This window comes from Arthrobacter sp. M2012083 (genome assembly GCF_000281065.1).
Classification (GTDB): Bacteria; Actinomycetota; Actinomycetes; order Actinomycetales; family Micrococcaceae; genus Arthrobacter.
This window is the reverse complement of sequence record NZ_AKKK01000066.1, coordinates 1-57,671: the sequence shown is the minus strand read 5'-3', so window position 1 is coordinate 57,671 and position 57,671 is coordinate 1. Positions and strand designations below refer to the sequence as shown.

Genomic DNA, 57,671 nt, shown 5'->3' with positions numbered 1-57,671 from the left:
CGGATCCCCATCCGCGCCTATCGTTCGGCCGGCCTGGCTCAGGGGAAGGTGAGCCAGGAAGACAGTTCGATGGGCGGCTGGAGATCCCATTCAAGAAGCTGGACTGCGGCTTCCTCCAACCGGGATCAGATGAACCCGGGCAGATTGTCGTCATCCGTTTCCGAGAAGGCTGCTTCCTTCTCGTTGAGGTACTCATTCCAAGCTTCGGCATCCCAGATCTCCGCCCGGGTACCGGCACCGATGACCGCCAGTTCCCGACCAAGCCCTGCATATGTCCGGAGCGCCGGCGGAATCGTCACGCGCCCCTGCTTGTCAGGTACCTCATCAGAGGCTCCAGACAGGAAAACCCGAATGTAGTCACGTGCCTGTTTGGAAGACAGTGGCGCCTCCCGCATTGACTCGTGAATGCGTTCGAATTCCTTCTGGCTGAAGACGTAGATGCAACGTTCCTGGCCCCTGGTGAGAACCAATCCGTCGGCAAGCTCCTCACGGAACTTGGCGGGAAGGATGATCCGGCCCTTTTCATCGAGACGCGGCGAGTGAGTACCCAGAAACACTGGTCCACCGCCCCTCAATCAAGGTGCCCGCACATACCCAACACTGCCACTACCCTCTTATGCACTCCACTTTACTCCACAACGCACCACAGTCAACGCAATCGAAGGCGTTTCTCCACCACTTTGAGAATCGTCCGCCCCCACGTCACGCGGTTTTTAGGGCAGTGGCAGAAAGTGGAGGGCCAAATGCACAGGGCAGAGCCGGCCGCTTCGGCGTCCCGGATTTTGTGCCCCGGATCGGGTAATACCAGGCCAGGACGAGGGCAAAGGGGTGGAAAGTGGAGAAAAGGGTGGGAAGTGGAGCGCCACACTCCCCCGCCGGGGATCAACCCTTAAACGCGAAAAGACCCGCAGTGCGGGTCTTTCGTTATCCCCTGTGGAAAATTAGGGGCGTGTTTGATTCAGGAGTGGCCGCGGGTGACGGCTGGGAGCCCGAACGGGACAGTCAGTTGTCGTCGCGACGCCGTTCGTCCCAACGTTCTTCCAAGCTGCTCATGAACGAACTCTTGGGCTTGGTCTTGCCAGGTTTTCCCTTGTTGGCTTTGCCGAAGGCCGCGCCGCGTAACGTGGCAAAGTAGACGCCAGCACCCATGACGATGAAACCAAGGACACCCACAGGTATCGCCTGCATTGATACGCCAACAAGCAGGAGGAGGATACCGGCAATGGCACCAAGCACACCGATGATGACATGCCGGGTAGACCAGCTGCGGATGGGATCCGAACCCATGGTGTTGGCGAACTTCGGATCGTCCTCATGAAGTTGCTTCTCAAGTTGCTCAAGCAGCTTCTGTTCATGCTCCGAGAGGGGCATCGCGACCTCCTTTAGTCAGCCAGCGTCTGGACATAACGCGTCCTGTGCGTCTGTTTCCATAACGATCGGACCAAGAAAATCGTTCCCCAAAATTCCCTCTAGGTTCAGCGGGCATCCCGGGGCCGACTGTTCAGGAAACAGTTTGTCCAGACGATCTAAATCTCTGTAATAAATAGGATAGTTTGTCCGACGCCGTTCTGAAAGACGCGAGGAGTCCTGCCGGGCGCCCGTGCTGGCCTCAGGAGTCCGCAGGCGGCTTTCCAGGTTCCAGGAGCCGTGCCGGAAGAAGCGTTTTGGACCCAAAACGCTCCGAGACCCGGTCAAGCACCTGTTCGGCTGCCCGCCAGTTATCGTCCCGCCGATCAAGGCTCAACTGCAGGGATGCCTGGCCTGCCGGTTCCAATTGCTCAGCCCGAACTCCTACCAATCGAACGCTCATGGATCGCGTCCCCAGGGATTCAAGGAGCTGCACGGCTACTTGGTAGATCAGTTGCGCGCTGTCCACGGGGGTGTGCACGGTGCGGCTGCGTGTGACCGTGGAGAAGTCCGAGTACCGCAGCTTCAATGCCACGGTCCTTGCCAGCATGCCAGCGCTCCTGAGCCGGATGGCAGTACGGTGAGAGAGACGCAGCAATTCCCTGTGCAGTAGAGCATCGTCCGCCGTATCTACCGAGAATGTCTCCTCTGCGCCGATGCTTTTTTCAAGCCTGGCCGGAGTGACGGGCCGCGGGTCGATACCCATGGACAAGCGATGAACGTGCTCACCGCTGGCCCCCAGGACCTTTTTGAGCGACGCCAGGGGCGTTGCCGCGACATCCGCGACTGTGCGGATGCCCAGACGGGAGAGCACTTCGGCAGTTTTGCCACCAACACCCCACAAGGCGCCAACGGGAAGGCTATGGAGATAAGGGATGGAGTCCTCGGCATCGATCTGGAGGATACCGTCGGGCTTGCACCGCGTGGAGGCAATCTTGGCCACAAACTTGGTGCTGGCGATCCCGACGGATGCCGTGATGCCAAGTTCGGACTGGACCCTCCGGCGGATGAGGTGCCCGATATCCATCGGCGACCCAAGTCGACGAATCGCGCCTCCCACGTCCAGGAAGGCTTCGTCTACACTAAGCGGCTCCACCAGGTCAGTGATGGAGGCGAAAATCTCCATGAGTTGGGCGGAAACCTCGTAGTATTCCGTGTGCCGGGGGTTGATGATCACCGCGGCTGGACACCGCCTCATGGCAATGGACATCGGCATGGCGGACTTCACACCTGTGGCCCGGGCTTCATAAGAAGCAGAAAGCACCACGGAACGTTCTGCGGGGAACCCAACAATGACCGGTTTGCCCCGAAGATCGGGACGGCGGCGCAGTTCCACCGAGACGAAGAAAGCGTCCATATCCACGTGGAGTATGCTGGTTCGCCGCATCTCCCGCAGGGCATCTCCGGCGCTGCGGGCGGGCTTGCTGCCGGCACTTTGAGTGCCACCGAATGCTTCCTGCCTCACAACGGCAATACTATGCCCGACCTCTGACTAAACTGGAGGCACAGTCCGGCTCAGCCCCAGGAAGGATACCCTGTGAAGCTCTTTGGAACTCCTCAATCGCGAGGGTTTGCCCTGCTCGCAGTCAGTGTCGCTTTGGCGGCGTCAGCATGCACCCCGTCACCCGGCGGTTCGGCAGCGCCGTCCGCTTCAAGCGCTTCCTCGCCGTCGTCGGCGACGCCAACTCCGTCATCATCGGCTTCCGGTTCCACGGCTTCGCCTGAAACCACCTCATTCACGGAAACCCCCGCAGCGGCTCCCGACGCCACGGCAACGGTTAACGCACTTGTTCCGGGTTTCCCTGAGCAGCTCATCCCGGTCATGCCCAAGACTTCTGTTCGTTCAAGCAGTGTGGACAAGAGCGCTGCAGTAGCCACAGTGGCTCTCGTGGGAACAATCAAGGCTCCGCCGGAGGGCGTTGTGGACTACTACAAAACGTCCATGGAGGCGCAGGGATTTAAGCTTGTCCCCGGCCCGTCGGCTGTCGGCAATGTCACCTCCTTGGACTTCATCCGTGGTGACGGCGAGACGGTGAACGTTTCGGTCAGGCAAAAAGAAGGCGTCTCAACGTTCACTATCGGTGCCAACGTGGCGGCCGGATCCGTCAAGTGACGGCTACTTCCAACGTCACCTCGGAGCAGACACAGTTCATTAGTGGTGTTGCCGGCAAACTGAGGGACTTCATGTCGGAGCAGCGGGACCTTATGGCCTCGGTTTCTCCCGATGTAGAACCGCTTATTGGATCGATTTCGGATCTGGTCACCGGTGGAAAACGTCTCCGGGCCTTAATGTGTTACTGGGGCTGGAGGGGCGCCGGCGGCGCCGCCGCCGATCCGGACATCGTCACGGCCGGGTGCGCCCTGGAGCTATTCCAAGCGGCGGCCCTGATCCACGACGACATCATCGATCGATCCGACACCCGCCGCGGCGGCCCAAGCGTGCACAAGCGGTTCAGCCAGCTCCATGAAATGAATGGCTGGGCGCTGGACAGCGGGCGTTTTGGCGATGCGGCGGCTATCCTTACCGGCGACCTTTGCCTTTCCTTCAGCGAAGAGTCCTTTACGGAAATCGGCCCCAGGGCAGCAGCGGGAACTCCTGCACGCCGAATCTTCAACATCATGCGGGCAGAAGTGATGGCAGGTCAGTACCTCGACATCCTGGAAGAAGTGGCCGGCCCCGTCCGTGACAGAGCCGGATCCGTAGAGCGGGCAAAGTCCATTATTCGGTACAAGTCCGCAAAATACTCCACGGAACATCCTCTGGCGTTGGGCGGCGCCTTGGCTGGCGCTCCCGCCGGCTTGCTCAACGGTTACTCGGAGTTTTCCTTACCACTGGGTGAGGCTTTCCAAATGCGGGACGACGTCCTGGGCGTCTTTGGCGATCCCGAGACGACCGGCAAGCCCGCTGGGGACGACCTCCGGGAAGGCAAACGCACTGTTCTGGTTGGTTTTGCCATCAACCAGGCGCCGCCGAGAGAGGCAGACTTCCTTGACCGTATGCTCGGCAAACCTGACCTTGGCGAGGACGAGGTAGCTGAATTACGACGCGTCATGGTTGAGTGCGGCGCGTTGGAGGCCACGGAGTCGCTGATCGCCGAGCTAAGCAACAGGGCCTTCGAAGCCCTGGAACGCCTGCCCCTTGACGACGTGCCCCTGGTGGCGTTACGCCAGCTTGCCGAAGCCGCTGTTAGTCGGGCGGCCTGACCCGCGGGCAGCCAGAACAAACAAGACATGCAGCGACGACGGCGGTGAATCACCGCCGTCGTCCGCGTTTTCCGGCTCCCGCTCAGGAGGCACTGTCCCGGGAGGAGCTGTTACCAGGCCAGGGACTGGGCGCGGCGCCTGATCTCTGTCTTTCGCCCCTCGCGCAGGGCGTCAATGGGGCGCCCCCGCAATGATTCGTCCGGGGTGAACAGCCAGATGATCAGTTCTTCGTCGTTGTAACCAGCATCGCTGAGAACCGCAATGGTTCCCTTGAGGCTATCCACAACATGCCCGTCCTGGATGAAGAGGGCAGGGATTGAGCGGATATTCCGTTCTCCCCGCCGGATGGCGACAAGCGCGCGCTCATCCAGAAGTCCGTGGACTTTGGTGATGGAAACTTCCAACAGTTCGGCAACATCCGGCAGCGGCAGCCAGTCGGAAACAAGGCTTTCTACATTACTCACGGATCAAGGTTGCCACGCCGCCCCGCCCGGCGCATAGCCGGAGTTCAATGCCGATGCACGCAGAAAGCTTGGCAGTCGCAATTTCGGCCATTTCAAATGTGGCTATTTGTCCGGTTTGACAGGACTTGTTGTGCTCATCGACTAAGTGTGAGAGATTCACACTGATCACATTTGCATCACTGATAACATCAGCAACATTGGTAACACTGACAACAGCACTAATAATCCCCCGCTGTTTGAGATGAGGACACATTTCATGACGACGCCCCGCTCGCCGAAACGAACCATGAGCATGCCGGTCATCGCGGCAACCACGGCTGCGCTTCCCGCCGTGGTTTTGTCCTCGCTTGCCCTGGCCCAACCGTCCATGGCAACACCAGCGCCGCAGCCTCGGAAGATTCCGGCTACCCTCGCTGCGGCCATGAAAGCGCAAGCAGTCAACGTGGGCTCGGTCATTCCCGCGCAGGCCGTGGCCACCACCCTCCCTGCGGCCCTGCGTCCCATGGCTCCGTCAGTACCGGACACTTACACGATCGTGCGCGGCGATACGATCAGCGCCATCGCGCGCCGTTTCAACGTGGACACGACGGCCGTTCTTCAGCTGAACAAGCTCTCTGCCACCACCCTGATCTACCCGGGACAGACCATCAAGCTCAAGGGCACAGCCCCGGCAGCGCCCGCCCAGCCTGGTCCGACCGCCCCCAGTGCGCCCAGCACCCAGGGCAGCGCAACCGTCTACACCGTGGTCTCCGGAGACACCCTGGGTGGCATCGCAGCCAAACACGGCGTTCCGCTGTCAAGCATCTTCAGCTGGAACGGTCTGAACGGAAGCTCCATTATTTATCCCGGGCAGAAAATCAAGGTCAGTGGTGGATCTGCCCCTTCAGCGCCAGCAGCCCCCGCACCCGCACCTGCGCCCGCCCCACTGGCCGGCACAGGTTCCTACACCATCAAGGCGGGCGACACCCTCAGTTCCATCGCTTCCCGACACGGGGTTTCCCTGGCCGCTTTGATGGCCGCCAACAACAACGTGACTGCCACCACCGTCATCTATCCGGGCCAGAAGCTCACCATCCCCGGCGCCGGCTTGCAGCCGGCCGGTGACACCAAGCCACTGGTGCCCAGCACTTTCCTGGGCTTCACCTACCCGCCGGCAGTTGTCAACTCGGCCAACGAGAACAAGGCCTTGCTCAACGCCTCACCCGTACCCAGCCGGGCTGAAATGAAGAGCATCGTAGCTGACACGGCCCGGCGCATGGGCGTCAGCCCTTCCCTGGCTTTGGCCTTCGCCGAACAGGAATCAGGCTTTGACCAGCGGGCAGTCTCACCCGCCAATGCAATCGGCACCATGCAGGTTATTCCCTCTTCCGGCCAGTGGGCGTCCGACCTCGTGGGTCGAAAACTGAATCTCCTGGACCCGTACGACAACGCCACGGCAGGTGTCGCCATCATCCGAACCCTTATTGCGACCAGCAAGGACCTGGACACGGCGATTGCCGGCTACTACCAGGGTCAGTACTCGGTCAGTAAGTACGGCATGTACGACGACACCAAGCGCTACGTCGAATCGATCAAGGCCCGCCAGCGCACCTTTGGCTAGGCCATCAACTGCACCTTTGAAGGGGCCCGAAACCCACGTGGATTCGGGCCCCTTCCCTGCCTCGTTTAGGATCGTATGGTGCAAGAACCAACGCAGGACCACCTCATCGGGACAACCGTAGACGGCCGATACACGGTCCGATCCCGCCTCGCGAGGGGCGGTATGTCCACTGTCTACCTGGCCACGGACCAGCGCTTGGAGCGCGACGTGGCCCTCAAAGTCCTGCACCCGCACCTCGCCAACGATCCCACCTTCCTGGAGAGACTAAGCCGCGAAGCAAAAGCGGCCGCGAGCCTGTCGCACCCGCACATCGTCGGCGTCCTCGACCAAGGCGAGGACGGCCATATCGCCTACCTGGTCATGGAGTACGTCAAGGGACATACTCTTCGCGACACTCTTGACGAACAGGGTGCCTTGCCGCCGCGCCTTGCCTTGGCGCTGATCGATCCTGTCATCGAGGGCCTGGCCGCCGCCCACCGCTCAGGCTTGATCCACCGTGACGTCAAGCCCGAGAACGTTCTCATTGCTGACGACGGACGCATCAAAGTGGGAGACTTTGGACTGGCCAGGGCGATCTCTGCCAACACCAGTACCGGTGCCCTCATTGGCACTGTGGCGTACTTGGCTCCCGAGCTGGTGCTCGGCCAGCCGGCAGATGCCCGCAGCGACATCTACTCGGCAGGCATCATGCTCTATGAGATGTTGACGGGCAAACAACCTTACGCAGGAGACTCTCCTATCCAGGTTGCCTATCAGCACGTCAATGCTGTGGTGGGACGTCCTTCGGAGGCCGCTCCCGGCCTCGCCCAGGACCTTGATGAACTGGTGCAGTGGTGCACAGCGGTAGATGCGGAGAACAGGCCCGTGGACGGTACTGCTTTGCTGACCGAGCTCCGCCACATCCGCACCACGCTGACGGACGAGGAACTGGACCGCAGGCAGGCGTCCTCCCGATTGCCCGGCTCCCCCACCCCCGCCGCGGCCACCGCTGCCTTTGGCGGTTCCGATGCACCCGGGGTTCCCGGCGGGAATCCCACAGAGGCCATCGCCTCCACTGCCTCTCCCACGGAATTGATCGCCCACCAGAGCAACCCCACCACCATCATGGCTGCGGGTGCTTCAGGCAGGCTGCAGGCCGCAGCTGTTGATCCGGGGAACGAACCGGACCTTCGCCGGCCCGGCAAACGGGAGCTGAAGAGACTCGAACGGCAGGAGAGCAAAGACCGCGCACGAGCAGCTGCCACTCCAAGTCGCCCGCTACGCGAGGGCAACCCCCGCCGCCGCGGCATTATCTGGACTATCGTGATCGTTATCCTCGCAACGCTTGCCGCGTCGGCCGGTTGGTTCTTTGGCATGGGACCCGGATCGCCCGGAACCGTCCCGGACGTCAAGAACAAAACCGTGGCCGAGGCACAACAGCTCCTCCGCACTGCCGGCTTCCAATCAGAACCGAAGGATGTTTTCGACGACGACATTCTTGCAGGGCTGGCCGTTGGCACCGAACCGGAGTCCGGCACCGAGGTTCGGAAGTTCCAGCCCATCACGCTTTTCGTCTCCAAGGGGGCCCAGCTGTTCGCCCTGCCCGATCTGACCGGTGGCACGTTGGACGAGGCCAAGATTGCCTTGAATTCCGCTGAAATGGCCCTCGGCAACGTCACGCAAGCCTTCGACGAGAAGATTCCCGCCGGCGTCGTGATTTCGCAGGACCCAGCCAAAGGTACAGAGGTGAGGCATGGCACCCCAGTGTCGCTGGTGGTCTCCAAGGGACCCCAGCCCATTCCTGTTCCCGATGTGCGCGGATTGACTCAGGACGCAGCCGTCAAGGCCATTCAGGATGCCGGGCTGAAAGCAGTTATCGCTCCGGAGACGGTGAATGATAAGACGGTTCCCAAGGGCGCTGTTGTTTCCCAGATACCTGCGAACGGAACCCTGGTCCGGGGCGAAGCGGTGACGCTCACTGTATCCAAGGGACCCAAGTTGGTGAAGGTGCCCAGCTTCATCGGCAAGCAGGCCGATGAAGCTGAAAAGGAACTGAAAAGGCTCGGTTTCAAGGTTGAGGTCAACAAAATCCTGGGTGGCTTCTTCGGTACCGTCCGGGACCAGAACCCGGTCAATGCCGAGATACCGGAAGACTCAGTGGTCACCCTGACAGTCGTCTAGCAACACCACGGAAAAGGCGCGGTCCGGAGATCCGGACCGCGCCTTTTGAGTCTCTACCTCTTGGAGAGGGCTCCTGCCACCAGGAAGGCCATCTCAAGGGACTGCATGTGGTTCAGGCGAGGATCACACACCGACTCATAACGGTCCAGGAACGCGTCCTGGTCGATCGGGTCGGCACCGCCCAAGCACTCGGCGACGTCATCGCCGGTCATTTCAACGTGCAGTCCGCCCGGGACTGTGCCCAGGGCGTGGTGGACTTCGAAGAATCCACGCACTTCGTCAATAACGTCATCGAAGTTGCGCGTCTTGTAGCCGTTGGGCGACGTGACCGTGTTGCCGTGCATCGGATCGGTCACCCACAGCACCTGCGCACCGGAAGCAGTGACGCGTTCGACGACGGCCGGCAGCTTCTCGCGGATGTTGCCGGCGCCCATGCGGGTGATGAACGTGAGGCGGCCCGGTTCGCGGTTGGGGTCCAGTTTGTCGATGAGGCGCAGGGCATCGTCTCCGCTGGTGGTTGGCCCAAGCTTGACGCCGATGGGGTTTCGCACGCGGGACAGGAAGTCAACGTGGGCGTGGTCCAGTTCCCGGGTCCGCTCGCCAATCCACAGGAAGTGCGCGGACGTGTCGTAAGGCAAGCCGGTACGCGAATCGATGCGGGTCAATGCGCGCTCGTAGTCGAGCAGCAATGCTTCGTGGCTGGCAAAGAACTCGACGCGCTTAAGTGCCTCAAAGTCGGCGCCGCAGGAGTCCATGAAGCTGATGGCACGATCGATGTCGCGCGCCAGCGATTCGTAGCGCGCGTGTGCCGGGTTCTCGGTGAACCCCTTGTTCCACTGGTGAACCAGGCGGAGATCGGCGAAGCCGCCTTGGGTAAAGGCGCGGATGAGGTTCAGCGTGGACGCGGACGTGTGGTACGCCTGGAGCATCCGACCGGCGTCGTGGGCGCGGGATTCCGGGGTGAAATCATAGCCGTTGACGATGTCGCCGCGGTACGCGGGAAGCGTCACGCCGTCGCGGGTCTCGTCATTGGAAGAGCGCGGCTTCGCGAACTGGCCGGCCATCCGCCCCATTTTGATGACAGGCATGGCAGCGCCGTATGTGAGGACCACGGCCATCTGGAGGATTGTTTTGACCCGGGCACTGATCTTGTCCGCGGTAGCGGCCTCAAAAGTTTCAGCGCAGTCACCGCCCTGCAGGAGGAAGGCTTTGCCCTGGGCAGCGGCAGCAAGGCGCTCCCTCAGGACGTCCACTTCGCCCGCGAACACCAAGGGGGGCACCACCGAGAGTTCCTTGACGGAAGCCTTGAAGACCTCAGTGTTGGACCATGTGGGCTGCTGGGAAATGGGCAGGTCCCGCCAAGCGTCGAGCCCGGGATAGTTCGCTGCCCCGCTCTGGGAGGTGCTTGCGAGAGGGTCTGCTGCGGAGGGTGCGGTGTTCGCGGTTAGCTCAGTCACCCTTCAAGAGTAGTAGCCCACGGCAAGGTTGCGGGACTGCAGCCGTAACCGATGCCGCCGCCTACGTCACAGTTTCTCCGCTGATCCGTTTCCGTCACCTCGGGGTTCATCCCTGTCCTCCGCAATGTCGGATGTTACGTCTTCGGCAACCTCGATCTTATGGACAGGCTCCGGGCCTTTGCCAGCCAACTGGGCCTTGACCACTGCTGCGTACTCGTCCACGTATTCCTGGCCGGAAAGCCGCATCAGTTCATACATGATTTCATCTGTCACAGCCCTCTGGATCAGCCGGTCGTCTTCCATGCCGTAGTAGCGGCTAAAGTCCAGAGGCTGTCCGAAGATCAGGCCGATCCGGCGGATGTTGGGGAGTCGTTTGCCGATGGGCTGGACTTTCTCCGTCCCGATCATTGCCACGGGCACCACGGGAACGCGTGTTTGGAGTGCCAGCTTGGCCACGCCCACCTTGCCGCGGTAGAGCCGGGCATCCGGGCTGCGCGTGCCCTCCGGATAGATCCCCAGCAAGCCTCCGGAGTTCAGGACGTCCTTACCTGCCTGCAGTGACATTTCCGACGCCGCGCCGCCGGAACGGTCCATCGGCAGTTGATTGCTCAACCTGAAGAACAGCGCGGTCAGCCGGCCTTTGAGTCCTTTTCCTGTGAAGTACTCGGACTTGGCCAGGAAGATCACCGGACGATGAACCATCAAGGGCAGGAAGATGGAGTCCGAGAAGGACAAGTGGTTGGAGGCCAGGATGGCAGCTCCGCTTTCAGGAACGTTGTCCAGTCCCTTCACCCAAGGACGGAACAGGAGCTTGAGGATGGGACCGAGAAAGATCCTCTTCATGACCCAATAGAACACGTTTGTCCTCTCACGGCCGATTGGTTGGCATGCACCCGGGCAACCCGGCCGGCACTCAACTGCAACCCTACTCCAGTGAGAAATGTCAGGAACAGTGACACGATGGACGCATGACGGAACGCAACAAAACCGCCGCGCCGCTCGCTTTCCACCATGCCGGACATGGAGCCAACGCATCCATCGGCGTGGCGATTTGCCACGGCTTCACCGGAAGTCCCCTCAGCGTCCTCCCTTGGGCCGAATACCTCGCCAAGCAGGGCTTCGCAGTCTCAGTGCCCCTCCTTCCCGGGCATGGCACCAGTTGGCGTGACCTCGCCACCACAAGGTGGCAGGACTGGTACCGGACCTTCGAGCAAAGTTATTTGGATCTTGCGGCGAAGACGGAGACGTGTTTCGTGGCTGGACTCTCCATGGGCGGAGCCTTGGCTCTGCGGGTGGCCTCCCGCCATGAAGTTCCCGGACTGGTCCTGGTGAACCCGGGGCTGAGCTTCTACGACCGCCGGGTGCGGTACGTCGGCGCGTTGAAGTACGTCATGCCCACTACCACCCCCATAGTGGAGGACAGGCCCGCGCCCATAACGATCGAGGAAGGCGACTACTCCAAGACGCCACTTAAGTCCGTCCACGAACTCAAAAAGCTTTTCCGCGCAGCTACCCGGGGCCTGCCGCACGTGGAGGCTCCCGCGCTGGTGTTCAAGTCCTCGGTTGACGACGTCATCCCGCCGAGCTCAGTGGCCACCATCAGCAAGTACATCGACTCCTCGCGCCTCACAGTGGTCACGCTTCCACACAGCGGACACGTAGCCACGCTGGATGTTGACGCACCCACCATTTTTGAAGAATCGGCCGGCTTTTTCCGCCAGCGTGCCGGGGACAGAGTAGCCTCAGAGTCATCATGAAAATGCTCCCCGACTTTTCGCCGTTCCACAGCAGCTGGAAGGGTGCCGGTCCGCGCGTCGGTGTGGTCATGTCCCACGGGTTCACGGGAAGTCCGCACAGCGTCAGGCCGTGGGCCGAACACCTCGCTGCATCCGGCTACGCCGTCAGGCTGCCGTTGCTGCCCGGACATGGCACCACGTGGCAAGACATGGCCACCCGCTCGTGGCGGGAGTGGCACCGCGCCGTGGATGATGCGTACCTTGAGCTGGCTTCCGAGTGCGATTACGTTTTCTCTGCCGGTTTGTCCATGGGCGGAACGCTGGCCTTGCGGATAGCAGCCACGCGTCCCATTGCAGGGACAGTGGTGGTGAACCCTGGACTCGTTTTGGACGATCCGCGGGCTGTCATCGTCGCTGCCCTCAAGTATGTGGTGAAAACAACTCCGGCCATCGCCAACGACATCCTCAAACCGGACCAGGACGAAGGTGCCTACGCCCGGACGCCCGTTGCGGCGGCCCACCAGCTCAAGAAGATGTACAAGGACACCGCGGCCATCCTGCCGCGCATCAGCTCACCCGTTCGGGTCTACAAGTCAACCGTTGACAACGTCATCTCGAACGCGAGCCTGGAGTTCCTCAGATCCCGGGTTCAGGCACCGGTGGATGTCAGCTACCTCCACAACAGCCACCATGTTGCCACCCTTGATAATGACGCTCCGGAGATTTTCTCCGGGACAGTCGACTTTATTCAGAAGACCGTAGCGGCCCTGGCCGGGCACGGGCTCTCCCCCGAAAAGGACACAGCCCATGAACAGGCCTGATCCCAATTCCGCTGATCAAAGCGCAAACAAGGACGACGACGCCGTGTGGCAGGATCTGGTGGCCCGGCTGGAGGCCACACAGTCAGGCCCCGAAGGGGAATCGCCGAAGCACGCGACGCCGCACGACATCAACGAGGCTCCGGGCTCCGAGGCCGGGCTTCAGCCGGAGTCCGGAAGGACTTTCAAGGACTTCGATCCACTCGGGTTGTCCGCCCCTGCCCCGGAACCGTTACCTGACCCGGCGGCAGTGCATGCCGATGCCGAAGCGGGAGTCCGACCGTCCGGACCTCGTGACTTCGAAGTCGAAGACGAGGACGAGGACCACACCTTCGTTCCTGAGGATCCGCCAAGCCTGGCCGGAACTGAGCCGCTGGTCATGCTGGCGTGGGTGGGTGCCGTGGGCGGACCCATTGCTTTGCTTTTCACGGCCATGTTTTGGCGGTCCGCGCCATTGACGGCAATTCTTGGCATTGTCGGCATTTTCGTGGCGTCTGTGCTCTACCTCATCATGCGGCTTCCGCAGGAAAAGAATGAGGACGACGACGGCGCCCGCCTCTAGGGGCACGGAGCCGGTCCCGGCGTGGCAAGCTTAGCTGCGCGCCCGTCCGCTGACGCGTGACAGGTCTGCTGCGCCGATCATGCCGGCACGCGGGCCGAGGGCCGCGAGCTCGATCCTCGCCATGGGACGGAAACCCCGCCCTGTCAGATTCTTCGCGAATGACTCACGGGCAGGTCCGGCGAGCAACTCCCCCGCGTCACACAGTCCCCCGCCTATGACGAACATCCCGGGGTCAAGTGCTGCTGCGAGGTTGGCCAAACCCAGTCCCAACCATTCGCCTTGGTCGGCGAGGAGTTCGCGGGACGTGGCATCGCCCGCAAGTGCCAGCGAGGTCACGGCTGCGCCTGACAGGTTCTCAGCAGTCCCGCCTGCCTTCTCCAACAGGGCACGGCCTGCGGGGGAATTGGTCCGTACCAGCTGCCGGGCTTCACGGCCCAGCGCGTTACCGGAGGCGTACTGCTCCCAGCAGCCGCGGTTACCGCATTCGCAGCGGTGTCCCCCGGGGAAAATAATCTGGTGACCGAATTCCCCGGCCACGCCGTATCGTCCCCGTTCCACGCGGCCATCCATGACCATGGCACCTCCAATGCCTGTGCCCAGTGTGATGCAGACCAGGCGGCTTTCACCTTGGCCTGAGCCAAAGCGCCACTCAGCCCACGCGGCAGCATCGGCGTCGTTCGTGAGTAGTACTGGACGCCTCAGCAACTTCTGGAGGCTTTCCCTCAGCGGCTCGTTACGCCAGGCCAGATGGGGGCTGAACAGCACAGTGCCGCCGTCGAGGTCCATCCATCCTGCGGCACCGATGCCCACTGAAGCGATCCGGTGTCCTGCACTGAGCTCGTCCACCAGCTCCACAATGGTCTGCTCGACAGCTCGGGGGTCCGCGCCTGGCGTGGACCTGCGCGCCTCGGCGAGGACCCGCCCCTCTGCGTCCACAACACCAGCGGCTACCTTGGTGCCGCCGATGTCGATTCCGATCGCCAGTCCGCGACGGCCCAAATGGCTTCGTCGGGCAGCCCAAGGCACATCCCTCCATGCCGAGGCAGGTGGCTTGGGTCTGACCAGGGAACTGGACCGTAATGCGGGCATCCCCTCATCCTATTCCGCAGGGCGGGGCAGCACCGGCATCGCCTGGGCATGGATGGCATCGAGTTGCTTGAATACACGGCTCATCCGTAAAGTTACTCGCCAGTAGGTGAAATAGAACACACCTCCGCGAGCGGGCATACTAGAGTGGAAGCAGCCCCTCGTGGCCCGTGGATATCAAAGGAGCTACCGTGCGTGAAATCAGTGTTCCTCCCCTCGTGAACATCGCCCCGGAAACCAACATCACGGACCTCGTGATCCGAGAGGCAGAAAAGGCATCCAACCCTGCATTGTTTTCCAAGTTGGACGGCAATGGGCAGTGGCAGGACATCCGTGCAAAAGACTTCCTGCAAGACGTGAGGGCCTTGGCAAAGGGCCTCATTGCCAGTGGAGTCGGCGTGGGCGATCGTGTGGGCATCATGTCCCGCACTCGCTACGAATGGTCACTCGTGGACTTCGCCATCTGGTTTGCCGGAGCCGTCTCTGTCCCGATCTACGAAACGTCGTCGCCTTCACAAGTGGCATGGAACCTGGGCGACTCAGGCGCTGTGGCAGCCTTTGGCGAAGCAGCGCACCATGAGGACGTCATCCGCCAGGCTGTCGCCGCAGAGGACATCACATCGGTGGCAAACGTCTGGCAGCTTGAGGGCGCCGGACTCGATGCGCTACGCACTGCAGGTGCAGGCGTCCCCGATGACGAACTGGAGTCCCGCCGTTCCTCAGCCGGACTCAAGGATCTCGCCACGATTATCTACACCTCCGGCACCACCGGCAGGCCCAAGGGCTGCGAACTGACCCACGGCAACTTCGTGGAGCTCTCCGAGAATGCCCGCGCTTCATTGCCCGAAATCATCAACGAGTCTGCCAAGACCATCATGTTCCTCCCGTTGGCCCACGTCTTCGCACGTTTCATTTCCGTGCTTGCCGTGGCCGGCGGGGTGAAGGTGGCGCACACCCCGGACATCAAGAACCTGTTGGCTGACCTCCAGAGCTTCCAGCCGACGTTCATCCTGGCTGTGCCCCGAGTCTTCGAGAAGGTCTACAACTCGGCGCTGACCAAGGCAGAGGACGGCGGCAAGGGAGCCATCTTCCACCGCGCAGTGGATACTGCAATCGCCTACTCCAAAGCACGTGAGTCCGGTTCGCTGGGACTTGGCTTGAAGCTCAAGCACGCCTTGTTCGACAAACTCGTCTACGGGAAGCTCCGTGCCGCGATGGGCGGCCATGTTGCCCACGCCGTCTCGGGAGGCGGCCCGTTGGGTGAACGGCTCGGGCACTTCTTCCAGGGCATCGGCCTACAGATCCTCGAGGGCTACGGCCTGACCGAGACCACGGCGCCAATCTCCGTAAACACACCGTCCATGATCAAGATCGGCACGGTAGGTGCCCCCTTGCCGGGCAACTCGGTCAAGATCGCGGATGACGGTGAAATCCTCGCCAAGGGTGTCTGCGTCATGCGCGGTTACTACAAGCGTGAAGACCTCACTGACGAAACGTTTGTTGACGGCTGGTTCCGCACCGGAGACATCGGCGAACTGGACAACAACGGCTTCCTCAAGATCACTGGCCGCAAGAAGGAAATCATCGTTACTGCCGGCGGAAAGAACGTAGTTCCTGCCCTGCTGGAGGACCAGATCCGCGCGGATGCCTTGGTTTCCCAGGTTCTTGTGGTGGGCGACAACCGTCCGTTCATCGGCGCCCTGGTCACCCTGGACGAAGAAGCGCTCCCGGGCTGGCTGGATCGCCACGGCCTCCCCGCAAGCACCACAGTCGCCGAGGCCACCGACCACCCGGTAGTTAAGGCAGCAGTCCAGGAACTCATCAGCAAGGCCAACCAGTCGGTGTCCCAGGCCGAGGCCATCAAGTCCTTCAGGATCGTTCCAGCGGACTTCACCGAAGCCTCAGGTCACCTGACCCCATCCCTCAAGGTCAAGCGGGCCCAGGTCATGAAGGACTTCGACACCGTTATCGAGGAAATGTACACCGCACCCCGCGCATCCTAGCCAAGGGCGTTTCAGCCAGGAGTAGCAGAAAAAAGTACCCCGTCCGGATTCTTCCGGACGGGGTACTTTCTTAGGTGGATGGCTAACCGATCACCAGCAGCAAGTCGCCGCCCTGGACCTGCTCAACCGAGGAAATGGCGAGGCGGGAGACCGTGCCGGCCACCGGCGTCGTGATGGACGCTTCCATTTTCATCGCCTCAATGGTGGCAACAGTGTCGCCGGCGTTGACAACATCGCCCACCTTGGCCGTTACCGTAACCGCGCCTGCAAACGGGGCGGCAACCTGGCCTGGTTGCGCAGGATCCGCCTTCTCAGCGGCCTTGACGTTGCTTACCACCGAACGGTCACGAACAACAACGGGCCTGGACTGGCCATTGAGCGTGCACATCACGGTGCGCATGCCCTTCTCGTCGGCCTCGGAGACAGCCTCAAGCTGGGCAATGAGGCGAACACCCTTCTCCAGCTCGATGACGTGCTCTGCGCCCTGCTGGAGACCGTACAGGTAGTCACGGGTGTCCAGCACGGAGATGTTGCCGTAGGTGTCAACGCTCTTCAGGTAGTCCTTGGTGGGTCCTGCGAAGAGCAAACGGTTCAGCGTGTGCTGCCGCGTCTTGGAATCACCCTTGAGCGCGGCGCTGTCCTCGGCACTGATATCAACGTCCCGCACCTTGACGCTGCGGCCTTGAAGGGCCTTGGTGCGGAACGGCTCAGGCCAGCCTCCGGGGGGATCACCGAGCTCCCCGGAGAGGAAGCCGATCACGGAGTCCGGGATGTCGTAGTTCTGCGGGTTCTCGTTGAAGTCCGCGGGATCGGCGTTGAGTCCTACCAGGTGCAACGCGAGATCGCCCACCACCTTGGAGGAAGGAGTGACCTTCACCAAGCGGCCCAGGATCCGATCAGCTGCCGTGTACATGTCCTCAATGGCCTCGAACTGCTCCCCAAGGCCCAAGGCGATGGCCTGCTGGCGAAGGTTTGACAGCTGGCCGCCGGGGATTTCGTGCTGGTAGACGCGGCCAGTGGGACCCGGAAGACCGGATTCGAAGGGGGCATAGACGCGACGGACGGCTTCCCAGTAGGGCTCAAGGGCACCGACGTTAGTCAGGCTGAGCCCGGTATCGCGGGGTGTGTTGGCCAATGCAGCGACCAGCGCCGACGCGGCGGGCTGGCTCGTGGTGCCCGCCAGGGATGCAGATGCCACGTCAACGGCATCCACGCCAGCGTCGACAGCAGCCAGCAGAGTGGCAAGCTGACCACCCGCGGTGTCGTGGGTGTGCAGGTGCACCGGCAGGTCGAAGCGCTCACGCAGGGCAGAAACCAGCTTCGCGGCAGCAGCCGGACGCAGGAGGCCCGCCATGTCCTTAATGGCAAGGATGTGGGCACCGGCGTCCACGATCTTCTGGGCCAGGTCCAGGTAGTAGTCGAGGGTGTAGAGGTCCTCGTTCGGGTCCAGGAGGTTGCCTGTGTAGCAGAGAGCCACCTCAGCGACGGCAGTCCCTGTTGCACGCACCGCCCGGATTGCGGGGGCCATCTGGTTGACGTCGTTGAGGGCGTCAAAGATACGGAAGATGTCGATGCCCGTAGCGGCAGCCTCGTTAACGAAGGCCTCCGTCACCTCTTCCGGGTACGGGGTGTAGCCGACGGTATTGCGTCCGCGGAGCAGCATCTGAATACAGGTGTTCGGCAACGCCTTGCGCAAGGCGGCCAGGCGGTCCCACGGGTCCTCACCGAGGAAGCGGAGCGCGACGTCGTACGTTGCGCCACCCCAGGCCTCCACGGACAGCAGCTCGGGCATGAGTGCCGTCACTGCCGGACCGGCGGCCACGAGGTCACGGGTGCGCACCCGTGTTGCCAGCAGCGACTGGTGGGCATCGCGGAACGTGGTGTCCGTGACAGCCACCGCCTGCTGCTCACGGAGAGCCTTGGCAAAGCCCTCCGGCCCAAGTTCGATCAACTTCTGGCGCGAACCCGACGTGGGAACCGGGCCATCGATCGCCGGCAGCTTGCTCGCTGGGTCCGAATGGACAGCGAGCTCGCCGTTGGGTTTGTTGACGGTGACCTCAGCCAACCAAGTGAGCAACTTGGTGCCACGGTCTGCAGAAATGTGCGACTTCAGCAGTTCAGGGCGCTTGTCGATGAAGTCCGTGGCCACGTTTCCGGCATTGAAGTCCGGATCCGCGAGAACAGCCTGCAGGAAGGGAATGTTGGTGGACACGCCACGGATACGGAACTCAGCCAAACCACGACGCGCGCGGGCTACGGCCGCAGGGTAGTCACGGCCACGACACGTCAGCTTCACCAGCATGGAGTCAAAGTGCGGGCTGATCTCGGCACCCGAGTAGACCGTACCGCCGTCGAGCCTGACACCGGCGCCACCGGCAGAACGGTAGCCAGTGATCTTTCCAACGTCAGGACGGAATCCGTTGGACGGGTCCTCTGTGGTGATACGGCACTGCAGCGCCGCACCCTTGATGGACACCGAATCCTGGCTCAGCCCCAGGTCCGCAAGGGTTTCCCCTGACGCGATCCGCATCTGGGCCTGCACGAGGTCAACGTCGGTGATTTCCTCCGTGACGGTGTGCTCCACCTGGATGCGGGGGTTCATCTCAATGAAGACGTGCTGGCCGGCCCGCTCCCCTTCTGTGTCCACCAGGAACTCCACGGTTCCGGCGTTAACATAGTTCAAGGCCTTGGCGAATGCCACGGCGTCGCGGTAAAGAGCCTGGCGAATGTTCTCATCCAGGTTCGGTGCGGGGGCAATCTCCACCACTTTCTGGTGGCGGCGCTGTAGCGAACAGTCACGCTCGAAGAGGTGCATGACGTTGCCTTCGGCGTCGGCCAGGATCTGCACTTCGATGTGGCGGGGACGCAGAACTGCCTGCTCAAGGAACATGGTGGGATCGCCGAAAGCCGCATCAGCTTCACGCATGGCGGACTGCAATGCTTCGGGGAGGGCTTCGCGCGTCTCAACACGCCGCATGCCACGGCCGCCACCGCCGGCAACGGCCTTGGCGAAGATGGGGAAGCCGATCTCGTCGGCGGCAGCGATCAGCTCGTCAAGGTCCTTGGAGGGCTTGCTCGACTTCAGGACCGGGACGCCGGCCTTACGAGCGGCTTCCAGGGCGGCAACCTTGTTGCCTGCAAGCTCCAGGACCTCCGCGGGCGGGCCCACGAAGGTGATGCCTGCTGCCTTGGCCGCCCGGGCGAGGTCCGGGTTCTCGGAGAGGAAGCCATAGCCGGGGTAAATGGCGTCAGCGCCGGCTTCTTTGGCGACACGGACAACCTCCTCTACGTCCAGGTAGGCGCGGACGGGATGGCCCACCTCGCCGATCAGGTACGCTTCGTCGGCCTTCTGCCGGTGGATCGAGTTACGGTCCTCATGCGGAAAGACGGCTACGGTCTTGGCGCCCAGTTCATAACCAGCGCGAAACGCCCTGATCGCGATTTCGCCGCGATTGGCCACCAGAATTTTCGAAAACATACTTCTCCTGCATCATTGCGGGTGGATCGGTCGGTGGTCACAGTGTGTAGTGCCGCCAGCATCAAACACAAATCTTTGTGGCAACCATCACAAAGGAATCGTCATCTGGGCTGTATATGCGTGCGCGCGATCCGGTCGCATGCTATTGCCCCCGCGTATCCCCAGCGGCCTGGCGCGTAGAAAGCGGGAATCGACCGCGATGCACCATATGATGTTCAGGGGGCTTCGGCAAGCCCCGGCTCCGGCGCTTCCGGAGCGAATCAGCGCGATACGGCAACCGGCGTTAGGTTTTGGGTTTTCAAGTGCAAGTAGTCAGCATCAGCAGCCTCAAGGGTGGAGTGGGAAAGACGTCCGTGACCACCGGTCTGGCGTCCGCGGCCCTCGCAGCCGGTATTCCCACGTTGGTAGTGGACCTCGATCCACACGCCGACGCCACCACGGCACTTGGCGTCCAGCCGGGCGGGCAACTCGACATCGGCCGAATGCTGAAAAGCCCCCGAAAAGCCAACCTCGCCGGCAATGTGGCCGGCAGTTCCTGGGTTTCCAACGGGTCCAGCAGCGGCACCTTGGACGTCGCAGTGGGTTCGGCCTTCACCGGAATCTATGATCGGCCGGATCTGGGCCGACGCGACCTTCGCAGGCTGTCAGCCGTCCTGGCAGGGACCACCAACTACGAACTCGTCCTGGTCGACTGCCCTCCTTCCCTCAACGGCCTGACGCGCATGGCTTGGAGCGCAAGCGATCGCGTCGTCCTCGTCGCAGAGCCCGGGCTCTTCTCCGTGGCCGGTACCGAACGCACCATGCGAGCTATTCAGTTGTTCCGGCAGGAATTCGCTCCCAACCTGGCCCCGGCAGGAATCGTGGCCAACCGGGTGCGCACCGGTTCGGCCGAACACACCTTCCGCTTGGCTGAAATGGAATCAATGTTCGGCGAACTGCTCCTGACGCCCCACATTCCGGAGCAGGCCAATTGGCAGCAGATCCAAGGGGCAGCACACTCGGTCCACCACTGGCCCGGAGACTCTGCCAAGAATGCCGCCAAACTCTTTGATGCCCTCCTAGGGAGCCTGTTGGCTGGACAGTCCTCGACGCGCGAGCGCCGACAACGCTAAGCGCCTCCGTACGCAATACAACAAGAAGGCCCCGTCCCCCTAGGGACGAGGCCTTCTTCTTGGCTGAATTCAGTGGTCCGGGGTTTAGCCGATTCGCCGCGCGACGCGCCGCTTGCTCAGTTCGTCGTCGGGAAAGGACTGCTCCGCGGCATGCTCGCTCGGAAGTGCGGCCAGGCTTCCCTCAACTTCCCGCCATACGCGCCCAACGGCGATGCCGAAGACGCCCTGTCCGCCCTGAACGAGGTCTATGACCTCGTCAGCGGATGTACATTCGTAGACGCTGGCACCGTCGCTCATCAGCGTGATCTGGGCCAGGTCCTCGACGCCCCGCTCGCGAAGGTGTTCCACTGCGCTGCGGATCTGTTGGAGGGAGACGCCAGTATCAAGGAGGCGCTTGACTACCTTCAGAACAAGGATGTCCCGGAAGCCGTAGAGACGCTGGGAACCGGAGCCCGCAGCGCCACGGACAGCAGGCTCAACCAGGCCGGTACGTGCCCAGTAATCCAGCTGGCGGTAAGTGATGCCTGCGGCTTTGCATGCGGTGGGGCCGCGGTAGCCCGCGTCCTCGTCCAGCACGGGAAGGTCCTCCGTGAAGAGCAAACCTTGGGCGCCGGATGCGGGCGCAGCAATACCGGCAGAGGACTGCTTCAGCTCGCCTGCTTCGCCTTTCGGACTCACGTGACCTCCTTGTTCTCAGTTCCCTTGGGGACGGTGCATACTCTGGTACAACGGCGAAATGCAGCAGTGTAATTCCCGCAAGTCCGCACCTTCCAGTGTGACTTGCGTCGGCAGTGTATGCAACGGGAACTTGATAACTTCGACGTTAGGCCCGGGAAGCGCCGAGGTCAAAGACCTTGGCTCCGAAATCCCGTCGTGTCGAAAGTTTCACCCTCAACTTTAGCCTTAGGGTGACTCAGCCCTCGAAATCTTCCGGCTCCACGTCATCCAGGAACTCGCGGAAGCGACGCATCTCGCGCTCTTCGTCCACTGCGGGATCCGGCTCCGAGTCTTCACCTTCATCATGCTCGGTGATGCGCACACCGGCTTCTTCCATGACCGCATCGGCACACCAGATACGGCACTTGGCTCTCAATGCCAAGGCCAATGCATCCGAAGCCCTTGAACTGACTACCGTGCCGTCGTCGAACTGCAGCTGCCCATAGAAGATGTTGTCTTCCACGGCCACAATGTTCACGCTGATGATGGAATGGCCCAAAGATTCGACAACATCAACCAAGAGGTCATGCGTCATAGGGCGCGGTGGGACAACGCCCTGCTGCGCCAACGCGATGGCACTGGCTTCAGGCGTGCCGATCCAGATCGGAACATGCCGTTCGCCATTGATCTCCCGCAGGAGTACCAGCGGCTGGTTGGACGGCAGTTCGATCCGGACGCCGACGATTTCGACTTCGATCATCAGCTGTCCATCCGGGAGATTCGGTCGTGGACCAAGGCCCTGTGCAGGGTGAGACAGAGATCGCTGATCTCACGGGCAGCCTCGGCGGCACGAGCCTGTGAAGCAGCGTCCCGCCGCGACGTCAGCGGCGCAACAGCGCGTTCCACCAAGCCGAACTCCCGCTCGGCTGCAGCTTGGAAGGGGCGAAGGTGGCGAGGCTCGAGGCCGTGTCCCTCCAATTGGACACAGGCCCGGGCTACCTGAAGTGCGTGCTCGTCGAACTTGCCGCCCACGTGGGCGATCAATCCGAAGCTCAGGAGGGATTCAAGCAAGGGGACACTGGCACCCGACTCGGCGCGCAACTGCTCTTCGGTGAGCGCGCGGGCCCGACCTTGCACTTCCGCTGCCATTTCCGCCGAGACCACCCTGGGCGACACGGTGACACCCGGAGGGAGATTTTCCGGCCTCTCACCGCGGTCGATGGCATCGAGGTAATCCTTAATGACCTTCAGTGGCAGGTACTGATCACGCTGAAGTGCCAGGACAAAACGGAGCCGCTCAACATCACTGTCCGAGTACTGCCGGTAACCCGCAGGAGTCCTCTTGGGGTTAATGAGGCCTTTTTCCTCCAGGAAACGAATCTTGGACGCCGTCATGCCGGGAAAGTCGTCGCTCAACTGGGCAAGGACTTCCCCGATGTTAAGGACCTGCGGTCCGCGGCGGTCCTGCTGGGCCATAGCCACAGGCAGATACCCCGTCAGACTTGGCCTGCTGCGCGGACAGGGCTCAGGTAGTAGGTCAACCGGAACTTGCCGATCTGCACCTCGTTGCCGCTCTTCAGCTGCACGCGGTCCACGCGGTCGTGGTTGACGTACGTTCCGTTGAGGCTCCCCATGTCCACCAGCTCGAAGCCGGACGCCGTCCGGATGAACTGAACATGCTTGCGGGAAACCGTGACATCATCCAGGAAGATGTCGGCATCCGGGTGCCGCCCGGCCGTGGTGGTGTCCGCGTCCAGCAGGAAACGAGCGCCGGCGTTGGGCCCACTGTGCGCAATGAGCAATGCTGAGTTCGGCGGAAGTGCGTCTACGGATGCACGCTCTTCAGGAGCCAACTTGGGGGCAATGCTGGGCTCGTCCCACGTTGGCGTGATGCTGATCGAGGTGGTCTCCGACGTCGGCTGTTCCTCCGCGCCGTTCCCGACATTGGCTTGATTCTGTTCGCCGCCAACCATGGAATTTCCTCCTCATCCGCCGGCAGTTCCAAACCCTGCCGGCCACTTCCGCCTCCCGGTACCGCCGGGCAAATCGGTTGCTGGCCCGCCGTCCCGCTTTCCCTGTTTTGGGAAAGCGGCCTGACGGGCCAGATAACTTTAGCCTACCTGTTGTTCGTACTCCGATGCACTGAGCAGGGAATCCACTGCATCAGCTTCTGCAAGTTTTACTTCAATGAGCCATCCCTCGCCGTACGGGTCCGAGTTAATCAGGGCCGGATCAGTGTCCAGGGCGTCATTTCGATTGGTGACTTCACCGGTCACCGGAGCGTAGATATCACTGACACTTTTTGTGGACTCCACTTCGCCAACAACTTCATTGCCGGTGACTTTCGTCCCCGGTTCAGGCATCTGGGCGTAGACAACGTCACCCAGGGCATCCTGTGCGAAGTCGGTGATGCCAATGCGCACTACGCCATCGGCATCTGGAGCGGTAACCCATTCGTGTTCTGCTGTGTAGGAAAGTTCTTCCGGAATATTGCTCACTGGTGGCCTTTCATCGGGACATTTACGAACCTCGACGGCGGCCTTGCTGATGGCCACCGCTGAAAGTATAGGCACATTTCCCCTGCGCCTCATGGGGTCTCTGCCATGATTGACCCATGACCGAACAAGCACAAGTACCAGCTCAGAAAAAGCGCAATTGGGGCGTAAAAACAATCCTGATCCTGGTGGCAGTACTTGTCGCTGTGGCGGCCTACTTCATCCTCGGGGCCGTCCTTCCCCGCTGGTGGTCCGATGTCATCGCCGGACAGATCCGGCGCGACCTTGGAGCCAGCGTGCTGGTGGGAATGTTCTACGGCTTCGTCTTCACGTTCGTTCCGCTCGTCGTAGCATGGCAAGCCACCCGCAAAGCGGTGTCGTGGCCCTGGAAAATTGCTCTTGTCCTGGTGGCCGTCGCCATCGCCACGCCCAACCTGCTCACCGCCGGAATCGCCTTCGGCAGTACGGAGTCGGCCCATGCCGGCCAGCGGACCTTGAGCGTGGATGCGGGATTCTTCACAACCTGGACAGCCATTTCCGCTGTTGCCGCCGTGGTGGTCTTCATCGCAGTCACAATTCTCTGGGCACTCTGGCGCCGTAGGGGCAAGCAAATGAAAGTGCTCAGGCAAGCAGAGAACCAACGCGTCCGGGCTGCGAAGAATGCCGAAACACAAGCACAGGACATTACCCCCAGCGCCTAGGACGCCGAAAGCCCGCCATCGGATATCCGTGGCGGGCTTCTTCGCTTTGCGTCCTTGCTTCGAAGTCCGGCGTCAGGCGACGGGGGCCTCACGCGGTTCGCGTTCGACGTCGGGACTTACAGCAGGTGCCGCCGCTCCCCTACGCTTTGCTGCTGCCGCGGCCGCCAGCATGACCAGCAGCGCGGCAACGGTAATTCCGGCTCCAGCCCAGATGGGCGAGGTGTAGCCGAGGCCGGCGGTGATGGCCACGCCACCGAGCCAGGCCCCGAGTGCGTTACCAAGGTTGAACGCGCCGATGTTCGCGCCGGATGCGAGAGTAGGCGCCGTGGAGGCATAGTGCATCACGCGCATCTGGAGACCGGGTACTGTGGCAAATCCGAAGCCGCCCATGAGCGCCAGCGACACCAAAGTGGCGGTGCTGTTGGACGCGGTGAGGGCGAAGAAAACCAGCACAGCCACGAGTCCGGCAAGGATGACGGTGAGGGACTTGTCCAAAGCCTTGTCGGCGGCCTTGCCCCCGAGGAAGTTGCCAACGAACAGGCCGCCCCCGAAGAGCACCAGGAGCCACGGCACTGCGCCGGATTCGAATCCCGACACCTCCGTGAGAGTGAACGCAATATAGGTGAAGGCGCCGAACATGCCGCCGAACCCGAGGATGGTGACAACGAGGGAGAGCCACACCTGACCGGATTTGAACGCGCCGAGTTCGTTGCGGAGACCCGTGGTGGATTCCGCGTTTGCGTTGGGGACCATAAGCGCAATGCCGATCAGCGCAACAAGTCCGATGACAGTGATCGCCCAGAAAGTTGAGCGCCAACCGAAGTTCAGGCCCAGCAGCGTTCCAAACGGAACCCCCAGGACGTTGGCCGCAGTGAGGCCGGTGAACATCACGGCAATGGCCCCGGCCTTCTTGTGTGCAGGCACCAGGCTCGCGGCAACTACGGACCCGATGCCGAAGAACGCGCCATGGCAGAGGGCAGCGATGATGCGGCCGATCATCATGGCCGCGTAGCTGTCGGCTATCGCGGACAAGAAGTTGCCGGCGATGAAAAGTACGAGCAAGCCGACAAGGACCGGCTTTCGCGGCAGCCTGGTGACTGCAGCCGTCACCAGAAGTGCGCCGACGGTGACGCTGAGGGCATAGCCGGAGATGAACCAGCCTGCCGAAGCCTCACTGACCTTGAAGTCTGCGGCAACTTCCGGCAAGAGGCCCATGATCACGAATTCGGTCAATCCAATACCGAATCCACCGAGGGCGAGGGCAATCAACCCTGCGGGCATATGGAGCTCCTTAAAAGTGTGGTTCCGATCAGAAGTGGAAATGCGTCGTCGGGAACCGTAGAATAATAGTTGCAGACGCTCCATATATAGTTGCACACGCTAGTTACTTGCGCAAGCAACTAATTGTGGCGGGTCCGGATCTACACCACATCAAGGCAGGAGCACAGCAAACATGGGCATCAAGGATGACGCCGTAGAAGTACGGGCACAGGGCTGGCGAACCCTTGCCGCCCTGCACGGAAGCATCGAAGCAGAGCTGGAGAAGGCACTCCAGGTCTCCAGTGAGCTTTCGGTGGTGGAGTACACGGTGCTGGATGCGCTGAGTCGCCAGGACGGCTGGCACATGCGGATGCAGCAGCTGGCACGCGCCACCGCCCTGTCCAGCAGCGCCACCACCCGGCTGGTCAATCGCCTTGAGGACAGGGGCCTGCTCACGCGCATCCTTTGCGCCGACGACCGCCGCGGCATCTACACCGAACTGACGGTGCCCGGCCAGAAGCTCCTCGAGGCGGCCAAGCCTGTGCACGACCAGACCCTTGCCTCGGCTCTTGAGGCTGCGGAGTCCGTGCCGGAGCTGGAACCGCTGGTAAGGGCGCTCGGCGCGCTGCAGAGGGCTTAGCCCTTCTTCCCCTGCCGCGTTCGAATCCCCCGGCGTTCAACTACGAGGGAATCGAACAAGGCGGGGATGGGCCGGATGCTTAACGACCAAAGGCCGGAATCACCGTGTTTTCCACGTGATTCCGGCCTTTATGGTCGGGCTGACAGGATTTGAACCTGCGACCCCTTGACCCCCAGTCAAGTGCGCTACCAAGCTGCGCTACAGCCCGCTGGTCCTACCGTTCTCCGCCTAAGTTTTCCTCCGAAGAGTCCCACCTAAGCAGTCCGGCCGAACCACCTCCAAAAGCTTACACGAAGTTGGAGGTCGAAGACGCCATCACAGCCAAAGTGCGCTGTGATGCCCGTCTCACTTAGCGCTTCTTGCCACGCTTCTCGCGGACGCGCATGTTGACCTCGATGGGAGTTCCCTCGAAGCCGAACGTTTCGCGGAGGCGGCGCGTGATGAAGCGACGGTATCCGGGGTCCAGGAAGCCGGTGGTGAACAGCACGAACTTCGGCGGGCGGCTGGATGCCTGGGTGCCGAAGAGGATGCGCGGCTGCTTTCCGCCGCGGACCGGGTGTGGGTGCGCTGCCACGAGCTCGCCGAGGAACGCGTTGAGGCGTCCGGTGGGGATGCGGCGGTCCCAGCTCTCCAGCGCAGTGTCCAGCGCGGGGACAAGGCGGTCCTTGTGCCAGCCGGTCTTGGCCGAGATGTTCACGCGGGGAGCCCACTCCACGTGGGCCAGGTCCTGCTCGATTTCACGCTCCAGATAACGGCGGCGTTCGTCATCCAGCAGGTCCCACTTGTTGAAGGCGAGCACCAGCGCACGGCCGGACTCAATGGCCAGCTGCAGGATACGGACGTCCTGCTCACTGAGGACCTCGTCCACGGCAAGAAGCACGACGGCGACTTCCGCCTTTTCGAGGGCGGCCTGCGTACGCAGGGAAGCGTAGAAGTCGGCGCCCTGCGCCATGTGCTGGCGGCGGCGGATTCCCGCGGTGTCCACGAAACGCCACGTGCGGTCGCCAAGTTCGATGAATTCGTCAACCGGGTCGCGGGTGGTGCCGGCCAGCGGATCCACCACAACGCGCTCGGAGCCCGCGAGCTTGTTCAGCAGGGAGGACTTACCAACGTTCGGGCGACCGATCAGGGCGATACGGCGGGGACCGCCGGAACGCTCCACGCCATCCACCAGCGAGTACTCGGGCAGCGTGTCCATGACGTGGTCCAGGAGGTCGGCGACGCCACGGCCGTGCAGGGCCGAGACCGGGTACGGCTGACCGAAGCCCAGTCCCCACAGTGCAGCGGAATCGGCCTCCTGCGCGAAGTCGTCCACCTTGTTGGCCACCATGATGACCGGCTTCTTGCTCTTCCGGAGCATCTTCATGACGCCCTCATCCGTGGCGGTCGCGCCAACGGCAGAGTCAACGACGAAAAGCACGGCGTCGGCAAGCTCAACAGCCATTTCGGCCTGCTCGGCCACGCGGGCGTGGATGCCCTTGGCGTCGTGCTCCCAACCACCGGTATCCACCAGGGTGAAGTTGCGGCCGTTCCAGCGCGCCGAGTACATGACGCGGTCGCGGGTAACGCCCGGGGTGTCCTCGACAACGGCTTCGCGGCGGCCAAGGATGCGGTTGACCAACGTTGACTTACCCACGTTCGGGCGGCCGATGATGGCCAAAACCGGGTCCAGCTTGAGGGGACCTTCGTCACCTTCATCGCCGTATTCGCCGCTGAGCAGCGCAGCATCTTCTTCGTCGAGTTCGTAATCGTCCAGGCCGGCCCGGAGGGTGGCCGCGCGGAGCTCGGCCTCGTCATCGTCCAGGGCCGCCAGGTTTTCCGCCACCTGGTCGGTGCCGGTGGGCGTGTATTCGTCGTCGCCGGCTCCGTGGAGGCCGGATTTTTGAGTCGTATCGCTCATTGCACTTTCCTTAGTGGTGGTCTGCCGGCGTCCCGGCTACTGCTGTATGGCGGTGCTGCGAAGTGGGTTCGCCGGGCGCAGGTTCCAGGGGAAGGCCCTGGCCCGTGGCCCGGATGGCGTCCTTGACGTGTTCGGCCAGGGCTTCACGGATCTCCGCAGCCGCCCTGTCCATTGAAACACGCCCGGGTTCGCCCTTCCGGCGCTTCACCGTGATGGGTTCGCCGAAGCTGACATGGAGCTTGCGGCGGGGTTTGGGGATGTGGTCTCGATGCTCATCACCTTGGCGGGTTCCGAGGATGGCCACAGGAATGACGGTGGCACCAGAGTTGAGGGCGAGCCACGCAACTCCATTGCTGATGCTTTCGGCCGAGCCGCTCCCCCGCGTTCCTTCGGGAAGAATCCCTACGCAACGACCGGCGTCGAGCAGTTTCTTGCCTACATGCAGGGCCGTACGGTCACCGGTGCGGTCCACTGGAATCTGTCCGGACCCCCTCAGGACAGAGCCCAGGAAGCCCTTGAACATCTCCTTTTTAACGAGGATATGCATGGGGCGCGGCGACGCGCCGAACATCACAGGCCCATCCAGGAAGCTGATGTGGTTCGCGGCAAATATCACGGGTCCGGCTGCGGGAACATTGCCTTTGCCCGCCACGATGGTCCGGTAGATGACGTGATCCAGGAACCAACCAACCGGTCGGCTCCACATCTTGCTCCCTACAGAGGGGAGCTGATTCTCAGTCACCATAAATAACCTTGCTCACGATCGCCAAGGCCGTCTGGACAGTTTCCTCAAAGTTCAGATCCGAGGAGTCGAGTGTCACCACGCCGTCAGCCGCTTGGGTGAAGTTCACTACCGTTGAGTCCTTGGCGTCACGCTGGATGACTTGGGCATTGAGCTGTTCTTTGGTCTGCGTGCCGCCCAGCTGGATCCCACGACGCCGCATCCTGGCTTCCTCGCTGGCGGTCAAGAGCATGCGGACCTCAGCATTGGGAACGACGACGGTGGTGATGTCGCGTCCCTCCACCACCATGCGTCGGTGGTGCTGATCGATCAGCTCACGCTGGCGACGGATCAGCTCGGTGCGGGCACCGAGCGTCGTGGCGACAGCACTGACCGATGAGGAGATCAAAGGATCCCGGATTTCGTCCGTGATGTCCGTGCCATCAACCGCCACATACTCCGTGGCAGTGGTGGTGCTGATCTCCAGCGGCATGATTTTGGAAGCCTGCTCCACCGCAGCGCCATCCTGAAGGTCAACGCCGGTCTTGAGGCAGTACCACGTCAGCGCCCGGTACATCGCACCGGTATCCAGGTACGCCAGTTTCAAGCGCCGGGCAACTTCCTTGCTGACGCTGGACTTGCCGGAACCTGAAGGGCCGTCGATTGCGATCACGAGCGGCTTGCCGGGACGGGCAACTGTCTCCGGGCCAAAAAATTCACGCGTCATTACTGGAGTACCCGCCATCCACGATCGGTCAATGCTTCAACAAGGAGGTCATGCTTGCTCGGCAGCACGGAAAGCTCCACCATGCCCACGTTCTGTCCCGACGAATGGTCGAGCCGAAGGTCTTCAAGGTTCACCCCGATCTCGCCGATCTCCGTGAGGAGGTGCGCGATCTGGCCAGGTTTGTCATCCACCAGGATGGTGAGCCACGAGTACGCCTGGGGAGGTCCGCCGTGCTTGCCCGGAATCCGGGCCTGCCCTGCATTCCCCTCGCTGATCAGCTGGGCAAGGTCAAGCCGCGCACCGGGGGCAAGCGGTTCTTCCAAGGTGCCGATCAATCGGTTCAGGTCCTCGCGCACACCGTGCAGGATGGACACCACCTTCTCTGCATTGCCACCCAGGATCTGTACCCAGAGGGTGGGATCGCTGGCTGCAATGCGGGTAGTGTCCCGGAGTCCGTTGCCCGCCAAGGAGAGGGCATGCAGCGGCGTGCCCTGCAGACGGCTCGCCAGAAGGGAAGACATGATCTGCGGCAGATGCGACACCAACGCCACGGCTTCATCGTGCTCGTCCGCGGTGAACTGGGAAACGATCCCTCCCAGATCCCCCGCAAGCGAACGTGCAGCCTGAATTGCGGCATCCGACGTTTCTTCGGAAGGGCAAAGCACCCAGGGCATGGACGTGAAAAGCTCTCCCCTGGCCGCAACCGGGCCTGACTTCTCCCTGCCTGCCATGGGGTGGGTTCCCACATAGCGGGCAAGGTCCACGCCGCGTTCCCGAAGCTGGGCCTGGATGGTGGCTTTAACGCTGGCAATATCGACCACCACGGCTGACGGGTAGTCCGCCAGTGCCTTCTGCACAACGTCTGCAGTAACATCCGGCGGAGCCGCGACAACTACCAATTGGGGTTCTTCATCCAACTCCCCCAACGGACGTCCCGCACCGATATCCACCGCGACCGCCTGGTTGGTGGGCGAAGGATCGAAAAGGAAAACCGGGACCCCGCGTCCGCGCAGGCCCAGGCCGATGCTGGCTCCAAGCAAGCCTGTACCGAGGACGACGACCGGGCCATCAAGATGGCCCCTGCCGCGCGTACCGAATGCCGACATGCCCTAGAGTCCCACCGATGCCAGGAGGTGTCCGACTTCCTGCCTGCCGAGGTTGCGGATGCTGCCCTGGCGCTGGTCGCCCAAGCCAATGGGACCTACCTTGACGCGGACAAGACGCTCCACCGGGAAGCCGACGGCGTCGAACATACGGCGCACAATGCGGTTCTTGCCCGAGTGCAGGACAACCTCGATCAGGACGTGGCCCGGAGTGGAGTCCACCAAGCGGAAGGAATCCACTGCAGCTACGCCGTCTTCAAGCTCGACGCCGTTCTTCAGCTTCGCACCCACGCCCTGCGGGAACGGACCACGCACCTGGACCAGGTACGTCTTGGGCACCTCATACGAAGGGTGCGTCAAGCGGTTCGCGAGTTCGCCGTCGTTGGTCAGCAGCAGCAGTCCCTCAGTGGCGACATCGAGGCGGCCGACGTGGAACAGGCGTTCGCCCTTGTTCTTGTTGTTCTTGAGGAAGTCGCTGATGCAGGGACGGCCCTCGGGGTCCTCCATGGTGGAAACGACGCCCTTGGGCTTGTTGAAGACCATGTAGACAAGGGTTTCGTCCAGCTGGATCCGGATGCCATCAACGTGGATCACGGCGGACGTGGGGTCCACTCGCATACCAAGTTCGGTGGTAACCACGCCATCAACTTCGACGCGTCCTTCGAGGATCATTTCCTCGCACACACGGCGTGAGGCCACACCAGCCTGTGCCATGACCTTCTGCAGGCGAACGCCGTCAACATCGTGAAGGTCGGACTGCGGGACTTCCTGGCGCGGACCGCGGTTGCGACCCGGCTTCCGGATGGGGCCCAGGTTCTGGCCAAAGCGTTCGCTGCCGAAGGCCTTGGACCCGTACTGCCGTGCAGGCTTCGCCTTGGGCTTCAGGGCGCCCGGAGTGCCCGGGGCTTTGCCAAAGCCGGGCTTGTTGGAGCCTGGCTTGCGGAAGGGCTTCGCAGGCCTGGCTGCCTGGCCGCGATCGTAATCGCCCGCAGTTGTGGGGTTGTCAGGATCGAAAGGGGCCGCTTCGCGCGGCTTCGATGCCTTGAAGGGGCGTCCTTCGCCCTGGGTGAAGTTGCGCTTTCCAGCGCCGGCGCTGCCGCCGCGGCCCGAGAAGCCGCCGGCGTTGGAGCGGCCGGTGCCGCCCTTGGCCTCATTGCGTCCGGAGCTGTTGCGTCCCGAACCGTTACGTGGTGAACTCTGGCGTCCCGCCTGTGTCATGACCCGTCCTTGTGTAGTAATGGCCGGCAATGGGTGTTGAAATCAACACTAGCCAGCCGGGCAGACATCGTCTGCCCCTTGTCGCTGTGCACCTAGGTCAGGTGCCGTGAATCAGTATGAAGTTGTCTTGCAGTGCCGATGTGGGCCGTGGCTACATCCGGCTTGCGTCGTAGTACTCGTCGATCCCTTCCAAACCCGGAAGGTGCGGCGAGAGCTGTGGCAGTTCAGCCACCGAGCCGATGCCCATCCGTTCCAGGAAGTACGAGGTTGTCCGGTAAAGGACAGCTCCCGATTCGGGATCGTTTCCGGAGTCCTCGATCAAACCCCTCTGGGTAAGCGTCCGGACTACGGAATCGACGTTGACGCCGCGAATGGCAGACACCCGGGCCCTTGAGACCGGTTGCCGGTAAGCGATCACCGCCAGGGTCTCAAGCGCTGCCTGAGTGAGCCTGGTGGTCTGCCCCTCCAGGACGAATCTGCCCACGATGTCAGCAAATTCCGACCGTGAATAGATCCGCCACCCACCGGCGACGTTCCGCAATTCAAAACCCCGGGGTGCAGTACTGGCAGCGGCAAAGCCGACAGCATCCACGTCCGGGGCCTTACCAGTATAGCCGCTATACTCCCGCTGCAGGTCCTGCAGCAAATCCTCGACGACGGCGACCGTCACGTTGAGTCCGGCGGCCAGCTCTTCCGAGGTGGCCGGCTCATCAATGACCATAAGGACCGCCTCCAACGCTGCCCGCGCACCGCCGGGCAGGGCTTCCAGTTCAGCCAAGCCGTCCTCGACTGCTTCCGGCTCACTCATTGGCGCCATCCCCGCTTCGACCTGCTTCTGTTCCTGATTCGTACTCCTCGCTCAGGCTGGAACTGTCCCAGCCGGCGTCATCACCTGTCCACCGAACCGTCAGCTCAGCCAACGGCCCGGGCTGTTCGAACGCGACCACGCGGTCGCGGAACATCTCCAGCAACGCAAGGAAACGTGCCACCACCACCAAAGTAGTTTCGGCGTCGGCAATAAGCGCTTGGAAGGACAGCGGCGCGCCCAGCTTCAAGCGGTAGCCCATGATTTCGGCTTGTTCCTTGACGCTCACGGGCGGAGCGTGGAGATGGTCCAAGCCCACCTCGGCAGGAGCGGAATCTTTGGGCTTGAGTGCTTTGGCGGCCAGTTCCGCGAATTGCTCCGGTGTGTGCCGCCACACGAGCTCTGGAAGCAGCGCAGCGAAATGGCCTTCCAACGCAACCTGCCGCGGGTACCTCCGGCCTTCCTGTTCAAGGGTTCCGCCCAGGATCCCGGCGATCTGCTTGAAGGCCTTGTACTGGAGCAGACGGGCAAACAGCAGGTCTCTGGCCTCCAGGAGCGCGATGTCCTCAGCGTCCTCCACCTCACCGGCAGGCAGGAGGCGCGCCGCCTTCAAATCCAGCAGCGTCGCAGCGATCACCAGGAACTCGCTGGCTTCATCCAGCGCCCAGTCCTCCCCCAGCTCCTGAAGGCGCCGGATGTACTTGATGAATTCATCGGTGACCGTCGCCAACGCCACCTCGGTGATATCCAGCTTGTGCTTGGAAATGAGGCCGAGCAAAAGGTCAAAGGGGCCCGTGAAGTTAGCGAGGCGTACCTCGAAGCCGGCTTTACGGGCTTCGGAGGTACCGGCGTCGGGCGCTTCCGCTTCAGCGGTGGGGGCGATTGACGGTCCCACCGTCCGCTAGGGCGCGCCGCCGCGCGAAATCAGTTCCTTGGCAAGGCGGCGGTAAGCGTCGGCGCCGATGTGGTTTCCGGCGTAGCTGGTGATGGGTTCGGCGGCCACGGTGGCATCTGCAAACTTGATGGAACGCTTGATGACAGTCTCAAAGACCTTGTCCCCGAATGCCTCCACCAAGCGCGAGATGACTTCGCGGCTGTGCAGGGTACGTGCGTCGTACATGGTGGCAAGGACGCCGTCCACCTGCAGCCGCGGGTTGAGTCGGTCCTGTACTTTCTCGATGGTTTCCACCAGGAGTGCGACGGCACGCAAGGCGAAGAACTCACAGATCAGCGGGATGATGACGCCGTGGGCTGCAGTCAACGCATTTACTGTCAGCAGGCCCAACGACGGCTGGCAGTCGATCAGTACGACGTCGTAATCGTCCTCAACGCTCTTAAGCGCCCGGTCCAGGACTTGCTCACGGGCGACTTCGTTGACGAGCTGGACCTCGGCGGCGGAAAGATCAATGTTGGCGGGCAAGAGGTCAACGCCTTCAACACCGGTCTGCTGGATGGCATCGCGGATGTTGACTTTGCGGTCCATGAGCACGTTGTAGACGGTGAGGTCGAGCTCGTGCGGGTTTGCCCCGAGGCCGGCGGACAGCGCCCCTTGAGGGTCAAAGTCCACCAACAAGACACGCCGGCCGTACTCTGCCAGCGCAGCCGCCAGGTTGATCGTGGAGGTGGTCTTACCCACGCCACCCTTTTGATTGACCATGGCAATGACTCTCGCCGGTCCGTGGGAGGCCAGTGGAGCGGGTTCCGGGAATTCGCGGTGAGGACGGCCCGTGGGCCCCATGATGGCGTCTTCCAGATCGAGCTCGGTGCCTTCCAGCGTAGCTGTTCCCCGTTCGATGCTCACGTATCTAACCACTCTTTCGACGACGATCTTCCCTGCCGCTGCGCCCCCGGCGACAGCGCTGCTACCCCTTTAGGCTACAGCGCCCGACACGGTTATTTGGGGAACTTGACATTGGCCGGTTCGTGAGCCTTGACCCTCTGGTTGAGGTCGAAGGTTGCCTGGCTTGCCGCGTTCCGCCAACGGGAACAGCGAAGGCCGGCCCCCGGTGGGGTGCCGGCCTTCGCCTCACTGTACTGCCGTGGAGCTCTTCCTGTCAGACCGTGGCCTTCTCGCGGTTTTCAGCTTCGGGTGCAGCCTCTTCTTCGCCGCCATGGGCGATCATGGTCTGCTCATCGAAGGGCTCGCTGCCTGAGAGGACACGCTCTACCTGGCCGTTGTCGATTTCCTTCACCCAGGTGCCGATGAGGACTGTGGCAACAGCGTTGCCGGTGAAGTTGGTCAAGGCACGTGCCTCGGACATAAAGCGGTCAATTCCAACGATCATGCCCACGCCACCCAGGAGCTCCGGCTTGTGTGCCTGGAGGCCGGCGGCCAGGGTGGCAAGCCCGGCACCCGTGACGCCTGCAGCACCCTTGGAAGCGATGATCATGAAGACCAGCAGCGAGATCTGGGCCCCGAGATCCAACGGCGTGCCCATGGCGTTGGCCACGAAGAGCGATGCCATGGTCAGGTAGATCGCCGTACCGTCAAGGTTGAAGGAGTAGCCCGTAGGGACGGTGACGCCGACAACCGGCTTGGAGACACCAAGGTGCTCCATCTTGGCGATCAGGCGGGGCAGGGCTGCCTCGGAGGAAGAAGTGGAGAAGATCAGGAGGTACTCGCGGGCCAAGTACTTCATGAGCTTGAAGATGTTGACTCCGGCCACTGCGCGGAGCAGCGTACCGAGGATGACCACGATGAACAGTGCGCACGTTACGTAGAAAGCAAGCATCAGCGTGAACATGCTGAGGATCGCCTGGGCGCCGGTGGCACCAACGACGGCGGCGATGGCGCCGAACGCTCCAACCGGGGCAAGCCACATGATCATGATGAGGATGCGGAACACGAGGCGCTGTCCGTGACCGATGGCGGTGAGGATGGGTGCACCCTGCTTTCCCATCTTCTGCAGTGCGAAACCGACCAGGATGGCAGCCAGAAGGGTGGGCAGGACCGGGATGTCGCCGGGGATGATTCCCAGGAGGAAGTCCACTGTGCTGTTGGTATCGGCCTTCTTGGTGGGGTCGTAAGGGGTCAGCTTGAGCCCCTCGCCCGGGTGGATCAGGTTGCCCACCACCAAGCCGATGGCAAGGGCAAACGTGGACATTGCCACGAAGTAGCCCAGGGCGAGTCCTCCGACCTTGCCAACGGTTGCGGCTTTGGCAATGGAGCCGATGCCCAGGACGATGGTGCAGAAGATCACCGGGGCAATCATCATCTTGATGAGCTTGATGAAGCCGTCACCGAGCGGCTTGAGCGACTTGCCGACCTCGGGGAACATCAGGCCGACTACGGCGCCGAGCACGACGGCCAGGATGACCGCGATGTACAGGTAATGCGACTTGTCGAGCCCCTTGCGTCCACCTTTGGCGGCTACTGCCGACTCTCCTCGTTGAGAGGTCATGGGATTCTCCTTCTGGATACTGTGTAAGGCGCCGCGGTCCTGCACTAATGTCCAATCCGCTGCCCTTGTGTGATATCCATCATTGAGCCGCGGGTGACACACATCACCGTTGCGGTCATATTGGTCATGGGAGGCCCACGTGTTTCACAGCTGGAGCATCGCCCGCCGCTTGTTCGTGGCGAATCTGTTGTTCGTCCTGGTGCTGACAGCGGTCTTCGGTGCGTTCTCCGTGGTGGAAGCCAGGGACAGGGCCTACGACGAAGCCGGCGGAAGGATGCAGGCGATCGCCACGTCCCTGGCCAACAATCCCCTTGTCCTGGAGGCCTCTTCAACGGCTGATCCCTCAGCAATCCTCCAGCCCTATGCGCGGGAAGTCATGGACGACGCCGATGCGGATTTCATCACCATCATGGCTCCGGACAGGACACGCTGGACCCACCCCCGGACCGAGGAACTGGGCAAGCCCTACATCGGGACCATAGAGCCGGCCCTCGGCGGCGAAACTTTCACCGAAGTTACTGCAGGAACCCTGGGTCCGTCGGTCAGAACCATCGCTCCCGTCAAGGACGCCGGCGGAAGTGTCAGGGCCCTGGTGGCTGCCGGCATCACGGTCCGCACCGTGGACACCGACGTTGCCGAAAGGCTGGGAGTGATTGGCGTCATCGCTCTGGTGGTCCTGTTCTTCGGATCAGTGGCATCCTGGCTCTTGGGCCGCTATCTTCGCTCCGTCACGCGGGGATGGGGACCCGAACAGTTGGCACAACTGTTCGCCTACTACGAGTCCGTCCTCCACTCCGTCCGCGAAGGCGTGATCCTGATTGACACGCACGGCAAGGCGGTCATGTACAACGACCAAGCCGCAGAGCTCCTGGGCCTGGAGCCCTCCGACGCCGACCGGTCCCCTGCCGACGCCCCGAAACTCGCCGATCTTCCCTTCGATGGCAGCCTGCGAGCGCTGTTTGAGTCGGGTAGGCCAGCACATGACGAAATCCATCTGACCGGTTCCCGGATCCTGGTGGTCAACCAGGCCCCGGCAGTAGGGCCGGCGCCTGGGCGAGGCCGGCAGAAACCCGCCGTGTACGGCACGGTGGCCACTATCCGCGACCGTACCGAGATCGAGTCCCTGGGCACGGAGCTCCAGACGATGAAGACCCTCTCCGATGCCCTGCGGGCCCAAACACATGAGCATGCAAACCGGCTCCATATGATCGTTTCCCTGCTGGAGTTGGGCCGCACTCCCCAGGCCTTGGACTTTGCCACCAAGGACCTTGAGCTCAGCCAGCAACTCACCGATGACATGGTGGCTTCCGTGGACGAGCCCGTCATGAGCGCCCTGGTGATGGGGAAGGCTGCGGAAGCCCACGAACGCGGCGTGGAACTGGTGGTTCGGACGTCAGGTAGCTCCGGCGTGCGTGGCTTGGAGATCCAGGACCTGGTAACGATTCTCGGGAACCTGCTGGACAACGCGATTGACGCGGCCGCTGCCGGCGACTTTCCCCGGAAGGTGGAGCTGGACGTGGAAGCCGGGCCTGCCGCCGTCGAATTTACGGTGCGGGATTCGGGGAGCGGCATCAATCCGGACTCCATCGATGACGTCCTGCAGTACGGCTTCAGCACGAAGTCCCCGGAAGGAAACCCGCAAGGTGCCCATGGCCGCGGCGTTGGCCTGGCCTTGGTGCGTCAGGCTGTGGAGCGGCTCAACGGTACGATGACCATCAGCAATCCCGGCGGAGCACAGTTCCATGTCCTGCTCCCCGCGCCGGTTACCGAGGAAGAGAAGGCATGACAGAGATCCGTGTCCTGGTGGTGGAGGACGAGCCCATAGCCTCGGACGCCCACTCTGTCTACATAGGCCGCTTGGAGGGCTTCACCTTGGTGGGCACGGCACCCGATGGCCAGTCGGCCTTGCGTATCCTCGGTGAATTTGCGGCGTCCGGCTCCCCCGTGGACCTCGTCCTGCTGGACATGAACCTCCCTGACCTTCACGGCCTGGACGTCGCCCGCCGGATGCGTTCCGCGGGCGTCTTCGCCGACATCATCGCCATCACTGCGGTCCGTGAACTGAACATTGTCCGCAGCGCCGTGTCCATCGGCGTCGTGCAGTACCTCATCAAGCCGTTCACGTACGCCACTTTTGCCGACAAGCTCAGCAGCTACCGGACCTTCCGTGAACAGCTGGCGGGCTCGATGTCCGGCATTTCCAAAGCAGGGGCCTCGCAGAGTGACGTTGACCAGGCGTTCGCGAGTCTTCGCGCGCCCACGGAACTGCCGCTGCCCAAGGGACTCTCCGGGTCAACGCTGGAGTCAGTCAAGGACCTGGTGAGGGCGGGGCAGCGGCCGGTGTCCGCAAGCGAGGTCATGGACGCGCTGGGGATGTCCCGAGTCACCGCCCGCCGTTATCTGGAATACCTTGCCGACGCCGGAACGGTCACCAGGGCGCCGCGGTATGGCACCCCTGGCCGGCCGGAGAACGAGTACGGCTGGAACCGGGCCTAGGGATCCTCCCGTTCCCTGCGCCTCCGCAGTAAGCTGGTGGCGACCCATGGAGAGCCCATGTCCGCACACCCGCCGCTCCACCAACCAGAATCACCAGCGCTACCGCAGCTGATGGAAGCCCGCGAGGCGTTTGCCCGTGGAGACTGGGATGCTGCGCGTCGGACCATGGAAAGTGCCGGTAAAGAATCTCCGCTGAGCCTGGAAGACGTGGAAATCCTGGCGCGCTCCAGATGGTGGCTCGGCGACGTTCAGGGTTCCATGGCACTTTCGGAGGAAGTGTTTCGCGGATTGGTCGCTGGTCAACAGTTACAGGCCGCTGCCAAGGCTGCGCTGACATTGTCCTTGCAGTGGGGTGTCCGCGGGAACATCGCCGTTTCATCGGCATGGCTGAACCGGGCTCGGCGACTATTGGACAGGCTTCCCGAGTCTCCGGAGCACGGATACTTGCTGTATCTGGAGGGCAACGACGCAATCTACCTCGAAGGTGATGCGGACTCCGCCTTTGCTGCTTCCCTCCAGCTGACCGCCATGAACCGGAGGCAGAAAGTTCCGGAGCTGGAGAGTTTCGCGTTCATGTTGTCGGGTCTCGCCGCCGTCCGGAGCGGACAGGCAGTCCGCGGCTTTGAGGACCTGGATCAAGCACTGCTTCCCGTGATGGCGGGCCAGGTATCGCCGGAGTGGGGCGGCGATATCTACTGCTCCGTTATCCACCTCTGCTATGAACTGGCCGACTACTCCCGCATGAGGTGGTGGACTGACGCTTTGGCGGCGTGGTGCGCCAGCCTGTCCACGTCCTTCATGTACTCGGGGATCGTCCGGGTCCACGAACTGCAGCTGATCAGTGCCGAGGGTGGCTGGAAGCAGGCAGAGGGGGAACTGGCGCACCTCGGCGAGCGTCTTCGGAATGCCCATGCTTGGATCGCGGCCGACTGTTTCTATGAACTGGGAGACATTCGCCGACGGCAGGGAAACAGGTCCGGAGCCGCAGCCGCGTATGCCATGGCGCGTGGACTCGGCGTTGATGCCCAGCCCGGCTCGGCCTTGCTGCTTGCTGACGCCGGAAAAGACGAGGAAGCGCTCACGGATCTCCACGCCGCGTTGGCAGACCGTGGACGCCTTGGACGGGCCTGGTTGCTGCTGCCGCTCGTGGAGTTGCTTGCACCCCGGGACGCTGACAGTGCTGAGGTCTATTGCAGCGAGCTGGACGGAACTGCTGCTTACTACGGGACAGCGGGATTGATTGCCTGGGCACATCATGCCAGGGGCGCTTTGTTGATGGCCCGAGGCCGCTGGCTCCAGTCGCTGCCCGAGTTTGAAGCGGCAGCGCAGGGCTACCGTTCCCAGCATTTACGCTATGAGCTGGCACGGATCCATGAGCGACTATCGTCAGTCCGGGCGGCGCTGGGCGAGACCGGTGCGGCTGACGCGGAACGCGCCACCGCTGCCGCCATCCGTAAGCAGCTTGGAGCTGCACCGTTCTCCTTGCCACATGTTGATCACGCACAGGGTGGGCTGACGGCCAGGGAAATGGAAGTACTGGGCTGCGTGTTGTCCGGCTCAAGCAACAGGCATATAGCTCAGACCCTCACCATCTCCGAGAAAACAGCCAGCCGCCACCTGGCGAACATCTTCACCAAGATCGGCGTCAACTCAAGGACCGCTGCGGCCGCCTGGGCGCGTCATCACGGTATAGCAGAGCACCCCCGGACTTGAGCCTGCATGTTTTGACCCATGGTGCGCCAAAAGATGCAGGTTTTCGCGGACGCGGTGGAAGGCTCCGCGGCCATACCTTGAAGTTACGGACAACGGGCCGCGTAGGCCGGCCCCCGCATCATCAAGGACCAACGATGAACAGCACCCAGGCTGAGGGACGGGAAGCATCCACGGCGGCGGAAGCCGTCCAAGAGGCCACTGGCCGACTGATCGGAATCCTCAACGATTCTTCCATCGCCCTCTTGGTGGTGGTAGGTCACCAAACTGGCCTTTTCGAGACATTGTCGGCCCTTCCTGCGGCCCCTGGCAGCCTTATTGCCGATGCGTCGGGCCTCAACGAACGTTACGTCAAGGAATGGCTGGGCGGCATGACCTCGGCCGGATTCGTGGACTACCAACCGGACAGCGGAACGTATGTCCTGCGCCCGGAATTCGTTCCTGTCGTAACAGGTGCGGGTACCGAAAATCTCGCGCGAACACTGCAGTACGTGCCGCTCATGGGCGAGGTGGCCCCGAAGATCGTCCACGCGTTCCGGACGGGCGGCGGAACAAGCTACGAGGATTACCCGCGGTTCCATCACATCATGGCTTCTGAAAGCGCTGCAGTGAACGATGTATCACTCGTGGAGACCATCCTTCCCCTGACAGATTGCGTGGAGGCACTGCGCAGCGGTATCTCCGTGGCTGACATCGGATGCGGCGAGGGCCACGCCTTGAACCTGCTGGGGTCCACCTTCCCTGCCAGCACTTTTACCGGCTATGACTTCTCCGCGGAGGCGTTGGCGACTGCCACCGCCGAGGCCTCGGCCTTGGGACTTTCGAATGTCCGCTTCGAGCTTCACGATGTGAGCCGGCTGGACATCGTCGAGGCGTTCGACTTGGTGACAGCTTTCGACGCTATCCACGATCAAGCCCACCCAGCCGAGGTGCTGAAGAACATCCGTGCTGCACTCAAGCCCGGCGGCGTTTTCCTGATGGTGGACATCAATGCTTCAAGCCGGCTGGAGGAGAACTTGGAGCTCCCGTGGGCGGCCTTCCTGTACACCATTTCCACCTTCCACTGCATGGCTGTTTCCTTGGGTCAAGGCGGCGACGGCCTGGGCACGGTATGGGGGAAGGAGCTGGCCACGGACATGCTTCGCAAAGCCGGCTTCCGGACCGTGGAGGTGAAGGAAGTGGAGGAGGACCCGTTCAATGCGTACTTCATCGCCCGCGCCTAAATGTATACATTATGGGAAAATTGTCCCCTCCTAGTGGTTCAGTAGGCACTTTATGTATACACTGAGGGCATGCGCGCCAGTGATCGGGCCTACAACGTCCTCCGTGAAGACATCATTGAGTGGCGGCTGCGGCCGGGAACGGTCCTCGCGGAAGTGGAGCAGTCCGAACGCCTCGGCGTGTCCCGGACCCCGGTCCGGGAGGCGCTGGGCCGGCTGGCCGCTGAGGGATTGACGACGGCGGCAGGCGGCCGCGGTGTCGTCGTGACCGATATCTCGCTGGACAGCATCGACGAACTGTTCGAATTGCGCGAAACCCTGGAGGTGCGCGCCGCTGCCCTCGCTGCCCAGCGCGGCGAGCCCGGTGTTTTCGCTGAGCTGCATGCCCAACTGTTGCTGGCACCTGAACTACTTCGGGACCAGGATCCCGCACGCCACGAGTACTACGCCCTGGTAAGCCGGCTGGATGACGCCATCGATGCAGCGGTCTCCAATTCCTACCTGGCCAATGCCATGCGCAGCCTGCGCGTCCATCTGGTCCGGGTCCGCCGCTTGGCCGCCGATGACGCCGCCCGGCTCCACGCGGCCGCTGCCGAGCACGCGGCGATTGCCGAAGCCATCGCGGCGGGCAACCCGCGGCTGGCCGAAGCGGCCACCACAGTCCACCTGCACCGCAGCCTGACCCACGTCAAAGCCACCCACACGGCACGGTAGAACGTCCCACCAGAAGGAGCACCATGGTTAAGAACCATCACGTCCGCGTTTACAAGTCCGAGGAGAACCTCCCGCGCGAGGAGCAGTTGGCGCATAAGATCGCTGTGGTCGCCGCGGACACCGTCGAGGTAACCCCCGAGGTCACCGACATGGTGATTAACCGGATCATCGATAATGCTTCGGTGGCTATCGCCTCGCTGAACCGCGCGCCAATCGTCGCCGCCCGCGCGCAGGCACTGACCCACGCCCCGTCCGCCAACGGCAAGGGCGCCCACGTGTTCGGCATCGGCGAGCAGGTCTCCCCCGAGTGGGCCGCCTGGGCCAACGGTGTGGCCGTGCGCGAACTCGATTACCACGATACGTTCCTGGCAGCGGATTACTCCCACCCCGGGGACAACATCCCGCCGATCCTTGCCGTGGCCCAGCACGTTGGCTCCAACGGCGCCGACCTGGTCCGGGCCATCGCCACCGGCTACGAGATCCAGGTGAACCTGGTCAAGGCCATCTGCCTGCACAAGCACAAGATCGACCACGTCGCCCACCTCGGCCCCTCGGCCGCAGCCGGCATCGGCACGCTGCTCGGCCTGGACGTCGAAACCATTTTCCAGTCCGTGGGCCAGGCCCTGCACACCACCACCGCCACCCGGCAGTCCCGTAAGGGCGAGATCTCTACGTGGAAGGCCCACGCCCCGGCCTTCGCGGGCAAGATGGCCGTCGAAGCCGTGGACCGTTCCATGCGTGGCCAGACTTCCCCCGTGCCGATCTACGAAGGCGAAGACGGCGTGATCGCCTGGATGCTGGACGGCCCGGACGCCTCCTATGAGGTTCCGTTGCCGCTGCCCGGTGAAGCCAAGCGCGCCATCCTGGACACCTACACCAAGGAACACTCCGCTGAATACCAGGCCCAGGCATGGATCGACCTCGCCCGCAAACTCAACCGCGAGCACCCCGAAACCACCGATCCCGCCAACGTGGAATCCGTGCTGATCAAGACCAGCCACCACACCCACTACGTCATCGGTTCCGGCGCGAACGACCCCCAGAAGTACTCCCCCACCGCGTCCCGCGAAACCCTGGACCACTCCATCCCGTACATCTTCACCGTCGCCCTGCAGGACGGCGCGTGGCACCACGTGGATTCCTACGCCCCCGAACGCGCCGCCCGCCCTGACACCGTGGAACTGTGGCACAAGGTCACCACGGTGGAAGACCCGGAATGGACCCGCCGGTACCACTCCCTGGACATCGCGGAGAAGGCCTTCGGCGGCAGTGTTGTCATCACGCTCACGGATGGATCGGTGATCACCGATGAGATCGCCGTGGCCGATGCCCACCCCCTCGGTGCCCGGCCGTTCGCCCGCGAGCAGTACATCAACAAGTTCCGGACTCTTGCTGCTGGTTTGGTGGAGGAAGCCGAAATCGAAAGGTTCCTCGCCGCCGTCGAACGCGTCACCGAACTCGGCCCCGGCGAACTGGACCAACTGAACATCACCGCAGCACCCGGCGTGATCGACCTCACCAACGCACCCAAGGGATTGTTCTAAATGCTGTATTCCAAAGTCACCCCCGAACAGAAACGGCTCAAGCTCCGGGAGCTGCTGGCCTCCGGCACGGTGCAGCAGTTCCCGGGCGCGTTCAACCCCCTCTCGGCCCGGCTGATCGAGGAGAAAGGCTTCGCCGGGGTCTACATCTCCGGCGCGGTCCTGGCCAACGACCTCGGCTTGCCCGATATCGGCCTGACCACCCTCACCGAGGTGGCCACCCGGGCAGGGCAGATCGCACGGATGACGGACCTGCCCTCCCTGGTGGACGCGGACACCGGCTTTGGCGAGCCCATGAACGTGGCCCGGACCATCCAGGAACTCGAAAACGCGGGCCTGGCCGGCTGCCACATCGAGGACCAGTTCAACCCGAAACGCTGCGGCCACCTGGACGGCAAGAACGTGGTGGACATCGACACCGCCACCAAACGCATCCGCGCCGCAGCAGACGCCCGCCGGGACCCGAACTTCCTCATCATGGCCCGCACCGACATCCGCGCCGTCGAGGGAATCCAAGCCGCACAAGACCGGGCCCGTGCCCTCGTGGACGCCGGGGCGGACGCGATCTTCCCCGAAGCCATGCGTGATTTGAGCGAGTTCCAAGCCATTCGCGACGCAGTGAACGTGCCCGTCCTGGCCAACATGACCGAGTTCGGCAAAAGCGAGCTCTTCACCGTGGACCAACTCCAGGGCGTCGGCGTGAACATGGTCATCTACCCCGTCACCCTCCTCCGCATTGCCATGGGCGCTGCAGAGCGTACTCTGGAATCGATTAAGGCTGCGGGGACCCAAGAAGCGCAGGTGGAAAACATGCTCACGCGTGCGCGCCTCTACGAACTCGTCGACTACGAGGCATACAACCAATTCGATACCGGCGTATTCAACTTCCAGGTTCCTGGCATTCGCTAGGTCCCGGGATTCATACAGGGGAAAGCAGGCAGCCCGGGGCTTCCGGGCCGCTTGCACTATGAACGAAGGAGTTCAGCATGGCTGCTGAAGACATCAAAAAAGGCCTTGCCGGCGTCGTGGTGGACTACACCGCCGTCTCGAAGGTCAACCCGGACACCAACTCGCTCCTGTACCGCGGGTACCCGGTCCAGGAACTGGCCGCAAAGTGCAGCTTCGAAGAAGTCGCGTACCTGCTGTGGAACGGCGAATTGCCCGACGAAGCGCAGCTCGCCGGGTTCACAGCCCGCGAACGCGCAGGCCGTGCCCTGGACCCAGTGGTGAAGTCGGTAGTGGATACGTTGCCCACTACGGCGCACCCCATGGATGTCTGCCGCACGGCGGCATCCGTGCTCGGTGCCCGGCACGAGCTGGCCGAGGACTCCTCGCCCGAAGCGAACATGAAAAAGGCAATCGACCTCTGGGCGGCCATGCCCGCCGTGGTTGCCTACGACCAGCGCCGCCGCCACGGGCAGGAACCTGTTGAACCGCGTGAAGACCTGGACTACTCCGCCAACTTCCTCTGGATGACCTTCGGCGAAGAGCAGGTCCCCGAGGTGGTGGAGGCGTTCAACGTCTCGATGATCCTGTACGCGGAGCATTCCTTCAATGCCTCCACCTTCACCGCCCGCGTGGTCACGTCCACGTTGTCGGACCTCCACTCAGCGGTGACCGCCGCGATCGGCGCCCTCAAGGGCCCGCTGCACGGTGGCGCCAACGAAGCCGTGATGCACACGTTCGACGAGATCGGCATCCGTAGCGAAGAATCCCTCGAGGAAGCCGCCACCCGCGCCCGTGCTTGGATGGAAGACGCTTTGGCGCAGAAGAAGAAAGTCATGGGCTTCGGACACCGCGTCTACAAGCACGGTGACTCCCGGGTACCCACCATGAAAGCCGCGCTGGACAAGATGATCGCCCACTACGGCCGGCCTGAGCTCCTGGGTCTCTACAACGGGTTGGAGCAGGCCATGGACGAGGCCAAAGCCATCAAGCCCAACCTCGACTACCCGGCCGGCCCCACGTACCACCTCATGGGCTTCGACACCCCCACGTTCACCCCGTTGTTCGTCGCCAGCCGCATCACCGGTTGGACCGCCCACATCATGGAGCAGGTGGCCGCCAACTCCCTGATCCGTCCGCTGAGCGAATACAACGGGCCTGAAGAGCGGCACGTCCCCTGACGCGTCCCGAATTTCGGTGAAAAGTACGACGCCGGGCCGGTCACCGAAAGGTGACGGGCCCGGCGTCGTACCTGCTACTGCGACCGCTGAGGATCCACCCAATCCATGGTGTGGACGTCGGCCACATTCTCGTTGTCTGCCGCCAAGGCCACCCTTACGGCGATGCGCTGGCCGGAAATCATGGCCGGCAACCAGTGTTCCGCATCAGCCCACATCCGTTCGACCGGCAATTGCGCCACGGGGAACCATGCAGGGGCGATCTCGTCGCTTTCCGATGGCTCCCCCTCCCACTCGCGCGTCAGGAACACAGTGGTGGCCATGTTCCACTCCGGCCTCGCAGGAAACTCGAAATAGACAGTCCCAGCCGGAATCAGGTCTTTCGCGTGAACCACCACGTTGATCTCTTCCATGACCTCACGGCACGCAGCCTGGGAGGCAGTCTCCCCCGGTTCAACGTGCCCGCCAACCCCCACGACCTTGCCACGGCCGAAACCTGTCTTCTTGGTCCCGAGAAGGACATGTTCGCCGTCCGCGCCGGGGCGGAGGAGGAAGCACAAGGTCACATGGGCTGCAGTCATGCTGCCTACCTTAACCTGACCTCCCCTGCCGCTGCCGCCATTGCTACAGTGAGCCCATGACTGAAGGTGGGGGCAATGGGCGAGCCCAAGTGGCAGCCGTCGACGGCGTTGGAGAACCAGCGCCCAAGGACGGTTCGGGGGCAGGAGAGACCGTCCCCAAAGCTAAACCTGAACGGGACGCTTGGTTGCCCCGTTGGCTCGTGGCACACCCCCTCTATGCTGGGTGGGCCTGGACGGTGGTTTGGGCCGGGCTGATCGTTTTGGACGAAGTGGTGGACCTGGCCGGATGGACCTGGTACCTGCTGGTCCTCGTGGCCGCGCTACCCACCTTGATCTCTACGCTGGTGGTGCTGCATGCCACGCCGCGAAGCCACCTCAGGGCAGTCGATGCGACCGTCTTGGGCCACTTCTTTGTCCGCTTCCTTGCACTAGTGGCAGCATTCATGGTTTGGGCGGCCTCAGTGGTGATGAGTGCCTCCATCTCCACCACCATCCAGTCCGTGATCGGCGATTCAGAAAAGGAAGTCACAGCACTGGGCTTCAATCTCATGCTGGCCGCGGTTCCGCTGGTGCTCTCCATCCTGTGGATGGCGTTCATCGTCCGCTGTGCGTGGTTCCTGCGGCGGCTGCGAGGCTGGCGTCAGATACCACTGAAGACACGCGTGCCCAAGAAATTCCTCCGCGGACGCCCCCGACTCAAGCGCGTGGTGGTAGGGCTGGCCCACCCAGGGCTCTTGCTGGTAGCTGGCTTGGGGACCTCGCTGCTGGCGCTGTTCGTCGACGCCGTGGAGCTGACGCTGAACGTGCTCGAGTAATCCGGGCACTCATCAAACGCCTGGGCTATCCGAGCGCCCTGGGATGCGCCGCTGCGTAGACCTCACGCAACGTGTCTGCGGTGACCAGCGTATAGACCTGGGTGGTGGTCACGGACGCGTGCCCCAGCAGTTCCTGTACCACCCTGACGTCGGCCCCACCCTCGAGGAGGTGGGTGGCGAAGGAGTGGCGCAGCGTGTGTGGCGAGACATCTTTGGTGATATTGGCCTTCTCGGCGGCGGTCTTGAGTATGGTCCACGCACTCTGCCTGCTGATCCGGCCACCCCTGGCGTTGAGGAACAGCGCCGGGGAACCTTTGCCCTTGGACGCCAGCAACGGCCTACCGCGGACAACATAGGCTCCGACGGCGCGGGCGCCGTAAGAGCCCAGGGGCACCAAGCGTTCCTTGGAACCCTTGCCGAACAACCGCACGATGGCAGGGTCACCGCCGGTGTCTTCGAGGGAGACGTCATCGACGTCCAACCCCACGGCCTCGCTGATGCGGGCACCCGTGGAGTACAGGAATTCAAGCAGTGCACGGTCTCGCAGACCGGTAGCGCTATCTGAGCCGGCAGCTTCCAGGATGCGCGTCACTTCGCCGACGCTGATGGCTTTTGGAAGCCGCTTGCCCGGCATTGGTGGGTGGACATCGCTGGCTGGGTCCGCCGTCGTGGTTCCTTCCAGCGCCCAAAACTTGTGGAGGCCACGCACAGCTACCACTGTGCGTGCAGCGGAGCGGACCCCCAGCGCGGCGGCGCCGTCGGAACCGTCGGACAAGGCCTGCACGAAACCCGTCACGTGATGCCGTGTGATGTTTCCTGGCTGATCCACTCCTTGCGCGGCGAGGAAATTCGAATACCGGGCGAGGTCCCTGCGGTACGCGGACAGCGTGTTCGCCGCCAAGCCGCGCTCCACGCCGACGTGCTGCAGATAGTCGGTTACTGCACGGTCAACGCCATTGACGGTACGAGCGGCGGCCTCAGCCATGCTCAGCGCTGGCTTGGGTGAGCCGGCCAAGGCGCATTGGCTGGACGAAGACTGGTGAAGCCATCAGCCTTCGCGGCAGCGGCCGCAAGGATCCCCAGCACCGCTGACGGATTATGCAGCCGGCCTTCCAGCACGGCTTTAACGGCGTCGTCGAGCGGCACCCAGTGGAGTTCAATTTCTGCTTCTTCATCGGTGCGGACATGCCGGTCCGCCAAGGGAACGTCACTGAGGCCTCGAGCCAAGTAGATTCGGACCGCCTCGCTGGAGGAACCCGGCGAGTTGAAAAAGTCCACAAGGACATTCCACGTAGCCGCAACCAGGTCGGCTTCCTCCGCCAGTTCCCGCGCCGCGCCCACCACGAAGTCCTCGCCTTCGACGTCCAGCAGTCCAGCGGGAATCTCCCACAGATCCATGGCCACCGGATGCCGGTACTGCTTCAGCAGCAGAATCTCGCCGTCTACGTTCATGGGTAGCACCGCTACTGCACCGGGGTGGTCAATGTAGTCACGAACCAAGGTATCCGTACCGTCGCTGAGTTGGAACGAATCGCTGACAACGTCCCAAATGCGGCCTTCGTATACCTTGCTGGTAGACAAAAGACGGCGCGGGCTCGGCATGTCCGAAACCTGCCTTGATATGCGGGGGGTTTCAGAAATACCGGGCATCGCGCCGTCCTTCGTTAGTAATTGCGTTTACTTGGCAGCTACCGTGCGGGCACCGGTCTTGGTGGCCACGGGCGCACCTTCACGACGCTCCAGGGCAGCCTTGACCAAACCTGCGAACAGCGGGTGGGGGCGCGTGGGGCGGGAGCTGAGCTCCGGGTGCGCCTGCGTTGCCACGTAGTACGGGTGGACTTCGCGGGGAAGCTCCACATATTCCACAAGCTTGCCGTCAGGGGAAGTACCGGAGAACACCAAGCCCTCGGCAGCGATCTGGTCGCGGTACTTGTTGTTGACCTCGTAGCGGTGGCGGTGCCGTTCGCTGACGGTGGTGGTGCCGTAGGTTTCGGCAATGACCGAGCCTTCGTCCAGCTTGGCTTCGTAGAGGCCAAGGCGCATGGTGCCGCCGAGGTCTCCCTTGCCTTCCACGATGTCCAACTGCTCTTCCATGGTGGCAATAACCGGGTACTTCGAGTCGGGCTCGAACTCGCTGGAGGAAGCACCTTCAAGGCCAACCACGTTGCGGGCGTACTCGATCACCATGCACTGCAGGCCCAGGCACAGGCCCAGGACCGGGAGCTTGGTTTCACGGGCGAACTTCAAAGCGCCAAGCTTGCCTTCGAGGCCGCGGATACCGAAGCCGCCGGGAACGCAAATGGCGTCTACGCCAGCCAAGGCCTTGGTGGCGCCTGCCAGGGTTTCACATTCGTCCGAGGGGACCCAGCGGATCTTGACCTTGGCTTCGTTGGCAAAACCACCGGCGCGGAGAGCCTCGGTGACCGAAAGGTAGGCGTCCGGGAGGTCGATGTACTTGCCCACAAGGGCAACCTCGACCTCGTGCTTGGGGTTGTGAACAGCTTCAAGCAGCTTGTCCCACTTGCTCCAGTCAACGTCCTTGAACGGCAGATCCAATGCACGGACGATGTAGGAGTCCAAACCCTGCGAGTGCAGGGTCTTCGGGATGTCGTAAATGCTGGGAGCGTCAGCGGCATTAACCACGGCGTCGATGTCGACGTCGCACATACGGCCGATCTTCTCACGCATGGCATCGGGCACCTCGCGGTCCGAGCGGATCACGATTGCTTCAGGCTGGATACCAATGGAGCGGAGTGCAGCCACGGAGTGCTGGGTGGGCTTGGTCTTTAGTTCCTGGGAAGGACCGATGTACGGCACCAGTGAAACATGCAGGAAGAAGACATTGTTGCGGCCCACGTCCTGGCGAACCTGGCGTGCAGACTCAAGGAACGGCTGCGATTCGATGTCGCCCACGGTGCCACCGATTTCGGTGATGATGACGTCCGGAGCATTCTTGCCTTCGGCGGGCAGGCGCATGCGGCGCTTGATTTCGTCGGTGATGTGGGGAATGACCTGTACGGTATCTCCGAGGTATTCGCCGCGACGTTCCTTGGCGATGACTGTGGAGTAGATCTGGCCCGTTGTGACGTTGGCCGAACCTTCGAGGTTTTCATCGAGGAAGCGCTCGTAGTGTCCGATGTCGAGGTCTGTTTCGGCGCCGTCATCAGTCACGAAAACTTCGCCGTGCTGGAAGGGGTTCATCGTGCCCGGATCCACGTTCAGATAGGGATCGAGCTTCTGCATAGTTACAGACAAACCACGTGCCCGCAGCAGGTGACCGAGGCTGGAAGCCGTCAGACCCTTACCGAGCGAGGACGCCACACCACCGGTGACGAAGATGTGTTTGGTCGTCTTGGACGAGCCCGGGAACCGGGAATTTACACGGGAATTTGATCGCTGCACCACGGAATTCGAGCTTATCATCAATTACGCCTTCCAAGCGTCCGTTCGGATTCCCCAAATGGTCAATAGTTGCTCACCGCCGCATTCCAAGCAAGACCCGGGCGGGATTAAGTGCACCGGTGTGATTGTGCTCGCACTAGCCTTCGGCTCTCAACCCGCCCGCAACACTAGGCGCGCTGCGGCAGTAGTTTCGCGTCGTCCAACAATTCCTGGGCATGCGCCTGTGCACTCTCGGAATCCTCTTGACCGGCCAGCATGCGGGCAAGCTCCTTGACCCGCTCGTCGTCGCTAAGAAGCTGCACGTCGCTGGACGTGAAGCCCGTGGTGGTCTTCCCATCAGCGCCACGCACGGAAGTTTTGGTCACGCGGATATGTTGATCGGCGAATGCCGCTACCTGGGGCAGGTGTGTCACCACCAGGACCTGGACGTGCCGGGCTAGCATGGCCAGCCTCCGGCCGATTTCGACGGCGGCACGCCCACCCACGCCAGCGTCCACCTCATCAAAGACGAACGTGGGGACGGGATCCACAGCGGCAAGTACTACCTCGATTGCCAACATCACCCTGGACAGTTCACCGCCGGAGGCACCCTTGCCCAGTGGCCGCGCCGGAGCGCCTGAGTGAGGTTGGAGGAGGAAGGCGATCTCGTCGGTGCCCCACGGGCCCAACGCGCCGGTGCCGTCCACCTCGATGACCAATGTTGCATCCGCCATGGCCAGGGCCTTCAGCTCGGCGCTGACCCTGGCTGAGAGGTCCTTGGAAGCTTTGAGGCGGGCTTTGGTGATGGCAGCGGCCAGCTTGCGCAGGGCGGCCTCCGCAGAACCCACCTCAGCGTCCAAGGACTCGATACGGCTGGAGTCATCCTGCAACTCGTCCAGGCGTGTCCTCGCTGCAGCTGCCCAGTCAAGCACTTCATCAATGCTCGGTGCGTACTTTCGGATCAGCTTCGCAAGGGCAGCGCGGCGTTCCTCGATTTCGGAGAGCCGTTCGGGGCCTTCAGTATCCAGCGCTGCCTGGTAGCTGGACAACTCGGCGGCGATGTCATTGAGGAGGAAGCCCACCTCGGCAAGCCGGGTTGCTGCGGAACGGAGTTCCTCGTCGTGCTCCGCCACGTGCTCCAATGTCCGTTTGGCCGCATCCACCATGGTGGTTGCATCCCCGGCGTCTCCGAATTCTTCGGCAATGAGCGACTCATGGGCCGCGGCGGCCGCCAAACGGAGTTCTTCCACGTTGGCCAGTTTGACGGCCTCGGCCTTGAGTGTCTCGTCCTCGCCGGGCTGTGGATCCACCTCATCGATTTCCTTGAGGGCTGCGTCCAGGGATTCAGCCTCCCGCAAACGCTCGCGGGCTTCGCTGCGCAGGGTTTCGAGTTCGGACTGGATGGCCTTCCAGTGGTTGAACAGTTCCTGATACTCCCCCAGCGTCTTGGCGAGAGGTGCTCCGGCAAACCTGTCCAAGGCGTGGCGCTGTGCGGTGGCGCTCTTGAGCCGGATCTGGTCCGACTGGCCGTGGACCACCACCAGGCTCTCGCCCAACTCAGCCAAAACGCCCACCGGTGCCGCACGTCCGCCAACATAAGCCCGGCTACGGCCGTCGGCACCTACGGTGCGGGCCAGCAGGAGCTCAGCAACGCCGTCGAACTCTTCCGCCTCCCCGCCGGCTTCCTTGGCGCGTTCCACCGCACTATGAGCCGGATGCAGCTTCAGTACGGCCTCCGCCGAGGCGGATTTGGCTCCACTCCGAACAGCACCGGCGTCCGAACGTGCGCCAAGAAGGAGTCCGACGGCGGTCACCACCATGGTCTTGCCCGCACCGGTTTCGCCGGTGACGACGCTGAGGCCGGGCCCCAGCGGCAGGGCGGCGTCGGTTATGACGCCGAGGTCACGGATTCGGAGTTCTTCGAGCATGTTTCACTTCGCATTCGTGGGGTCTGATGGCTCACCGTGCCCCAGGTCCGGGGACGTTCCGGAGTCCCGGGGGCTGGGCAACGGTGCCGGTGACAGTGTGCGGATGACAGGGATGGGTCCGGTGTGCACTTCGCCGCTCCGAGGGGCCGGGCCGCGCCAGCCGTGGATGGGAAGCTGGAACTTGCGGACAAGCCGGGCTGAGAACGGCGTCTTGTGCGTCCGCGCCAGCCGCACCGGGGTTGCCGAGCGCGTTACTTCCACACGCGCTCCGGGCGGGAGGTCCACCGACCGTCGGCCATCGCACCAGAGGACCCCCAAGGCGTCTGTCCGGTTCATGATTTCGACCGCCAACTTGGAACGGGGTGACACCACCAGAGGCTTGGCGAAAAGTGCGTGCGCACTGATCGGAACGATGACCAAAGCCTCAACCTCAGGCCACACAACGGGGCCACCTGAAGAAAAAGCGTAGGCCGTGGAACCAGTGGGCGTCGCCAGGACAACGCCATCACAGCCGAACGACGTCAAAGGACGCTCGTCAACCTCGGTGACCACTTCCAACATGCGTTCGCGGTTGGCCTTCTCAATGGCAGCCTCGTTCAAAGCCCACGTGTGCCAAATCTTTTGGCCCTTGACCCACACCTGCACATCGATGGTCATGCGTTCTTCCACCGTGTATTGGCGGCTGGCTATCCACTCCACGGTCTGTGCCAGATCGGCCCGTTCACTCTCCGCGAGGAAACCCACGTGACCCAGGTTGACCCCCAGCAACGGGACGTCGACTTCACGGACCAGCTCAGCTGCGCGGAGGATGGTGCCATCGCCGCCCAAGACCATCACCAGTTCCACGTCTTCCAGATTGACGTGATCGTTGAGGATCTCGATGGGCGTGTCGAGGGCACCAAAGAATCGTTCGATGTCTGCGAGTTCGGACTTCTGCAGCACGGGAACCAGGCCAGAGGCATGCAGTTGCGTACAGGCATCCCACGCTGCGCGGAGCGATTCCTCCCGCCCAGTGTGGGCAAGGACAAGTACACGCCTGCTCATCGAATCTGCTTTCTAGTGGTTCGGCCAGAGTTTCATGATCAATGCAGCAACGTCCTCGTCCCGCTCTTCGATCTTAGGCAACACCGAGGACATACTGCGCGTCATCCACAGGAAGTATTCAACATTTCCGTCCTGCCCGGGAAGCGGACTGGCTGCCAGGTCTCGAAGTTCAAGGCCGGCATCCACTGCTGCGCGGGCCACTTGGGCGACCGCCCGCCGTCGTTCATTCTCTGAGGACACCACTCCGGTTCGGCTCAGACGCTCTTTGCCAACTTCAAACTGCGGTTTGACCATAAGGACTAAATCGCCGCCCGGCTCGGTGCACTGCGCAAGCGGCCACAGGACCAGCGTCAACGAGATGAAGGACAAGTCAGCCACCGTCAGCTGCGCCGGGCCGCCAATCTGCTCCGGAGTCATGTATCTGACGTTGAGGCCTTCGTGAACCTCCACCTTGGGATCCTCCCGAAGGTGCCTGACCAGTTGGCCGTGCCCCACGTCCACCGCCACTACTGTGGAGGCACCCTGCCGCAGCAGGACGTCGGTGAAACCACCCGTGGAGGCTCCGGCGTCGAGGCACCGCTTCCCGGAAACCACGACGGCGGGAAACGCCTTCAGCGCGCCGGCCAACTTATGCCCGGCGCGGCTGACGTAGATGTCCTCCAGGTGGGACTCGACATCCAACTCTGTCGTAGCATCCACTTGGTGGGCGGCTTTGATGAGGACGTTACCGCCCGAGCTGACCTTGCCGTCACTGATGAGCTTGGCGGCATGGGTACGGGACCTCGCCAGCCCACGGGTGACGAGTTCCTGATCAAGTCTTGGCATGCGTTAGCTGTCGCCTTCCGGGCGGGGATCGCTGGGGGTGCTTTTAGGGACTGCCGGAAGCCCAGGTTCGGCGTCCAAGGCTTCCAACAAAGCGTCATGGACGGCGGCGTAAAGCTCCCCGTGGTCCGGCACAGGCGAATCCGCGACGTCGCCCAGCAGGCCGAGGGCGCTGTCCACCAGAGGATCGCCTGTGGGACGTGCAGCGTCAGGCCACTGGACCGCAGCTCGCTCCGGTCCAGCATGTTCTGAGTGTTGGGGCTCGGAGTGTTGGGGCTCGGTCATCGCACCAGTCTAGTGATTTCGCCATTCCAGCCGCGGCGCATATGCCACGTCCGTGTCCGGAACCGCTGCCCACCAGGCAGCGCATGCGGCGCGCCACGCATCGAGGTCGCTCTCAAGGCCATTCACAGTGACGGACCCGTCCCCGGCAACCGCAGTGGCAGAACCGCAACGGAACGTGCCGCCGTCGCTGCCAATCTCCGGATACGGTGCGTAGAGGCCTTCCAAGTCTGCCAGTAGGTAATCCGGACGTTCATCAGTCCGCGCAGCAATGATGGTGTGGGTGGTGTCCACACCGGTGAGGACGGCCGCCGTCGCAAATCCTGCACGGTTGCCACCCAGGATGTCTGTGTCCAAACGGTCGCCTACAACCAGCGGACGATCAGCGTGTAGCCGTTTTGCCGCAGCGTGGAAAAGAGGGGCTTCGGGCTTGCCGGCCACCAAAGGCGTCTTGCCCGTGGCAGCCGCCACCGCGGCAACCAGCGTTCCATTACCCGGTGCCATGCCCCGGGCCTGCGGGATGGACATGTCCGTGTTGGTGGCAAACCACATGGCTCCCCCCGCTACGACATATGACGCCTCCGCCAGATCCTTCCACCCAATCTCCGGGTTGAAACCCTGGACCACCGCAACCGGTGATTCGGCAGCACTATGCACCGGCTTGAGTCCCACCAATTCGATCTCATGTGCCAGTGCCGCGCTGCCGGTGATGAGGACATGCGCCCCCGCAGGCAGCATGGAAGCCAGAAGCTCCCCTGCTGCCTGGGAGGAGCTGACCACTTGGTGGTCCTCCGCCGGCGCACCGAGCTCACGCAGATGCGCCGCGACCTGGGCCGGGGTGCGGGAGGCGTTGTTTGTCACGTAGCCCAGGCCGACGCCTACGGTTTCGAGACGCTGCAATGACTCCACAGCCCCGGGGATGGCGTGCGGTCCTGCATAGACCACTCCGTCCAGGTCTGAAAGGACAGCATCAAACGATGAGATCAGTGAATCAGCCATGCTGGGAGTCGGAGCCCTCGTTCTCGGTGTCGTCGTCTTTTGCTTCTGCGTCGTCTTCCGCTGAATCGATATCCGATTCAGCGTCATCAGATTCGAAGTAATCCGACTCGACATCGTCAAGCTCAACGTCGTCATGCTCGACATCAGCGGCTGCGGCCTCAACAAGCACCGTCTCCGTTTCAGCCTTCACGACGTCGGCGTCCGGGGCAGGCTTCTCGAAGCGCGGCTTACGCGCAGCTGCTTCTTCCTGCTCGTCCCAGCCAAGGTCCAGAATCTCGGGCTCAGCGAAGTCGCCCACACCCAAAGCGTTCTCAGCAACGAGGGCCTGTCGTGCCCACTTATCCGCTTCCTCGGTGCGACCCACCGCGCTGAGAGCTTCAGCGTATGCACGGAAGAGGCGCGGGCTGTATGAGAAGGCCCGGTTGATGTCCAGTTGCGGGATCTCAAGCTCGCTGACGGCCGCATCAAACTGCTTGAGGTCAGCACGCGCACCAGAAGCCACGATGGCGAGCTCAACCTTGCCCGGAGCGTCAAGATCCTGGGCTTCGGGAGAGCGCACCATGTCAAGGGCGCGATCGGGGCGGCCAAGGCCACGCTCGCAGTCAGCCATCACCGGCAAATGCACGTTGGATCCACTGATGCGGCGGTACGTACGGAATTCACGCAGCGCCTCACCGTAGTGGCCGGCAGCGTATGCAGTCAGGCCAACCGCTTCACGCACTGCAGAGAGGCGACCGCCGCGGCGGCTTGCAGCCAAGGCGTGCTGGAATGCGAGCTCGGGTTCAATGTCGATCAGGCGGCCAGCCATGACCAGGTGCTTTGCGACCCACCCGGCGCTCTGCTCCTCAAGGGTCTTGATCTGGTGGCCAGTGGCGCGGTCCAGTTCCTTGCCAGTGACGTCCTCGTCAATCTCGGGAGAGCGTTCGCGGTCCGGACGGTTGGCGCTGCGGATGTCCTTGGCATTGGGGACCCGGGCAGGACGTTCTTCCCACGAACCGCCGCGCTCAGGACGATCACCGAAGGGCTTACGGTCGCCACGGTCGCCGAAAGGCTTGCGGTCACGGTCGCCGCCGAAGGACCGGCGCTCATCGTTGTCACGACGGGGGCCATCAAAGTTCCGCGGTCCACGCTCGGGACGATCACCGAAGGGCTTACGGTCGCCACGGTCGTTGTTGAAGGGACGACGCTCACCATCGCGAGCCGGACGGTCACCGCGGTCGCCGAAAGGCTTGCGGTCACGGTCGCCGCCGAAGGACCGGCGCTCATCGTTGTCACGACGGGGGCCATCAAAGTTCCGCGG

52 protein-coding genes, 1 tRNA gene and 1 pseudogene are annotated in these 57,671 nt (G+C 62.7%); 20 read left to right on the top strand and 34 right to left on the bottom strand.

The window, feature by feature from the left end; all coding sequences use genetic code 11:
* Positions 1-125: 125 nt before the first annotated feature.
* From mraZ to dinB, 3 genes are all read right to left on the bottom strand, one after another.
* Positions 126-557 carry a division/cell wall cluster transcriptional repressor MraZ gene (mraZ, locus tag A477_RS0121085; RefSeq protein ID WP_017200836.1) on the bottom strand — a complete coding sequence of 144 codons (432 nt, stop codon included), beginning with the start codon at positions 555-557 and terminating at the stop codon, positions 126-128.
* A gap of 445 nt (positions 558-1,002) precedes the next feature.
* Positions 1,003-1,371, bottom strand: coding sequence for an SCO2097 family morphological protein (locus A477_RS0121080; protein ID WP_017200835.1), 369 nt, complete (start codon positions 1,369-1,371; stop codon positions 1,003-1,005).
* Positions 1,372-1,609: 238 nt separating this feature from the next.
* The gene (dinB, locus tag A477_RS0121075) at positions 1,610-2,872 is read right to left on the bottom strand and encodes a DNA polymerase IV (RefSeq protein ID WP_017200834.1); all 1,263 of its coding nucleotides are present in this window, start codon (positions 2,870-2,872) and stop codon (positions 1,610-1,612) included.
* A 72-nt stretch (positions 2,873-2,944) separates the two neighbouring features.
* Between dinB and A477_RS0121070 the strand changes: the two genes are divergently transcribed.
* Positions 2,945-3,520, top strand: coding sequence for a hypothetical protein (locus tag A477_RS0121070; RefSeq protein WP_026005819.1), 576 nt, complete (start codon positions 2,945-2,947; stop codon positions 3,518-3,520).
* Positions 3,517-4,611: a polyprenyl synthetase family protein gene (locus tag A477_RS0121065; RefSeq protein WP_017200831.1), complete on the top strand. Its 1,095-nt coding sequence runs from the start codon at positions 3,517-3,519 to the stop codon at positions 4,609-4,611. Before A477_RS0121070 ends, A477_RS0121065 begins: the two co-directional genes overlap by 4 nt.
* A gap of 110 nt (positions 4,612-4,721) precedes the next feature.
* On the opposite strand, the gene A477_RS0121060 is transcribed toward A477_RS0121065, so the two are convergent.
* Positions 4,722-5,075, bottom strand: coding sequence for an Rv2175c family DNA-binding protein (locus A477_RS0121060; protein WP_017200830.1), 354 nt, complete (start codon positions 5,073-5,075; stop codon positions 4,722-4,724).
* Between the two features lie 256 nt (positions 5,076-5,331).
* On the opposite strand from A477_RS0121060, the gene A477_RS0121055 reads away from it, so the two are divergent.
* Positions 5,332-6,675 (top strand): LysM peptidoglycan-binding domain-containing protein, encoded by a 1,344-nt coding sequence (locus tag A477_RS0121055; protein ID WP_017200829.1) that lies wholly within the window; start codon positions 5,332-5,334, stop codon positions 6,673-6,675.
* A gap of 75 nt (positions 6,676-6,750) precedes the next feature.
* Positions 6,751-8,835, top strand: a complete 2,085-nt coding sequence (gene pknB / locus A477_RS0121050) for a Stk1 family PASTA domain-containing Ser/Thr kinase (RefSeq protein ID WP_017200828.1) — start codon at positions 6,751-6,753, stop codon at positions 8,833-8,835.
* Positions 8,836-8,888: 53 nt separating this feature from the next.
* Here pknB and A477_RS0121045 read toward each other — a convergent pair whose 3' ends face one another.
* Together A477_RS0121045 and A477_RS0121040 are read right to left on the bottom strand one after the other, a co-directional pair.
* Positions 8,889-10,292 carry a class II 3-deoxy-7-phosphoheptulonate synthase gene (locus A477_RS0121045; protein ID WP_017200827.1) on the bottom strand — a complete coding sequence of 468 codons (1,404 nt, stop codon included), beginning with the start codon at positions 10,290-10,292 and terminating at the stop codon, positions 8,889-8,891.
* A gap of 66 nt (positions 10,293-10,358) precedes the next feature.
* The gene (locus tag A477_RS0121040) at positions 10,359-11,150 is read right to left on the bottom strand and encodes a lysophospholipid acyltransferase family protein (protein ID WP_017200826.1); all 792 of its coding nucleotides are present in this window, start codon (positions 11,148-11,150) and stop codon (positions 10,359-10,361) included.
* Between the two features lie 110 nt (positions 11,151-11,260).
* Between A477_RS0121040 and A477_RS0121035 the strand changes: the two genes are divergently transcribed.
* Genes A477_RS0121035 through A477_RS0121025 form a run of 3 tightly spaced genes read left to right on the top strand, consistent with a single transcriptional unit; the run spans position 11,261 to position 13,408 of the window.
* Complete coding sequence (locus A477_RS0121035; protein WP_017200825.1) at positions 11,261-12,049, top strand: alpha/beta hydrolase; 789 nt, start codon at positions 11,261-11,263, stop codon at positions 12,047-12,049.
* Positions 12,046-12,849, top strand: coding sequence for an alpha/beta hydrolase (locus A477_RS0121030; protein WP_017200824.1), 804 nt, complete (start codon positions 12,046-12,048; stop codon positions 12,847-12,849). Before A477_RS0121035 ends, A477_RS0121030 begins: the two co-directional genes overlap by 4 nt.
* Entirely contained in the window at positions 12,836-13,408 is a 573-nt protein-coding gene (locus tag A477_RS0121025) for a hypothetical protein (protein WP_017200823.1), read from the top strand. Before A477_RS0121030 ends, A477_RS0121025 begins: the two co-directional genes overlap by 14 nt.
* 30 nt (positions 13,409-13,438) lie before the next feature.
* Here A477_RS0121025 and A477_RS0121020 read toward each other — a convergent pair whose 3' ends face one another.
* A complete protein-coding gene (locus A477_RS0121020; protein WP_017200822.1) occupies positions 13,439-14,497 on the bottom strand; it encodes an ROK family protein in 1,059 nt (352 codons plus the stop codon).
* A gap of 188 nt (positions 14,498-14,685) precedes the next feature.
* Here A477_RS0121020 and A477_RS0121015 point away from each other — a divergent pair, with 188 nt between their 5' ends.
* On the top strand, positions 14,686-16,497 hold the full coding sequence (locus A477_RS0121015; RefSeq protein ID WP_026005818.1) for an AMP-dependent synthetase/ligase: 1,812 nt from the start codon (positions 14,686-14,688) through the stop codon (positions 16,495-16,497).
* Positions 16,498-16,579: 82 nt separating this feature from the next.
* Here A477_RS0121015 and A477_RS0121010 read toward each other — a convergent pair whose 3' ends face one another.
* Positions 16,580-19,975, bottom strand: coding sequence for a pyruvate carboxylase (locus A477_RS0121010; protein WP_017200820.1), 3,396 nt, complete (start codon positions 19,973-19,975; stop codon positions 16,580-16,582).
* A 302-nt stretch (positions 19,976-20,277) separates the two neighbouring features.
* Here A477_RS0121010 and A477_RS0121005 point away from each other — a divergent pair, with 302 nt between their 5' ends.
* Complete coding sequence (locus tag A477_RS0121005) at positions 20,278-21,087, top strand: ParA family protein (RefSeq protein ID WP_017200819.1); 810 nt, start codon at positions 20,278-20,280, stop codon at positions 21,085-21,087.
* Positions 21,088-21,171: 84 nt separating this feature from the next.
* Here the strand turns inward: A477_RS0121005 and A477_RS0121000 are convergent, their stop codons facing one another.
* The 5 genes from A477_RS0121000 to gcvH all read right to left on the bottom strand — a co-directional run bounded on the left by A477_RS0121000 (position 21,172) and on the right by gcvH (position 24,242).
* Complete coding sequence (locus tag A477_RS0121000; protein WP_017200818.1) at positions 21,172-21,765, bottom strand: MerR family transcriptional regulator; 594 nt, start codon at positions 21,763-21,765, stop codon at positions 21,172-21,174.
* 235 nt (positions 21,766-22,000) lie between these two features.
* Complete coding sequence (locus A477_RS0120995) at positions 22,001-22,504, bottom strand: bifunctional nuclease family protein (RefSeq protein ID WP_017200817.1); 504 nt, start codon at positions 22,502-22,504, stop codon at positions 22,001-22,003.
* Positions 22,504-23,220: a transcriptional regulator FtsR gene (ftsR, locus tag A477_RS0120990; protein ID WP_017200816.1), complete on the bottom strand. Its 717-nt coding sequence runs from the start codon at positions 23,218-23,220 to the stop codon at positions 22,504-22,506. The genes A477_RS0120995 and ftsR overlap by 1 nt, the downstream gene beginning before the upstream one ends.
* Before the next feature lie 20 nt (positions 23,221-23,240).
* Positions 23,241-23,717: an FHA domain-containing protein gene (locus A477_RS0120985; RefSeq protein ID WP_011774388.1), complete on the bottom strand. Its 477-nt coding sequence runs from the start codon at positions 23,715-23,717 to the stop codon at positions 23,241-23,243.
* Between the two features lie 138 nt (positions 23,718-23,855).
* Positions 23,856-24,242, bottom strand: coding sequence for a glycine cleavage system protein GcvH (gene gcvH / locus A477_RS0120980; RefSeq protein WP_017200815.1), 387 nt, complete (start codon positions 24,240-24,242; stop codon positions 23,856-23,858).
* A gap of 116 nt (positions 24,243-24,358) precedes the next feature.
* Here gcvH and A477_RS0120975 point away from each other — a divergent pair, with 116 nt between their 5' ends.
* Entirely contained in the window at positions 24,359-24,940 is a 582-nt protein-coding gene (locus A477_RS0120975) for a hypothetical protein (RefSeq protein ID WP_017200814.1), read from the top strand.
* 72 nt (positions 24,941-25,012) lie between these two features.
* On the opposite strand, the gene A477_RS0120970 is transcribed toward A477_RS0120975, so the two are convergent.
* Positions 25,013-26,221, bottom strand: a complete 1,209-nt coding sequence (locus A477_RS0120970; RefSeq protein WP_017200813.1) for an MFS transporter — start codon at positions 26,219-26,221, stop codon at positions 25,013-25,015.
* Positions 26,222-26,393: 172 nt separating this feature from the next.
* Between A477_RS0120970 and A477_RS0120965 the strand changes: the two genes are divergently transcribed.
* Entirely contained in the window at positions 26,394-26,840 is a 447-nt protein-coding gene (locus A477_RS0120965) for a MarR family winged helix-turn-helix transcriptional regulator (protein WP_017200812.1), read from the top strand.
* A gap of 131 nt (positions 26,841-26,971) precedes the next feature.
* Here the strand turns inward: A477_RS0120965 and A477_RS0120960 are convergent.
* The 10 genes from A477_RS0120960 to A477_RS0120915 form a co-directional block, all read right to left on the bottom strand.
* Positions 26,972-27,048, bottom strand: a tRNA-Pro gene (locus A477_RS0120960).
* Positions 27,049-27,189: 141 nt separating this feature from the next.
* Entirely contained in the window at positions 27,190-28,740 is a 1,551-nt protein-coding gene (gene der, locus A477_RS0120955; protein WP_017200811.1) for a ribosome biogenesis GTPase Der, read from the bottom strand.
* A gap of 10 nt (positions 28,741-28,750) precedes the next feature.
* On the bottom strand, positions 28,751-29,446 hold the full coding sequence (locus A477_RS0120950; protein ID WP_017200810.1) for a lysophospholipid acyltransferase family protein: 696 nt from the start codon (positions 29,444-29,446) through the stop codon (positions 28,751-28,753).
* Positions 29,447-29,474: 28 nt separating this feature from the next.
* Positions 29,475-30,188, bottom strand: a complete 714-nt coding sequence (gene cmk / locus A477_RS0120945) for a (d)CMP kinase (RefSeq protein WP_017200809.1) — start codon at positions 30,186-30,188, stop codon at positions 29,475-29,477.
* Complete coding sequence (locus A477_RS0120940) at positions 30,188-31,294, bottom strand: prephenate dehydrogenase (protein WP_017200808.1); 1,107 nt, start codon at positions 31,292-31,294, stop codon at positions 30,188-30,190. Before A477_RS0120940 ends, cmk begins: the two co-directional genes overlap by 1 nt.
* 3 nt (positions 31,295-31,297) lie before the next feature.
* The gene (locus A477_RS0120935; protein WP_017200807.1) at positions 31,298-32,509 is read right to left on the bottom strand and encodes a pseudouridine synthase; all 1,212 of its coding nucleotides are present in this window, start codon (positions 32,507-32,509) and stop codon (positions 31,298-31,300) included.
* Positions 32,510-32,660: 151 nt separating this feature from the next.
* The gene (gene scpB / locus A477_RS0120930; RefSeq protein WP_026005817.1) at positions 32,661-33,317 is read right to left on the bottom strand and encodes an SMC-Scp complex subunit ScpB; all 657 of its coding nucleotides are present in this window, start codon (positions 33,315-33,317) and stop codon (positions 32,661-32,663) included.
* The gene (locus A477_RS0120925) at positions 33,310-34,209 is read right to left on the bottom strand and encodes a segregation and condensation protein A (protein ID WP_017200805.1); all 900 of its coding nucleotides are present in this window, start codon (positions 34,207-34,209) and stop codon (positions 33,310-33,312) included. The genes scpB and A477_RS0120925 overlap by 8 nt, the downstream gene beginning before the upstream one ends.
* 6 nt (positions 34,210-34,215) lie before the next feature.
* Positions 34,216-35,115 (bottom strand): ParA family protein, encoded by a 900-nt coding sequence (locus tag A477_RS0120920; RefSeq protein ID WP_011774377.1) that lies wholly within the window; start codon positions 35,113-35,115, stop codon positions 34,216-34,218.
* A gap of 253 nt (positions 35,116-35,368) precedes the next feature.
* Positions 35,369-36,715 (bottom strand): C4-dicarboxylate transporter DctA, encoded by a 1,347-nt coding sequence (locus A477_RS0120915; protein WP_017200804.1) that lies wholly within the window; start codon positions 36,713-36,715, stop codon positions 35,369-35,371.
* A gap of 139 nt (positions 36,716-36,854) precedes the next feature.
* Between A477_RS0120915 and A477_RS0120910 the strand changes: the two genes are divergently transcribed.
* The 8 genes from A477_RS0120910 (at position 36,855) to A477_RS0120875 (ending at position 46,522) form a co-directional block, all read left to right on the top strand.
* Entirely contained in the window at positions 36,855-38,501 is a 1,647-nt protein-coding gene (locus tag A477_RS0120910; protein WP_017200803.1) for a sensor histidine kinase, read from the top strand.
* Positions 38,498-39,211 (top strand): response regulator, encoded by a 714-nt coding sequence (locus tag A477_RS0120905; RefSeq protein WP_017200802.1) that lies wholly within the window; start codon positions 38,498-38,500, stop codon positions 39,209-39,211. Before A477_RS0120910 ends, A477_RS0120905 begins: the two co-directional genes overlap by 4 nt.
* 57 nt (positions 39,212-39,268) lie before the next feature.
* The gene (locus A477_RS0120900; protein WP_017200801.1) at positions 39,269-40,924 is read left to right on the top strand and encodes a helix-turn-helix domain-containing protein; all 1,656 of its coding nucleotides are present in this window, start codon (positions 39,269-39,271) and stop codon (positions 40,922-40,924) included.
* A 134-nt stretch (positions 40,925-41,058) separates the two neighbouring features.
* Positions 41,059-42,144 carry a class I SAM-dependent methyltransferase gene (locus A477_RS0120895; protein ID WP_017200800.1) on the top strand — a complete coding sequence of 362 codons (1,086 nt, stop codon included), beginning with the start codon at positions 41,059-41,061 and terminating at the stop codon, positions 42,142-42,144.
* A gap of 69 nt (positions 42,145-42,213) precedes the next feature.
* Positions 42,214-42,855 carry a GntR family transcriptional regulator gene (locus A477_RS0120890; protein WP_017200799.1) on the top strand — a complete coding sequence of 214 codons (642 nt, stop codon included), beginning with the start codon at positions 42,214-42,216 and terminating at the stop codon, positions 42,853-42,855.
* A 23-nt stretch (positions 42,856-42,878) separates the two neighbouring features.
* Positions 42,879-44,399: an MmgE/PrpD family protein gene (locus A477_RS0120885; protein ID WP_017200798.1), complete on the top strand. Its 1,521-nt coding sequence runs from the start codon at positions 42,879-42,881 to the stop codon at positions 44,397-44,399.
* Positions 44,400-45,305, top strand: a complete 906-nt coding sequence (gene prpB, locus A477_RS0120880; RefSeq protein ID WP_017200797.1) for a methylisocitrate lyase — start codon at positions 44,400-44,402, stop codon at positions 45,303-45,305. It abuts the gene before it with no gap.
* A gap of 77 nt (positions 45,306-45,382) precedes the next feature.
* A complete protein-coding gene (locus A477_RS0120875) occupies positions 45,383-46,522 on the top strand; it encodes a bifunctional 2-methylcitrate synthase/citrate synthase (RefSeq protein WP_017200796.1) in 1,140 nt (379 codons plus the stop codon).
* A 74-nt stretch (positions 46,523-46,596) separates the two neighbouring features.
* Here the strand turns inward: A477_RS0120875 and A477_RS0120870 are convergent, their stop codons facing one another.
* Entirely contained in the window at positions 46,597-47,100 is a 504-nt protein-coding gene (locus tag A477_RS0120870; protein WP_017200795.1) for an 8-oxo-dGTP diphosphatase, read from the bottom strand.
* Between the two features lie 56 nt (positions 47,101-47,156).
* Between A477_RS0120870 and A477_RS0120865 the strand changes: the two genes are divergently transcribed.
* Complete coding sequence (locus A477_RS0120865) at positions 47,157-47,915, top strand: hypothetical protein (protein WP_017200794.1); 759 nt, start codon at positions 47,157-47,159, stop codon at positions 47,913-47,915.
* Between the two features lie 25 nt (positions 47,916-47,940).
* On the opposite strand, the gene xerD is transcribed toward A477_RS0120865, so the two are convergent.
* From xerD to A477_RS23150, 9 genes and pseudogenes are all read right to left on the bottom strand, one after another.
* Complete coding sequence (gene xerD / locus A477_RS0120860; protein WP_044569417.1) at positions 47,941-48,900, bottom strand: site-specific tyrosine recombinase XerD; 960 nt, start codon at positions 48,898-48,900, stop codon at positions 47,941-47,943.
* A gap of 2 nt (positions 48,901-48,902) precedes the next feature.
* Positions 48,903-49,565, bottom strand: coding sequence for an NUDIX domain-containing protein (locus A477_RS0120855; RefSeq protein ID WP_017200792.1), 663 nt, complete (start codon positions 49,563-49,565; stop codon positions 48,903-48,905).
* A 27-nt stretch (positions 49,566-49,592) separates the two neighbouring features.
* Entirely contained in the window at positions 49,593-51,338 is a 1,746-nt protein-coding gene (gene pyrG, locus A477_RS0120850) for a CTP synthase (protein ID WP_017200791.1), read from the bottom strand.
* A gap of 146 nt (positions 51,339-51,484) precedes the next feature.
* Positions 51,485-53,224, bottom strand: coding sequence for a DNA repair protein RecN (recN, locus tag A477_RS0120845; protein ID WP_017200790.1), 1,740 nt, complete (start codon positions 53,222-53,224; stop codon positions 51,485-51,487).
* 3 nt (positions 53,225-53,227) lie between these two features.
* Positions 53,228-54,268 carry an NAD kinase gene (locus A477_RS0120840; protein WP_017200789.1) on the bottom strand — a complete coding sequence of 347 codons (1,041 nt, stop codon included), beginning with the start codon at positions 54,266-54,268 and terminating at the stop codon, positions 53,228-53,230.
* A 12-nt stretch (positions 54,269-54,280) separates the two neighbouring features.
* Positions 54,281-55,093 (bottom strand): TlyA family RNA methyltransferase, encoded by an 813-nt coding sequence (locus tag A477_RS0120835; protein ID WP_017200788.1) that lies wholly within the window; start codon positions 55,091-55,093, stop codon positions 54,281-54,283.
* 3 nt (positions 55,094-55,096) lie between these two features.
* The gene (locus A477_RS0120830) at positions 55,097-55,375 is read right to left on the bottom strand and encodes a hypothetical protein (RefSeq protein WP_017200787.1); all 279 of its coding nucleotides are present in this window, start codon (positions 55,373-55,375) and stop codon (positions 55,097-55,099) included.
* A gap of 9 nt (positions 55,376-55,384) precedes the next feature.
* A complete protein-coding gene (locus A477_RS0120825) occupies positions 55,385-56,371 on the bottom strand; it encodes an HAD-IIA family hydrolase (protein ID WP_017200786.1) in 987 nt (328 codons plus the stop codon).
* Positions 56,364-57,671, bottom strand: a pseudogene (locus A477_RS23150) (hypothetical protein); the annotation flags it as partial. The gene A477_RS0120825 and the pseudogene A477_RS23150, both read right to left, overlap by 8 nt.

What these genes read in the sequence shown, in the direction of transcription:
- A477_RS0120875 (WP_017200796.1), top strand. Translation starts at nt 45,383, where the DNA reads ATGGCTGCTGAAGACATCAAAAAAGGCCTTGCCGGCGTCGTGGTGGAC.
- A477_RS0120900 (WP_017200801.1), top strand. Translation starts at nt 39,269, where the DNA reads ATGTCCGCACACCCGCCGCTCCACCAACCAGAATCACCAGCGCTACCG.
- scpB (WP_026005817.1), bottom strand. Translation starts at nt 33,317, where the DNA reads ATGAGTGAGCCGGAAGCAGTCGAGGACGGCTTGGCTGAACTGGAAGCC.
- der (WP_017200811.1), bottom strand. Translation starts at nt 28,740, where the DNA reads ATGAGCGATACGACTCAAAAATCCGGCCTCCACGGAGCCGGCGACGAC.
- A477_RS0121025 (WP_017200823.1), top strand. Translation starts at nt 12,836, where the DNA reads ATGAACAGGCCTGATCCCAATTCCGCTGATCAAAGCGCAAACAAGGAC.
- A477_RS0120915 (WP_017200804.1), bottom strand. Translation starts at nt 36,715, where the DNA reads ATGACCTCTCAACGAGGAGAGTCGGCAGTAGCCGCCAAAGGTGGACGC.
- A477_RS0120865 (WP_017200794.1), top strand. Translation starts at nt 47,157, where the DNA reads ATGACTGAAGGTGGGGGCAATGGGCGAGCCCAAGTGGCAGCCGTCGAC.
- A477_RS0120885 (WP_017200798.1), top strand. Translation starts at nt 42,879, where the DNA reads ATGGTTAAGAACCATCACGTCCGCGTTTACAAGTCCGAGGAGAACCTC.
- A477_RS0121020 (WP_017200822.1), bottom strand. Translation starts at nt 14,497, where the DNA reads ATGCCCGCATTACGGTCCAGTTCCCTGGTCAGACCCAAGCCACCTGCC.
- A477_RS0121055 (WP_017200829.1), top strand. Translation starts at nt 5,332, where the DNA reads ATGACGACGCCCCGCTCGCCGAAACGAACCATGAGCATGCCGGTCATC.
- A477_RS0120970 (WP_017200813.1), bottom strand. Translation starts at nt 26,221, where the DNA reads ATGCCCGCAGGGTTGATTGCCCTCGCCCTCGGTGGATTCGGTATTGGA.
- A477_RS0120965 (WP_017200812.1), top strand. Translation starts at nt 26,394, where the DNA reads ATGGGCATCAAGGATGACGCCGTAGAAGTACGGGCACAGGGCTGGCGA.
- A477_RS0120985 (WP_011774388.1), bottom strand. Translation starts at nt 23,717, where the DNA reads ATGGTTGGCGGCGAACAGAATCAAGCCAATGTCGGGAACGGCGCGGAG.
- A477_RS0120835 (WP_017200788.1), bottom strand. Translation starts at nt 55,093, where the DNA reads ATGCCAAGACTTGATCAGGAACTCGTCACCCGTGGGCTGGCGAGGTCC.
- A477_RS0120895 (WP_017200800.1), top strand. Translation starts at nt 41,059, where the DNA reads ATGAACAGCACCCAGGCTGAGGGACGGGAAGCATCCACGGCGGCGGAA.
- pknB (WP_017200828.1), top strand. Translation starts at nt 6,751, where the DNA reads ATGGTGCAAGAACCAACGCAGGACCACCTCATCGGGACAACCGTAGAC.
- cmk (WP_017200809.1), bottom strand. Translation starts at nt 30,188, where the DNA reads ATGACGCGTGAATTTTTTGGCCCGGAGACAGTTGCCCGTCCCGGCAAG.
- prpB (WP_017200797.1), top strand. Translation starts at nt 44,400, where the DNA reads ATGCTGTATTCCAAAGTCACCCCCGAACAGAAACGGCTCAAGCTCCGG.
- A477_RS0120890 (WP_017200799.1), top strand. Translation starts at nt 42,214, where the DNA reads ATGCGCGCCAGTGATCGGGCCTACAACGTCCTCCGTGAAGACATCATT.
- A477_RS0120840 (WP_017200789.1), bottom strand. Translation starts at nt 54,268, where the DNA reads ATGAGCAGGCGTGTACTTGTCCTTGCCCACACTGGGCGGGAGGAATCG.
- A477_RS0120940 (WP_017200808.1), bottom strand. Translation starts at nt 31,294, where the DNA reads ATGTCGGCATTCGGTACGCGCGGCAGGGGCCATCTTGATGGCCCGGTC.
- A477_RS0121080 (WP_017200835.1), bottom strand. Translation starts at nt 1,371, where the DNA reads ATGCCCCTCTCGGAGCATGAACAGAAGCTGCTTGAGCAACTTGAGAAG.
- A477_RS0120995 (WP_017200817.1), bottom strand. Translation starts at nt 22,504, where the DNA reads ATGATCGAAGTCGAAATCGTCGGCGTCCGGATCGAACTGCCGTCCAAC.
- A477_RS0121030 (WP_017200824.1), top strand. Translation starts at nt 12,046, where the DNA reads ATGAAAATGCTCCCCGACTTTTCGCCGTTCCACAGCAGCTGGAAGGGT.
- A477_RS0120950 (WP_017200810.1), bottom strand. Translation starts at nt 29,446, where the DNA reads ATGTGGAGCCGACCGGTTGGTTGGTTCCTGGATCACGTCATCTACCGG.
- A477_RS0121035 (WP_017200825.1), top strand. Translation starts at nt 11,261, where the DNA reads ATGACGGAACGCAACAAAACCGCCGCGCCGCTCGCTTTCCACCATGCC.
- pyrG (WP_017200791.1), bottom strand. Translation starts at nt 51,338, where the DNA reads ATGATAAGCTCGAATTCCGTGGTGCAGCGATCAAATTCCCGTGTAAAT.
- A477_RS0120870 (WP_017200795.1), bottom strand. Translation starts at nt 47,100, where the DNA reads ATGACTGCAGCCCATGTGACCTTGTGCTTCCTCCTCCGCCCCGGCGCG.
- xerD (WP_044569417.1), bottom strand. Translation starts at nt 48,900, where the DNA reads ATGGCTGAGGCCGCCGCTCGTACCGTCAATGGCGTTGACCGTGCAGTA.
- A477_RS0120935 (WP_017200807.1), bottom strand. Translation starts at nt 32,509, where the DNA reads ATGACACAGGCGGGACGCCAGAGTTCACCACGTAACGGTTCGGGACGC.
- A477_RS0120855 (WP_017200792.1), bottom strand. Translation starts at nt 49,565, where the DNA reads ATGCCCGGTATTTCTGAAACCCCCCGCATATCAAGGCAGGTTTCGGAC.
- A477_RS0121010 (WP_017200820.1), bottom strand. Translation starts at nt 19,975, where the DNA reads ATGTTTTCGAAAATTCTGGTGGCCAATCGCGGCGAAATCGCGATCAGG.
- recN (WP_017200790.1), bottom strand. Translation starts at nt 53,224, where the DNA reads ATGCTCGAAGAACTCCGAATCCGTGACCTCGGCGTCATAACCGACGCC.
- A477_RS0120975 (WP_017200814.1), top strand. Translation starts at nt 24,359, where the DNA reads ATGACCGAACAAGCACAAGTACCAGCTCAGAAAAAGCGCAATTGGGGC.
- ftsR (WP_017200816.1), bottom strand. Translation starts at nt 23,220, where the DNA reads ATGGCCCAGCAGGACCGCCGCGGACCGCAGGTCCTTAACATCGGGGAA.
- A477_RS0120825 (WP_017200786.1), bottom strand. Translation starts at nt 56,371, where the DNA reads ATGGCTGATTCACTGATCTCATCGTTTGATGCTGTCCTTTCAGACCTG.
- A477_RS0120830 (WP_017200787.1), bottom strand. Translation starts at nt 55,375, where the DNA reads ATGACCGAGCCCCAACACTCCGAGCCCCAACACTCAGAACATGCTGGA.
- A477_RS0120905 (WP_017200802.1), top strand. Translation starts at nt 38,498, where the DNA reads ATGACAGAGATCCGTGTCCTGGTGGTGGAGGACGAGCCCATAGCCTCG.